Source organism: Acidimicrobiales bacterium (genome assembly GCA_040219085.1).
In the GTDB taxonomy this organism is placed as follows: Bacteria; Actinomycetota; Acidimicrobiia; order Acidimicrobiales; family JAVJTC01; genus JAVJTC01.
The window spans coordinates 1-57,671 of sequence record JAVJTC010000023.1; the positions used below are offsets into that span (position 1 = coordinate 1).

56 protein-coding genes, 1 tRNA gene and 1 pseudogene (1 of these 58 running past the window's edge) are annotated in these 57,671 nt (G+C 69.4%); 25 read left to right on the plus strand and 33 right to left on the minus strand.

Annotation, left to right across the window (positions count from 1 at the left end; translation table 11 throughout):
• Positions 1–1,857 (plus strand): molybdopterin dinucleotide binding domain-containing protein (locus tag RIE08_09470; protein MEQ8717828.1); only part of this gene is annotated, 1,857 nt, incomplete at its 5' end.
• Here the strand turns inward: RIE08_09470 and RIE08_09475 are convergent.
• The 4 genes from RIE08_09475 to RIE08_09490 all read right to left on the minus strand — a co-directional run bounded on the left by RIE08_09475 (position 1,830) and on the right by RIE08_09490 (position 10,372).
• Positions 1,830–2,333, minus strand: a complete 504-nt coding sequence (locus RIE08_09475; protein ID MEQ8717829.1) for a nuclear transport factor 2 family protein — start codon at positions 2,331–2,333, stop codon at positions 1,830–1,832. The genes RIE08_09470 and RIE08_09475 overlap by 28 nt on opposite strands.
• A gap of 1 nt (position 2,334) precedes the next feature.
• Positions 2,335–3,681, minus strand: coding sequence for a hypothetical protein (locus RIE08_09480; GenBank protein ID MEQ8717830.1), 1,347 nt, complete (start codon positions 3,679–3,681; stop codon positions 2,335–2,337).
• 128 nt (positions 3,682–3,809) lie between these two features.
• Positions 3,810–7,199: a UvrD-helicase domain-containing protein gene (locus RIE08_09485; GenBank protein ID MEQ8717831.1), complete on the minus strand. Its 3,390-nt coding sequence runs from the start codon at positions 7,197–7,199 to the stop codon at positions 3,810–3,812.
• On the minus strand, positions 7,196–10,372 hold the full coding sequence (locus RIE08_09490; protein ID MEQ8717832.1) for a PD-(D/E)XK nuclease family protein: 3,177 nt from the start codon (positions 10,370–10,372) through the stop codon (positions 7,196–7,198). Before RIE08_09490 ends, RIE08_09485 begins: the two co-directional genes overlap by 4 nt.
• A 117-nt stretch (positions 10,373–10,489) precedes the next feature.
• On the opposite strand from RIE08_09490, the gene RIE08_09495 reads away from it, so the two are divergent.
• Together RIE08_09495 and RIE08_09500 are read left to right on the plus strand one after the other, a co-directional pair.
• Complete coding sequence (locus RIE08_09495; GenBank protein MEQ8717833.1) at positions 10,490–11,188, plus strand: response regulator transcription factor; 699 nt, start codon at positions 10,490–10,492, stop codon at positions 11,186–11,188.
• Positions 11,185–12,612, plus strand: a complete 1,428-nt coding sequence (locus tag RIE08_09500; GenBank protein MEQ8717834.1) for a HAMP domain-containing sensor histidine kinase — start codon at positions 11,185–11,187, stop codon at positions 12,610–12,612. The genes RIE08_09495 and RIE08_09500 overlap by 4 nt, the downstream gene beginning before the upstream one ends.
• Here the strand turns inward: RIE08_09500 and RIE08_09505 are convergent.
• From RIE08_09505 to RIE08_09570, 14 genes and pseudogenes are all read right to left on the minus strand, one after another.
• Positions 12,573–13,469: a sulfurtransferase gene (locus tag RIE08_09505; protein MEQ8717835.1), complete on the minus strand. Its 897-nt coding sequence runs from the start codon at positions 13,467–13,469 to the stop codon at positions 12,573–12,575. The two genes, RIE08_09500 and RIE08_09505, sit on opposite strands and share 40 nt — an antisense overlap.
• A gap of 17 nt (positions 13,470–13,486) precedes the next feature.
• Positions 13,487–14,149 (minus strand): Maf family protein, encoded by a 663-nt coding sequence (locus RIE08_09510; protein MEQ8717836.1) that lies wholly within the window; start codon positions 14,147–14,149, stop codon positions 13,487–13,489.
• Entirely contained in the window at positions 14,146–15,306 is a 1,161-nt protein-coding gene (dusB, locus tag RIE08_09515) for a tRNA dihydrouridine synthase DusB (protein ID MEQ8717837.1), read from the minus strand. Before dusB ends, RIE08_09510 begins: the two co-directional genes overlap by 4 nt.
• A 4-nt stretch (positions 15,307–15,310) precedes the next feature.
• Positions 15,311–16,093: an enoyl-CoA hydratase/isomerase family protein gene (locus RIE08_09520; protein ID MEQ8717838.1), complete on the minus strand. Its 783-nt coding sequence runs from the start codon at positions 16,091–16,093 to the stop codon at positions 15,311–15,313.
• Between the two features lie 67 nt (positions 16,094–16,160).
• Entirely contained in the window at positions 16,161–16,370 is a 210-nt protein-coding gene (locus RIE08_09525; GenBank protein ID MEQ8717839.1) for a hypothetical protein, read from the minus strand.
• Between the two features lie 323 nt (positions 16,371–16,693).
• Positions 16,694–18,043, minus strand: a complete 1,350-nt coding sequence (gene dnaB, locus RIE08_09530; protein ID MEQ8717840.1) for a replicative DNA helicase — start codon at positions 18,041–18,043, stop codon at positions 16,694–16,696.
• 169 nt (positions 18,044–18,212) lie between these two features.
• Complete coding sequence (rplI, locus tag RIE08_09535) at positions 18,213–18,662, minus strand: 50S ribosomal protein L9 (protein ID MEQ8717841.1); 450 nt, start codon at positions 18,660–18,662, stop codon at positions 18,213–18,215.
• Positions 18,663–18,824: 162 nt separating this feature from the next.
• Positions 18,825–19,070: pseudogene (gene rpsR, locus RIE08_09540) on the minus strand (30S ribosomal protein S18).
• Positions 19,070–19,555 carry a single-stranded DNA-binding protein gene (gene ssb / locus RIE08_09545; protein MEQ8717842.1) on the minus strand — a complete coding sequence of 162 codons (486 nt, stop codon included), beginning with the start codon at positions 19,553–19,555 and terminating at the stop codon, positions 19,070–19,072. Before ssb ends, rpsR begins: the two are co-directional and overlap by 1 nt.
• A 3-nt stretch (positions 19,556–19,558) precedes the next feature.
• Positions 19,559–19,909, minus strand: a complete 351-nt coding sequence (gene rpsF, locus RIE08_09550; GenBank protein MEQ8717843.1) for a 30S ribosomal protein S6 — start codon at positions 19,907–19,909, stop codon at positions 19,559–19,561.
• A gap of 166 nt (positions 19,910–20,075) precedes the next feature.
• Positions 20,076–20,930 (minus strand): 3-methyl-2-oxobutanoate hydroxymethyltransferase, encoded by an 855-nt coding sequence (gene panB / locus RIE08_09555; GenBank protein MEQ8717844.1) that lies wholly within the window; start codon positions 20,928–20,930, stop codon positions 20,076–20,078.
• Between the two features lie 161 nt (positions 20,931–21,091).
• Positions 21,092–21,490, minus strand: coding sequence for a DUF5318 family protein (locus RIE08_09560; protein ID MEQ8717845.1), 399 nt, complete (start codon positions 21,488–21,490; stop codon positions 21,092–21,094).
• Between the two features lie 61 nt (positions 21,491–21,551).
• Positions 21,552–22,823, minus strand: coding sequence for a CCA tRNA nucleotidyltransferase (locus RIE08_09565; GenBank protein MEQ8717846.1), 1,272 nt, complete (start codon positions 22,821–22,823; stop codon positions 21,552–21,554).
• Positions 22,820–23,827 carry a histone deacetylase gene (locus RIE08_09570; protein ID MEQ8717847.1) on the minus strand — a complete coding sequence of 336 codons (1,008 nt, stop codon included), beginning with the start codon at positions 23,825–23,827 and terminating at the stop codon, positions 22,820–22,822. Before RIE08_09570 ends, RIE08_09565 begins: the two co-directional genes overlap by 4 nt.
• A 38-nt stretch (positions 23,828–23,865) precedes the next feature.
• Here RIE08_09570 and RIE08_09575 point away from each other — a divergent pair, with 38 nt between their 5' ends.
• From RIE08_09575 to RIE08_09620, 10 genes are all read left to right on the plus strand, one after another.
• Entirely contained in the window at positions 23,866–24,582 is a 717-nt protein-coding gene (locus RIE08_09575) for a GNAT family N-acetyltransferase (protein MEQ8717848.1), read from the plus strand.
• Positions 24,579–25,157 (plus strand): DUF6049 family protein, encoded by a 579-nt coding sequence (locus RIE08_09580; GenBank protein ID MEQ8717849.1) that lies wholly within the window; start codon positions 24,579–24,581, stop codon positions 25,155–25,157. Before RIE08_09575 ends, RIE08_09580 begins: the two co-directional genes overlap by 4 nt.
• A 35-nt stretch (positions 25,158–25,192) precedes the next feature.
• Complete coding sequence (locus RIE08_09585; GenBank protein ID MEQ8717850.1) at positions 25,193–26,035, plus strand: DegV family protein; 843 nt, start codon at positions 25,193–25,195, stop codon at positions 26,033–26,035.
• A 76-nt stretch (positions 26,036–26,111) separates the two neighbouring features.
• Positions 26,112–27,716, plus strand: coding sequence for a protein kinase (locus tag RIE08_09590; protein MEQ8717851.1), 1,605 nt, complete (start codon positions 26,112–26,114; stop codon positions 27,714–27,716).
• Positions 27,713–28,321: an RNA polymerase sigma factor gene (locus tag RIE08_09595; protein ID MEQ8717852.1), complete on the plus strand. Its 609-nt coding sequence runs from the start codon at positions 27,713–27,715 to the stop codon at positions 28,319–28,321. The genes RIE08_09590 and RIE08_09595 overlap by 4 nt, the downstream gene beginning before the upstream one ends.
• Positions 28,318–29,214, plus strand: a complete 897-nt coding sequence (locus RIE08_09600; protein ID MEQ8717853.1) for a hypothetical protein — start codon at positions 28,318–28,320, stop codon at positions 29,212–29,214. Before RIE08_09595 ends, RIE08_09600 begins: the two co-directional genes overlap by 4 nt.
• A 54-nt stretch (positions 29,215–29,268) precedes the next feature.
• A complete protein-coding gene (locus RIE08_09605) occupies positions 29,269–29,616 on the plus strand; it encodes a hypothetical protein (GenBank protein MEQ8717854.1) in 348 nt (115 codons plus the stop codon).
• A 78-nt stretch (positions 29,617–29,694) separates the two neighbouring features.
• Positions 29,695–30,663 carry a thioredoxin-disulfide reductase gene (trxB, locus tag RIE08_09610; GenBank protein MEQ8717855.1) on the plus strand — a complete coding sequence of 323 codons (969 nt, stop codon included), beginning with the start codon at positions 29,695–29,697 and terminating at the stop codon, positions 30,661–30,663.
• A gap of 150 nt (positions 30,664–30,813) precedes the next feature.
• Complete coding sequence (trxA, locus tag RIE08_09615; protein ID MEQ8717856.1) at positions 30,814–31,143, plus strand: thioredoxin; 330 nt, start codon at positions 30,814–30,816, stop codon at positions 31,141–31,143.
• Positions 31,144–31,253: 110 nt separating this feature from the next.
• On the plus strand, positions 31,254–32,249 hold the full coding sequence (locus tag RIE08_09620) for a peptidoglycan-binding protein (GenBank protein MEQ8717857.1): 996 nt from the start codon (positions 31,254–31,256) through the stop codon (positions 32,247–32,249).
• A 114-nt stretch (positions 32,250–32,363) separates the two neighbouring features.
• On the opposite strand, the gene RIE08_09625 is transcribed toward RIE08_09620, so the two are convergent.
• From RIE08_09625 to rpmH, 8 genes are all read right to left on the minus strand, one after another.
• A complete protein-coding gene (locus tag RIE08_09625) occupies positions 32,364–33,284 on the minus strand; it encodes a ParB/RepB/Spo0J family partition protein (protein ID MEQ8717858.1) in 921 nt (306 codons plus the stop codon).
• Positions 33,268–34,026, minus strand: a complete 759-nt coding sequence (locus tag RIE08_09630; protein ID MEQ8717859.1) for an AAA family ATPase — start codon at positions 34,024–34,026, stop codon at positions 33,268–33,270. The genes RIE08_09625 and RIE08_09630 overlap by 17 nt, the downstream gene beginning before the upstream one ends.
• A 308-nt stretch (positions 34,027–34,334) precedes the next feature.
• Positions 34,335–34,928: a class I SAM-dependent methyltransferase gene (locus RIE08_09635; protein MEQ8717860.1), complete on the minus strand. Its 594-nt coding sequence runs from the start codon at positions 34,926–34,928 to the stop codon at positions 34,335–34,337.
• A 44-nt stretch (positions 34,929–34,972) separates the two neighbouring features.
• Entirely contained in the window at positions 34,973–35,947 is a 975-nt protein-coding gene (gene jag, locus RIE08_09640; protein MEQ8717861.1) for an RNA-binding cell elongation regulator Jag/EloR, read from the minus strand.
• A 7-nt stretch (positions 35,948–35,954) separates the two neighbouring features.
• Entirely contained in the window at positions 35,955–37,220 is a 1,266-nt protein-coding gene (gene yidC, locus RIE08_09645) for a membrane protein insertase YidC (GenBank protein ID MEQ8717862.1), read from the minus strand.
• Entirely contained in the window at positions 37,220–37,591 is a 372-nt protein-coding gene (gene yidD, locus RIE08_09650) for a membrane protein insertion efficiency factor YidD (protein MEQ8717863.1), read from the minus strand. Before yidD ends, yidC begins: the two co-directional genes overlap by 1 nt.
• Complete coding sequence (locus RIE08_09655; protein MEQ8717864.1) at positions 37,531–37,893, minus strand: ribonuclease P protein component; 363 nt, start codon at positions 37,891–37,893, stop codon at positions 37,531–37,533. The genes yidD and RIE08_09655 overlap by 61 nt, the downstream gene beginning before the upstream one ends.
• The gene (gene rpmH / locus RIE08_09660) at positions 37,890–38,024 is read right to left on the minus strand and encodes a 50S ribosomal protein L34 (protein ID MEQ8717865.1); all 135 of its coding nucleotides are present in this window, start codon (positions 38,022–38,024) and stop codon (positions 37,890–37,892) included. Before rpmH ends, RIE08_09655 begins: the two co-directional genes overlap by 4 nt.
• Positions 38,025–38,498: 474 nt before the next feature.
• On the opposite strand from rpmH, the gene dnaA reads away from it, so the two are divergent.
• From dnaA to RIE08_09720, 12 genes are all read left to right on the plus strand, one after another.
• Complete coding sequence (dnaA, locus tag RIE08_09665; protein ID MEQ8717866.1) at positions 38,499–39,917, plus strand: chromosomal replication initiator protein DnaA; 1,419 nt, start codon at positions 38,499–38,501, stop codon at positions 39,915–39,917.
• 246 nt (positions 39,918–40,163) lie between these two features.
• Positions 40,164–41,258, plus strand: coding sequence for a DNA polymerase III subunit beta (dnaN, locus tag RIE08_09670; protein MEQ8717867.1), 1,095 nt, complete (start codon positions 40,164–40,166; stop codon positions 41,256–41,258).
• Positions 41,259–41,263: 5 nt separating this feature from the next.
• Positions 41,264–42,346 (plus strand): DNA replication and repair protein RecF, encoded by a 1,083-nt coding sequence (recF, locus tag RIE08_09675; GenBank protein ID MEQ8717868.1) that lies wholly within the window; start codon positions 41,264–41,266, stop codon positions 42,344–42,346.
• 26 nt (positions 42,347–42,372) lie between these two features.
• Entirely contained in the window at positions 42,373–42,711 is a 339-nt protein-coding gene (locus RIE08_09680; protein MEQ8717869.1) for a DUF721 domain-containing protein, read from the plus strand.
• A 139-nt stretch (positions 42,712–42,850) separates the two neighbouring features.
• Positions 42,851–44,788, plus strand: coding sequence for a DNA topoisomerase (ATP-hydrolyzing) subunit B (gene gyrB, locus RIE08_09685; GenBank protein ID MEQ8717870.1), 1,938 nt, complete (start codon positions 42,851–42,853; stop codon positions 44,786–44,788).
• 58 nt (positions 44,789–44,846) lie between these two features.
• Positions 44,847–47,384, plus strand: a complete 2,538-nt coding sequence (gyrA, locus tag RIE08_09690) for a DNA gyrase subunit A (protein MEQ8717871.1) — start codon at positions 44,847–44,849, stop codon at positions 47,382–47,384.
• 64 nt (positions 47,385–47,448) lie between these two features.
• Entirely contained in the window at positions 47,449–47,757 is a 309-nt protein-coding gene (locus tag RIE08_09695; protein ID MEQ8717872.1) for a hypothetical protein, read from the plus strand.
• 52 nt (positions 47,758–47,809) lie between these two features.
• A complete protein-coding gene (locus RIE08_09700; GenBank protein MEQ8717873.1) occupies positions 47,810–48,532 on the plus strand; it encodes a DUF3566 domain-containing protein in 723 nt (240 codons plus the stop codon).
• 52 nt (positions 48,533–48,584) lie between these two features.
• A tRNA-Ile gene (locus RIE08_09705) sits at positions 48,585–48,658 on the plus strand.
• Position 48,659: 1 nt separating this feature from the next.
• Positions 48,660–48,800, plus strand: coding sequence for a hypothetical protein (locus RIE08_09710; protein ID MEQ8717874.1), 141 nt, complete (start codon positions 48,660–48,662; stop codon positions 48,798–48,800).
• Between the two features lie 6 nt (positions 48,801–48,806).
• Positions 48,807–49,796, plus strand: a complete 990-nt coding sequence (locus tag RIE08_09715) for a Gfo/Idh/MocA family oxidoreductase (GenBank protein ID MEQ8717875.1) — start codon at positions 48,807–48,809, stop codon at positions 49,794–49,796.
• A gap of 230 nt (positions 49,797–50,026) precedes the next feature.
• Positions 50,027–50,908: a sigma-70 family RNA polymerase sigma factor gene (locus RIE08_09720; protein ID MEQ8717876.1), complete on the plus strand. Its 882-nt coding sequence runs from the start codon at positions 50,027–50,029 to the stop codon at positions 50,906–50,908.
• Here the strand turns inward: RIE08_09720 and RIE08_09725 are convergent.
• The 7 genes in view from RIE08_09725 to RIE08_09755 are tightly spaced (at most 10 nt apart) and all read right to left on the minus strand, a layout consistent with a single transcriptional unit that may run on beyond the window.
• Complete coding sequence (locus RIE08_09725; GenBank protein MEQ8717877.1) at positions 50,892–51,656, minus strand: inositol monophosphatase family protein; 765 nt, start codon at positions 51,654–51,656, stop codon at positions 50,892–50,894. The genes RIE08_09720 and RIE08_09725 overlap by 17 nt on opposite strands.
• Positions 51,653–52,681, minus strand: coding sequence for a 1-acyl-sn-glycerol-3-phosphate acyltransferase (locus RIE08_09730; GenBank protein MEQ8717878.1), 1,029 nt, complete (start codon positions 52,679–52,681; stop codon positions 51,653–51,655). Before RIE08_09730 ends, RIE08_09725 begins: the two co-directional genes overlap by 4 nt.
• Positions 52,678–53,346, minus strand: a complete 669-nt coding sequence (locus tag RIE08_09735; GenBank protein MEQ8717879.1) for a cyclase family protein — start codon at positions 53,344–53,346, stop codon at positions 52,678–52,680. Before RIE08_09735 ends, RIE08_09730 begins: the two co-directional genes overlap by 4 nt.
• Before the next feature lie 10 nt (positions 53,347–53,356).
• The gene (locus RIE08_09740) at positions 53,357–54,169 is read right to left on the minus strand and encodes a tryptophan 2,3-dioxygenase family protein (protein MEQ8717880.1); all 813 of its coding nucleotides are present in this window, start codon (positions 54,167–54,169) and stop codon (positions 53,357–53,359) included.
• Positions 54,166–55,482: an NAD(P)/FAD-dependent oxidoreductase gene (locus RIE08_09745; protein ID MEQ8717881.1), complete on the minus strand. Its 1,317-nt coding sequence runs from the start codon at positions 55,480–55,482 to the stop codon at positions 54,166–54,168. Before RIE08_09745 ends, RIE08_09740 begins: the two co-directional genes overlap by 4 nt.
• Complete coding sequence (locus tag RIE08_09750; GenBank protein ID MEQ8717882.1) at positions 55,479–56,924, minus strand: RNB domain-containing ribonuclease; 1,446 nt, start codon at positions 56,922–56,924, stop codon at positions 55,479–55,481. The genes RIE08_09745 and RIE08_09750 overlap by 4 nt, the downstream gene beginning before the upstream one ends.
• Position 56,925: 1 nt before the next feature.
• Positions 56,926–57,671, minus strand: the final stretch of a protein-coding gene (locus RIE08_09755; protein MEQ8717883.1) for a GNAT family N-acetyltransferase. 1,774 nt of this gene lie beyond the right edge of the window; only the last 746 of its 2,520 coding nucleotides appear in the window; its start codon lies beyond the right edge, outside the window; it ends in the stop codon at positions 56,926–56,928.

The following is a 57,671-nucleotide window of genomic DNA, read 5'->3' on the forward strand; positions in this document are numbered from 1 at the left end:
ATCGCCGGCATCATCGGCGCCCACCCGACCAAGTTCGCGTCGCACAACTGGCGCTCCGCCGGTGCCGGCAACCTCGGCGGTTGGCAAGTCGCCCGCTGCCTGTTCTTCATCAACGTGCTCACCGGTTCGGTCGCCACGGTCGGTGGCACCGCCGGCAACGGCTGGAACAAGATGGCGCCACCGCACCCGTTCGGCGGGCAGCCGATCACCAGCTGGAACGAGCTGTCGTGGCCAAAGGAGTACCCGCTCTCGTACCACGAGATGTCGATCCTGCTCCCCCACTTCCTCAACGAAGGCCGCGGCACGCTGGCCGCGTACTTCTCGCGCGTCTACAACCCGATCTGGACCAACCCGGACGGCTTCTCGTGGATGGAGGCTCTCCTCGACGAGTCGAAGGTGGAGTGCCACGTCGCCCTCACGCCCACCTGGTCGGAGACGGCCTGGTACGCCGACTACGTCCTGCCCATGGGGGTCGGCTCCGAACGCCACGACCTCGCCAGCTTCGAGACCCACGCCGCCCGCTGGGTGGGCTTCCGTCAGCCGGTGATGCGGCGCTACGCCGAACTGCGGGACGGCGCGCCGATCGACCCCGACCGCCGCACCCACGAGTTCAACAAGGGCGAGGTGTGGGAAGAGAACGAGTTCTGGATCGACCTGTCGTGGCGGATCGACCCCGACGGCGAACTGGGCATCCGGAAGTGGTTCGAGTCACCCGGGGATCCGACCCGGCCCATCAGCATCGACGAGTACTACTCGCTGATGTTCGAGAACTCGATCCCCGGTCTGCCCGAAGCCGCCGAGGCGGAGGGACAGAGCGCTCTCGAGTACATGCGCTCACGCGGCTCCTTCTCGGTCGAGGACGGCGTGTACGCGGTCCACGAGCGGCCGGTGGGTGACGCCGATCTCGCCGGGACCGTCCGCGGCGAGGACGGAGTGCACCGCAAGCCGGGCACAGCGGGGATGCACGACTCGCTCGACGAGATCGAGGGCCACATGCCCTTCATCGGCGACGGCTCCGTCGGCGTCGACATCGACGGTAAGGCCCGCTTCGGCTTCCCGACCCCGTCCCGCAAGCTCGAGTTCTACTCCCCGACCCTTGCCGAGTGGGGCTGGGACGACGCGGCGACACCGACCTTCATCCCCAGTCACGTCCACTGGGAGGACCTCGACCTCGAGGGCTCCGAGCGGATCCTCATTCCGACGTTCCGACTCCCGACGCTCATCCACACCCGGTCGGCGAACGCCAAGTGGCTCAACGAACTCAGCCACCGCCACCCGATGTGGTTGCACCCCTCCGACGCCGAGAAGCTCGACATCGACACCGGCGGGCTCGTGCGGGTCGTGACGCGGACGGGACACTTCGTCATCACCGCCTGGCGGACCGAGGGCATCCGTCCCGGTGTCGTCGCCGTCAGCCACCACATGGGCCGCTGGCGCCTGGATGCGGACGACGGTCGTTCCTGGGGCAACGGACTCGCCGCTCTCAGCCACGAGGGCTCCACGTGGAAGCTCCGGTCCGAGCCCACCGAACGCCGCTACGACTCCGCCGACCCCGACACGGGCCGCATCTGGTGGAACGACACGGGCGTCCACCAGAACCTCACCTTCGCCGCCCAGGCCGACCCGGTGTCGGGGATGCACTGCTGGCTCCAACGCGTCCGGATAGAACCGGCCCACGAGGGCGACCGCTACGGCGACGTCGTCGTCGACACCGACAAGAGCCTCGAGGTCTTCGGTGAGTGGCTCGCCATGACCAGACCCGGACCCGGACCCGAGGGCCTGCGCCGCCCGCTGTGGTTCGCCCGGCCGGTCAAGCCCCGCGCGAGCGCCTACGCCTGGGAAACACCCGGAGACTGATCCGACGAAGGTGGTCGGCGCGCCACATGGTGCCAGTCGACCCCTTCGAATCCGTCGACGATGGTCACCTCGACACGACGGCGGTGGATCCGCCAGCCCTCGACCGTCGACTCGAGCCGGTCGACGTAGCGCAACCCCAGCAGGTCGCGCGTGCCGTCGTGGCGCTCATGCCAGGCCAGGACGGTAGACGTCGCCGAGGCCGCGTCACCTATCAGTTCGATGCTGATCTGGCCGACCTGGTGGTGGGTCCGCGCGAAGACCGCCTGTCCCGTCGCGATCCGGGCCGCGATCGCCTCGCGCCCTTCGAGAACCCCTCCGCGGCCCGGGCCGTAGTCGGCCACCGCGTCCGGGGTGAACGTGGCGGCGACACCTGCGATGTCGTACTCGTCGAGACGCTCGCAGTACCGCCCGATGAGTTCACGGATCTGCTCACGGTGCACCAGGGCGGGGACGACATCGTCGCCCACCGGTGCCATCTCAGGCCTCGTCGTCATCCGCCGGTGGCCGCGCGAGCAGCGGGTCCACGGCGGGCGTCGACCCGCTCGTGGAGTCGCTTCCGGCCGACCGGGCGATCTGGGTGGCGGTGTCCTCGGCCGTAGCGTCGTCCCACCCCTGCCACTGCACCACCGGCGACTGACCGGACGGGGCGGGCTCTGTGTACACGTCGTCGTCCCAGCTGTCGTCATCGGCCCAACGTGGGTCCGCCTCCTCCCAGCTCTGAGCCTCGATCGCCCGCTGATCCGGACGCCCTGTCGGCGGCTGCCCCCCGGTGGGCCAGGTGGGCACACCGCCCGTGGGCGGGTATCCCGGCTGACCGTAGGCCGGCTGACGGTAAGCGGGTTGGCCGTATCCGGGTGTGCCGTAGCCGGGAGCCCCGTAGCCGGGAGCGGGATTGGCGCCGGGATAGCCCGGCGGGCCGAGCGGGTAGCCGTAGGCGTCGTAGCCGTAGGGCTGCGGTGTGGCGTACATCGGCTCCGGATCGGGCCAGAAGAACCGGAAGATCACGCCCGCGACCGCACCGACGATCCCCAGAACGGCGACCACGATCTCCTGTCGGATCAGCGGCCAGATCACGGTTCCGTAGGTTCCCTGGACCGAATTCGCGATGTCGCGATCACCGACCAGGACACCTGCCAGACCCCTGAAGACGAGAATGACGACGATGATGAAGACCGCGAGGATCGCAACACCACCCCCGGCGGCCAGGATCGTCCAGCCGCGCCGGTCCGACACGGCGATGGCCCCCGCGAGCGCGAGGAGGGTCATCGCCACGAGGAACACGGCCAGGGAGTCGGCCGCGGCGAGCCAGCTCCACACGAAGTCGGTCGCGGTGGTGCGGTCCGCCACGACGAAGGTGCCTGCGTCGGCCGGCAGGGTGACCGCCGCCAACGAGGCCGTTGCCGGGTCGGTTGCGAGTTCGGCCTGCACCGCGGCGAAGAGAGGGCCGAGGTCCAGGACCACCTGGGTCTCCGAGCGCGAGAGGACGGTGGAGTCGTCATCGATCGCGAGGAGCAGCTCCGTGTGGAGCGCGGTGATGGCCGGCAGGAGGATCGCGTCGGCGTTCTCGGAGGACAACACCTCTCCGACGACCGTGCGGATGGCCTCGGTGTCCGCGTCGGACACCTCCGCGGACGTGCCGGCGGGTAGGGAATCCACCGGGACCCCTTCGATCCCTTCGACCACGGCGTCGGTGAATCGGTCTGCGACGAGACCCCGCACGGCCCCGACGTCGAAGACGCCGTCGACGACCGAGACGAAACGGTCGGTGTCGTAGAAGACCGAGTCCGCGTACCAGGTGATGGATGCGACGCCGGACCCGAACACGCCGAGGGCGAGCAGGAACGACGAGATGATGCGACGGATTGCCCTCCCCCTCTCTGGTCGGCTGTGCCCGAGACGCTAGGTCATCTCCGGCAGTGGTGGGTGCACGTCCGGTGATTCGCTGCCGATGGTCACTCGACCACCACCTCGCCACCCCCGACGAGATCGGGGACCGCCGCCCTGATGCGGTCGATGCGACCCCGGAGGTCGTCCACCGCGTGGGCCACGGCACCGTGCTCAGCGAGGAACAACAGCACACACGAGACGACCTGCTCGCCGGTTGCCTCCTCGACGGCCAACGAGTATGCCGCTCCCTGCAGACCATACCTGTCTGCCGCGCGCGCGAAATCGCGCGGTCCTCCCAACTGATCGGTCTTGTGGTCCACGACCACCAGACCCTCCGGCGTCCGGTAGAGGAGGTCCACGTAGCCCTCCAGGATGCGCTCGCCGAGCAGGGCCGCGACGTAGAGCTCGCGCCAGTGCGGCAGGTGGGCGGCGCGCGCGACCACCTCGCTGTCGAGTGCCGAACCGGCCAGCGCGGCGACGAGACCGGCACGTGCGACGACCCCCTCCGCTGCAGCCTGCGCGGAGGCGATCGCCCCCAGCCCCTCCCCCGTTGCGAGATCCACCGTCTGAAGAGTGGCGTGGACCGCCCGCCCGATGGCCGTCCCGTACCGTCCCTTGTTCCACGGAGGAAGATCGAGATCCCTGGCGCTCTTGGCCAGGCCCGCGGCGGTCGCCTCCACGGTCGCCGCGTCGACCGCCTCGGGATCGTGGAGCTCGGCCGCGACGGCGGTGGCGGCGATCGAGCGGCGCGTGGACAGCGAGCGGCGCGCGGCCGCGATGTCACGCTCCCAGGTCTCACGATCGGCCGGCACGACGACCTCCCGGGGCTTCACGGACGACAGCGAGCCGCCCGCCAGGCCCGGGACCGGCGGCGCCGACGCCGCGCCGGCGTCGGCGAGCAGCTGCGCGGCGGTCATGTCCCCGCGCGCCGGGACCGACGAGACCGACCCGGGCGCCGTCCGGTGCAGGGACACGACGAGGTGGTCGCGGGCCCGGGTACACGCGACGTAGAGCAGCCGGATCTTCTCGTGGAAGTCCAACTGTTCGTCGAGTTCGAGACTCTCGTCGAACTCGGCGGTGGACAGGGTCGGGTGGAAGCGGTAGTTGACCGCCGGACGTCCTGCGCTGTCGGTCCACAGAACCTGGACGCCGCCGCGCCGCCGTCGGACCTTCGTGGTCAGGCCCGACACGATCGTGACCGGGAACTCGAGTCCCTTGCTGGCGTGAACCGTCAGTATCTGCACGGCGTCGTCATCGGTCTCGGGGAGGACCGCCTCGGTGACGCGGCCCGAGCCCGCGCTCTGCAGATCGATCCAGTCGATGAAGTCCCGCAGATTCCCGCCCGTGGCGTCGGTGAACGCGCGGGCCTGGTCCGCGACGAACCGCAGCCGACGCCACTGGTCGCGCACACGGCCCCGGACGGCGCCCAGCTCGTAGAGCCCCCGGTCCCTCAGGACCCGGTCCACGATCTCGCTCGGGCTCCGCCACGCCCGCTCACGGCGTACCCGCGCGAGCCACGCCATGGCTTCGACGACGGGGTGGTCCGGCGTGAGCGTGTCCGGGACCGGGCGACGCAGGTCCCAGGCGCCACCGGCGCGGTGGTAGCCCCACAGATCGTCGTCACCGCAACCGAACGCGGCCGAGCGCAGTGCGGCGACCACGGCCAACTCGTCGGTGGGGTCGTCGATGGCCCGCAGCACACCGATGAGATCGCGGACCTCCCGGGTGGAGTAGACGAGGCTCGAGGACTCGGCCCGGTACGGGATGCGGGCATCCACCAGGGCCCGTTCGAGTTGGGGCAGGGAGGTACGGGCGGGCAGAAGTATGCAGATGTCGCCGAGTCGGCAGCGGCGGGTCTCGCCGCTGTGGCGGTCGACCACCTCCCACCCGCCTTCGACGGCGGTGGTCACGGTGGCCGCGACGTCAGCCGCCTCGCGGGAGCGGACCTCGTCGGCCGACAGCCCCGGCTCGTGTTCGACCCCTCCGAGCACCGCTGCGCCGGGACCCGCCGGAACGTCCTCACGGCCGGCGGCGAGCGGGACGTAGGCGGGCTGTGAGCCCTCCTCGGGCTCGATCAGCTCGGCGAACACCGCGTTGACCCAGTCGATGACGGGCGCGCTCGACCGCCAGTTGGTCACCAGCCTCACCGGTGGGCCGAAGGCGTCGGACGCCGCCAGGAAGAGTCCGATGTCGGCACGCCGGAACCGGTAGATGGACTGCTTGGGGTCCCCGACGAAGAAGAGCGACCCCGCGCCGGGGCGCCGTTGCGACCAGCCCTGCGATCCGGAGTCGGCCGCGGTGGTGGGATCAGTTGCCAGAGCGGCGGCGATGTCGATCTGGAGCGGGTCGGTGTCCTGGAACTCGTCGATGAGGATGCGCCCGTAACGCTCACGTGCCGCCGCCCGGACGGCGGGTCCGGTGGCAGGATCCTCCAGGAGGCGACGGGCGAGCACCAGCAGGTCGTGGAACTCGAGGCGACCTTCGCGACGGCGACGCTCCGCCTCGGTGAGCGTGAAGTCCCGCACGAGGGTCCCGAGCGCGCTGATACACGCCTGAGCGACACGGTCGAGCGCCGTCTCCGCCGTCGCACACGCAGCTCCCACGGCCTCCACGACGTCGCCCTTGCGGCCCTGCCAGTCGCCGGCCCTACCCAGTCGTCCGAGCGAGAACTTCGCTACGCGGCCGAGGACCTCCACCGCGGCGATCTCGTCGTCGGCCACCGCCGCGAGTTCCGTGCGTACCGCCGCCAGGGCATCCAGTTTCGCGAGCAGCTTGTCGGTCGGTTCCGTGCACGCCCCGCGCAGCGCGAGAGCGTCGTCGAGGGCTTCGAGAACGTGAGCCGCCGAGACCGCGGGGATCTCGGGGGGACGGGCCGGGACGAGCCGTTCCACCAGATCCCAGTTGGCGTCGAAGGCCACCGCTATGTCGCGGACACGACCCAGGTCGGCCCGCAACACATCGGCCAGGACGACGAGACGACGAAGGTCGGGGTCGGCCAGTGTCCGTTCGACGAAGCGGTCCCAGCGGTGGGCGAACTCGAGCTCGGAGCTGATCTCGTCGAGCACCTCGAGCCCGGGCGGGAGTCCCGCCTCGATCGGGTGCTCCGACAGGAGGCGTTGCGCGAACGCGTGCAGGGTGGCCACCGGCGCCGCGTCGAGATCGTGCAGCGCGATCCGCGCCCGGTCGACCATCAGCGGCCCGTCGGCCTCACCGTCTCCTCCGGAGACGGAGGCGAACGCCTCGCGGAGGCGGTCGCGGAGCTCGGCGGCCGCCTTCTCCGTGAACGTGATGACCGCGATCCCGGCGAGCCGCTCACCGCCGTCGAGGACCAGGGAGCGGACACGGCTCACGAGCGCCGACGTCTTTCCCGTCCCGGCTCCGGCCTCGACGAACAAGGTGGTGTCCAGATCCACCGCGATGCGGTCGCGGACGCCCTGGTCCCGTGGCAGCGTCACGCTCCACCACCGGGCACCAGGTCCGGCACCGCCAACGCCAGCCACGCGGCGAGGGCCGGGTCGGCGGCCTTGCGCTCGAGCTCACGCGCGCGATCCGCAGTGGTGAGTCCGTCGGGGCTGCACGATGCGCACTCGACCCACGACCCGAACCCGGGCGCCTCGGCGCGGGCAACGAACACCCCGCTCGCAATCCCGTCGGCGATGGTCACCAGGACCTCGTCGACCGAGGCCCCCACGGCCTCGTCGAGGATCAGCTCGCGCCAGGCCCACTTCTCACTGCTGCTGACGAACCAGTAGGCGGCCGTGACCTCGGCGTCGGGGGCGTCGAAGATCTCCCGTACGGCAGCCGCATACACAGGAAGCTGCAGCCGCGTCCCGTTGCCGTGGGGATCCTCGGGGCCGAGCTTGGCGAACCGCCTGCTGGAACCCGTCTTGTAGTCGATCACGAGGTAACCGTCCCCCACCGCGTCGACCCGGTCAGCCGACCCCCGCAGGCGCAGGCTCCTTCCGTCGGCGAGGCCGTACGTGACCGGGGGCACCGGGCCGTCGCCGAAGCCGAAGTGGACCTCGGTGCTCACGGGCACCGAGCCACGGGCGGCCCGTTGATCGTCGTCGTGCCCGCAGAACTCCTCCATCTCGCGGTGCAGTCGGCGCCGGTGGACCTCCCAGAACAACGCCCTTCCGACGACCCCCCGGGCCTCGGCGAGATCGCACTCCTCGTCGAGGATCTCATGCAGGCGGGACCGCTGAGCGGGACTCCACGCGACGCCGGGACGAGGCGGACCCCCGGGTGCACCGATCATCTCGGCCAGCCACCGGTCCAGGACCCCGTGCACGAGGCTGCCCAGCTCGAGCGGTGAGATCTTCAGCTCCCGCTCGGGCAACTCGACGGGTTCCACGCGCAACAGGTGACGAATGAAGTAGTGGTGGGGGCACTTCGCCCACGCCTCCAGCCGCGTCGGTGACATCACCACGCCGGGATCGGTCGGCGAGGGTACGTCGCACCCGGCGAGATTGCCGTCGAAGCGGGTGAAGAAGCGACCCGCCCTGGCGCGCACCAGCTCGACACCCCGGCGGAGCCGTGGGTGGCTGAAGACGTCGTCGTCGGCCACGTCACCACCCTGCGCCACCGCTGCCAGGATGCGACAAAGGTCGTACTCCTGGTTCGACACGGGCAGCGTCCGCGCCCGCAGGCCCGCGACGAAGGAAGCGACGTGGTGATGGTGCGGCTCACCGAGGTGGGCCATCGACTCCGCGTCGACCGGTCGGCCCTCCCGTGCGGACACCGCGTCGAGTAGCCACCGCGACGGCCTGCGGTCCGTGGTGCGGCGTAGATCGCCACGCGGGTGGGTGAGCACGGCACGGGTCGCTCCCGCCAGAACCGAGAGCAGCGCACGATGCTCCGAGTCCAGCCTCTCGCGGGCCGAACGGAGGTGGCCGCCGGCGACCGCCCGCTCACGGTCCGGCAGCAGGGAGTCCTCCCTGGGCCGCGAGGGCATGAGCCCCTCGGCCATACCCAGAATCCAGACGTGGTCGAAGCCGACACCCCAGCTCAGCGGGAGCGAACCCACGAAGACGCCCTCACCGAGACGGCCGACCCGGCCCAGGCCGCTGTCGAACTCCGCCGTCAGGGCCCGCAGGAAGACGTCGAGGGTCGGCGCGGCATCGATGCCGTCGAGGACCGCGAGCCGGTCGAGCACACCATCGAGACGGTCGGCGAGAGCCCTCTCCTCGGGCGGCCAGTCGTCGTGGCCCGCTATGCCGCCGAGGTGATCCGCGATCAGGGCCCGCACCACCCCGGTCAGGCCCGACCAGGTGTCAGGTAGTCGGTCCGGATCGAGACGCCCCGCGAGGTCGGCGACCGTCGTACGCAGCTCGCGGGCGGTGGCGGCCTCGCGCTGCAGCCCCCGGCGACGACCCCCGGCGGACTCCTCGAGGGCCAACAAGGCGATGCGATCCTCGAGGTCGGCGCCGTACCGGTGCAGGCGTGTGTCCCAGTCCGCGCCGCCGACCACCCCCGCCGCACGCGAGACGCGCTCCCACGCAGCCGCCGGCACCGGGGCTCCGGACCCGTCCACCATGAGACCCGACCCGATCACGGCCATCACGTCCTCGCGACGCCAGTCCCGATCCGCCAGCCCCAGGAGTCCCAGAACGGCCCGGCCGAGGACGCCCTCGGAGATCGTCCGCAACGAAGAACCGTTGAACGCGACCTGCGCGCCGCGCAGGTGCTCGTGCAGCAGCCGGGCGTACGGCTCGTCGCCGCCGTAGAGAATCGCCATCCGGTCGGGGCGGATCCCGGCGCTACCGGCGGCCACGACCTCGCTCACCACGAGCCGGACCTCCTCTTCGGGGTCCGACACCGACACCACGCGGTCCGCGGCCGGGGTGACCGGATCCGGCGGGGTCCACTCGACGCCGAGACGTCGTACCGATTCCCGGACGGCGGCGTCGGCATCGTCGACACCGGTTGCAGCCGCCACGACCGACACCGGGTGGTCCGCCGCGAGGGCCCGCAACATGGCCGACGTGGACTCCCCCATACGTTGCGGCAGATAGACGATCACTGCGCCCAGCTCCGCGAGCACCGGCACCGCGGCCGCCGAGGCGATCGACGATGTCGCCGCAGCCAGCAGGTCCGACTCGTCGTACCACTCCCCGGCGATGCGGCGCCGGGCCTCCGTGACGATCCGGACGACGTCGCGGGGGCGGGGACCCTGACGGGCGACGGCGGAGCTGAACCGGTCAGGGACGTCGGCGAGCTCCCGGTAGGCGTTGACCAGGGCGCGCTCTGTGGACGGGTGACCTGCGACAGCCGCGAACACCCCGGGATCGGCCATCAGCGTCCGCCGGACGGCGGCCGTGATGACCGGCGCCGAGACAGGCCGTCGACCGGCAGCGGCGAGGGTCGGTGCCGCCACCAGCTCTGCGAGCCGGTAGGCGGTGAGGAAGGTGACCGCCGCGAGGGCGCCGCGCCGCTGCACCAGATGGCGACGAACGGCGACGGCGACGTAGTTCGTGGGCACGACCACCGTCACCGTGGCGAGGGCATCACCCGCCTTCGCCGTGTCGATGGCTGCGTCGAGCGCGTCGAAGGCCGCCGGCCCGACCGCCACGACGTGCCCGCTGACGGGCGAGGCGTTCTCCGCTGCAGCGGTGTCGACAGGAGACATCGAACGGATGGTAGGACGCCGCGGTGACAGCCATCGGCGGCGGGCCGCCACGCGAGAAGCGGGTAAGAATCGTCGGCGCCGCCGGTTCGCGTCCGGGCGCCGTCGTACGCTTCTTCGATGGCCGAGACCGCGCGGGTGCTGTGTGCCGAGGACGACACGAGTGTGAGAACCTCCCTCGAACGGGCCCTCACCCTCGAGGGGTACGCGGTCACCACTGCCGTCGACGGCGCCGACGCACTCGAGAAGCTCGTGACGCTCAGCCCGGACGTCGTCGTGCTCGACGTGATGATGCCCCTCGTCGACGGGTTGACCGTGTGTCGGCGCCTGCGGGAGAAGGGCGACCGGACCCCGGTGCTGATGTTGACTGCCCGTCACGAGGTCGGCGACCGCGTCGCCGGACTGGACGCCGGGGCCGACGACTACCTCGCGAAACCATTCGCCCTCGACGAGCTGCTCGCACGCCTGCGCGCCCTGCTACGCCGCACCTCCGTCGTCGGGGCGGCGGCCACGCACCACGAGACCCTGTCCCTCGGCGATCTCGTCGTGGACCGCGACAGCCGCCGGGTCAGCCGCGCCGGCAGGGAACTCGAGCTGACCAAGACCGAGTTCGACCTGCTCGAGCTACTCGTACACAACCGAGACATCGTGTTGAGCAGGGAGCTCATCTACGAGCGCATCTGGGGCTACGACTTCGCGACCACCTCGAAGTCCCTCGACGTCTACATCGGATACCTCCGCCGCAAGACCGAGAGCGACGACGCGACCCGTCTCATTCACACCGTGCGGGGTGTGGGATACGTCGCCCGCGAGTCGTGAGCCTGCGCGGCAGGCTCGCCAGCCTGCTGGCGGGGGCGGTCGTCACCGCAGTCGTAATCGCGACCGTCGGTGCCTACTTCTCGGCCCGGGGCGCGTTCACCGACGAGATCGACGAGTTCCTCTCCGCACGCGCCGACCGCCTCACCGGGGCTCCGAGTCTCGCCGAGGGCTTCGACGCCCGGCGCGTACGCGCAGCCGCCCGGCCCGGACTCGATGGCGTCGTCCTGTTGGAGTTCGACGCCCTCGTCCAGATCCTCGACCGCACGGGTGCCGTGCGCTTCTCGGTGGAGAGCCAGCCCGCACTCCCCGTGGACGCGACCGATCGTCGCATTGCGGCGAACGGCGACGGGGAGCGCTACCGCACCGTTTCGATCGACGGCGACGACTTCCGGGTTCTGACAGCGGCGCTCCCGGGAGCGGGGGCGGTTCAGGTGGCCCGTCCACTAACCGAGGTCGACAACGCCCTGACGGTGCTCGCCCGGCGCACGATCGTCTTCGGCGTGATCGCCGCAGCCGTGGTCGCCGGGCTCGGCTGGTTCGTCAGCCGGCGCGTGACCCGACCGGTCGAGGAGTTGACCGCCGCAGCCGAGCGCGTGGCCACCACCGGCGATCTCACCACGCCGATCGCCGTGTCCGGTGGCGACGAGGTCGGCCGACTCGGGCGCAGCTTCAACACCATGCTCGACGCCCTCGCAACCTCGCGACGCCAACAGCGCCACCTCGTTCAGGACGCGAGCCACGAGCTGCGGACGCCGCTCACCAGCCTGACCACGAATGTCGAGATCCTCCAACGCCGGATCGCCGCTCTCGACGACTCCCAACGCGACGAGATCCTCGCCGACATCCGCCTCGAGCTCGGCGAACTGGCCGACCTCACCACCGAGCTCGTCGAACTCGCCACCGACCCCGACCGCGCCGACGAGCCGGTGACCCGGTTCCTCCTCTCGGCCGTCGCCGAGGACGTGGCCCGGCGGACCCGGCGACGGACCGGCCGTAGGGTCGACGTCGTCACCCATGGCGACATCGCTGTCTCGGCGATCAGACCCGGCGTCGAGCGCGCCCTGTCCAACATCGTGGGCAACGCGGCCAAGTTCAGCCCACCGGATGCGCCCATCGAGATCGTCGTCTCCCCCGGCGCCGTCGAGGTGCTCGACCGCGGACCGGGCATCCACGACGACGAAGCGTCCGACGACGAAGCGTCCCGGGTCTTCGACCGCTTCTACCGGACGGCCGAGGCGCGTGACGCGCCCGGTTCGGGACTCGGCCTGGCAATCGTGCGACAGATCGTCGACGCGCACAGCGGGGAGGTCTGGGCCCGACGCCGACCCGACGGTGGTTCAGCCGTGGGCTTCCGGCTCCCGATACGCCCAGAGGGTCCGGGCGGTCACACGACCGCGGGCCCGTCCGCCCCGCCGCCCCCCTGAGCCCCATCCGCCCCGGTCTCGAGGGGCAGAGCCGGATCCGCTCCCCACGCGGACCAGGAGCCGACGTAGAGTCGCCCCGGTGGGTACCCGGCCACCTCCATGGCCAGCAGGTCCAGACATGCGCTGACGCCGGACCCGCAATAGGCGACGACCTCCTCGGCATCGGCGACTCCCAGCGCGCCGTAGCGGCGCGCCAGGTCCCCGGCGGGCAACAGCGCCCCCGACCCGTCCACGTTCGCCGTCGACGGTGCCGAACGTGCGCCGGGGACGTGGCCACGACGGACATCGAGAGGATGGTCCGCGCCACGGTGGCGGTCGGCCGAACGTGCGTCGAGCACCACCAGGGACGGCTCACCCAGTCGACGGTGCAGTTCTGCAGTGGTGATGAGACGGTCGGTCGGCCACTGCCGCGTCGGGCGCTCGACCGGCGTCGTCGTAACCGGGCCGGACTCGAGGCTCCCCTCCCAGGCGGCGATGCCGCCGTCGAGAACGGCGACCGGACATCCGAGCACCGACAACATCCACCACAGGCGGCCGGCGGTGACACCCCCGGTGTCGTCGTAGGCCACCACGGGGGTGTCCTCGGCGATACCGAGACGACCCATCGCAGCAGCGAAGTCCGCCGGGTCCGCAAGGGGGTGTCGGCCGCCGGGCCGTGACGGCCGGGCTGACAGATCCAGATCGAGGTCCACGAACACCGCCCCCGGGATGTGAGCCGACGCGAACTCCTCTGCACCCGAACGCCCGTCGAGGTACCAGCGGACATCGGCCAGCACCAGCTCGGAGCGGTGGGCTGCCACCCACCCGGCGGTCACGACCGGCGAAGGGAACGGCGACGGCTTCGACGAAGGGTTCATCTCCGCATTCTCCCCGATCACAACTCGACGGGGCTCGCATCCACCCCACCGACGGCGCGACACGGCGCGCCGTCGCGGTCACGACACTGCGAATCGGTCGGTTGCGAGCCGGTCAGGGCGAGCACCACACACACCGGCAACCCGACGACGTTGGTCCAGCAACCCTCGACGGCCGCGACGAAGCCGGACCCCCGACCCTGCAGTTCGAGCCCGGCCGCGGTGTCGTCGGCTGCACCCGTTGCGACGTACGCCGCTGCGGCCGTCCGGTCGATCGGGCCGAGGGTGACGGTGGAGAGCCTCACCGCGCCGACGGCGGACCCGTCCGCTGTGACGACGACCACGCCGGTTGCCACCCGCAACGACGCCCGCGACAGCCCAGAGACGATCCCGACCGCGTCGGACCGACTCTGCGGCGCTCCGACGAGGCCATCGGGGCCCTCGACGACCGTGTCGGCGGCGACCAGCGTCATCACGACGCCCCGACCCACGGCAGCAGCCGCCTTGACCCTCGCTATCGCCAGAGCGGCCACGCCCGGATCGGTCCGGCGGTCGGCCACGACCGACTCCTCATCGACGTCGACGGGACACACCGACACCTCGAAGCCCAGGTCGGCGAGGATCCGTCGACGACGGGGCGAACGCGACGCCAGGACGATCGGCCCGCGTCCGGGCCGCGTCATCCGCCCGAGGCGTAGGCGCCCGCCGCCTCGGGTAGCGGATCGGTGGCGCCCGGATCCTCGAGGTAGCGGTCCGGAAGGGAGACCTGCTTGGGGCCGCCTGTGTGTGAGCGCGGTGTCCGTAGGACCTCGAGGGGGAAAGGGATCGTCGGGTCGATGTCGCCGAGCAGACCCTCGAGTTCTGCAACCGAGGACACCCGGGCCACCCGGTTGCGGACGTCGCCGCCGATCGGAAACCCCACCAGGTACCACAGCGCGTGCTTGCGGAAGACCCTCACCGCGCCTTCGCTCCCCTGCCACTCGACCAGGAGCCGCACATGGTCGAGCATCGTCGCCGCGACCTCGCCGAAGGTGGGCAGAGGAGGTGGTTCCTGTCCCTCGAAGGCCGCCGCGAGGCGCGCGAACAGCCATGGCCGTCCGAGACAACCGCGACCCACGACGACACCGGCGCAGCCCGTCGTCCGCATCATCGCGAGGGCGTCGGACGCTTCGAACACGTCGCCGTTCCCCAGGACCGGGATGTCGACGGCCTCGACGAGGCGGGCGACCGCAGACCAGTCCGCGCTCCCGCTGTAGAGCTGCTCAGCGGTGCGGGCGTGCAGCGACACGGCGGCGCAGCCCTCGTCCTGGGCGATACGGGCGGTGTCGAGGTAGGTGACGATCTCGTCGTCGATCCCGATCCGGAACTTGATCGTCACCGGTACCTCCCCCGCGCCGTTCACGGCCGCCCGCACGATGGCGCGCAGCAGGTCACGTCGGTACGGCAGAGCCGCTCCCCCACCGTGACGGGTCACCTTCGGAACCGGGCAGCCGAAGTTCATGTCGATGTGGTCGACCCCGTCTGCCTCCACGAGCCGCTGCGCGGCCTCACCGACGTCGCGGGGGTCGGTCCCGTAGAGCTGGATCGAACGGGGCGTCTCGTCGGGACCGAATTCCGCGAGCTTGAGCGTCTTCGGGTCCCGTTCGAGCCAACCGCGCGCGGTGATCATCTGGTTGACGTACAGACCCGCGCCGTGGGTACGGCACAGGCGGCGGAAGGGGAGGTCGGTGACACCCGCCATCGGAGCGAGCACGACGGGGGGCCACACCTCGATGGGCCCGATGTGCAGAGCCGTGAACTCCCCCGGCGCGGCGCTCGCCGGGTCCCGCAGCGTCGTCACCGTCTCATCGCCTGTTGAACGTGGCCTTTCCGGGTCCGTTCTCGAGGAAGCTGGCAATGCCCGTCGCTTTGTCCTCGGTACCGAACACGGCACCGAACTCGCGGGCCTCGGTGGCCACCGCGGTCGCGATGTCCTGTTCGATGCCGGTGTCGATGGCGCGCTTCGCATACGCGATCGCGGCGGGTCCGGCGGCGTAGCGGGCCGCGAGGGCCATTGCCGCCTCGTACAGGTCGGCGGCCGGATGCACCGCGCTGGCCAGGCCGATCTCCACGGCCTCGTCAGCCTTCACGGTGCGGCCGGTGAAGACCAGCTCCTTGGCCTTCGTGACGCCGACGACCCGGGTCAACCTCTGGGTACCCCCGGCTCCGGGGATGACCCCGAGGAGGATCTCGGGCTGGCCGAGGACCGCGTCGTCGCCCACCACGCGGAAGTCGGCCGCGAGCGCCACCTCACACCCGCCGCCGAGCGCGTACCCGTTGATGGCGGCGATGGTGACCTGCGGTAGCCGCCCGAACGCCAACAGCACGTCGTTGAGCCCGTGGGAGAGCTTCTCGGCCTCGGCGGGGCCGAAATCGGCAAACTCCTTCACGTCCGCTCCGGCGGCGAAGATCTTGGGGCCACCCCACATCACGACGGCACCGAGGTCGTCGCGGCCTGCCAGGGCCGTGACGATCTCACCGAGCTCAGCGGTGACCTGTCGGTTGATCGCGTTCATCGGCGGACGATCCAACCGGATGACCGCAACGCCGTCGTCGCGGCCGTCCTCGAGCTTGATGAACTCACCCATCACGCAATCCCTCTCCATGTCACATGCGAACCGTACCGACCACGTCCGTCGCGGCCGGACCGTGTCGTCAGCCGCCGACGATGCTCGCCAGCGACCAGACCGCCACCGCCGTCCCGAGGACGATCATGAATATCGACCGGGCCAGCGGTGGCCTCGGGAGGTCCCCGGGCGCTCCTCCGACCTCGCGAGGACGCACGAGGGCGAGCAGATGCCCGACCGCGAGCGCGCCTCCGAGCGCGAGAAGAAGCCAACCGAGGAGATTCTCACCGAGAAACACGTCGGTGCGCACCCTACCGAGCCCACGGCGAGGTCGGTAATCGCCCGCCACCGCCAGGCCCGGAACCCTGACCCGGGCCGGAAGTGGGCCGGGCGAATCATCTGGGCGCCAACCTCGCCCCCACTTCTCAAGTCGAGGGGTCCCGACGACGATGCACACCATGTCGGCGGTTTCGCCCCCGCCGGCAGCAGGGGTAAGGGCGGAGGGACCACACCCTCCCATATCGCATCGCCGCCAGCGCTTCGGCGCTGGTCCGTGGGACCTCCGCCCCCCTTGCCCCTCCCGGTCCGGTCGGACCGCTGCGATCTCAGCCCTGGTTTCTCTCAGCCCTGGTTGCGGGCCATGTTGGCGAAGAGTGTGTACCGGGGGACGAACGCCAGCCGGACGGTGCCGGTGGGACCGGTGCGGTGCTTGGCCACGTGGACCTCCGCGGTGCCGGCATCGGACGTCTCGGGGTTGTACACCTCGTCGCGGTACAGGAACATCACCACGTCGGCGTCCTGCTCGATCGCACCCGACTCACGCAGGTCGGCCAGGATCGGCCGCTTGTCCTGGCGCATCTCGAGCCCACGGGACAGCTGCGACAGCGCGATGACGGGACACTCGAGTTCCCGGGCGAGGATCTTGAGCGCCCTGCTGATCTCGGATACCTCGACCTGACGGCTCTCAGCGCCCGAACGGCCGGTCATCAACTGGAGATAGTCGACGACCACCATGCCGAGGTCGCCGACACGGCTCTTCAGCCGTCGCGCCTTGGCCCGGATCTCCATGGCCGTGATGTTGGGGTTGTCGTCGATGAAGATGGACGACTCCGCGAGGCGTCCCACGGCGTGGCTGATGTTGGACCAGTCCTGTTCGTTCAGCGTGCCGTTACGGACGCTGCGGGCATCGACCCGGGCGTCGGCACACAACAGGCGCTGGGAGATCTCGAGCTGGCTCATCTCCAGCGAGAAGAACAGCACCGGACGGTTGGCCTTCACGGCGGCATGGGCCACCATGCCGAGCGCGAAGCTCGTCTTGCCCACCGCGGGGCGGGCACCGATGACGACGAGCGTCGAGGGCTGCAGGCCCGACAGGAGCTCATCGAGGTCCGTGTAGCCGGTGGGCGTTCCCGTGATGGAATCGCCCCGTTCGTAGAGTTGCTCGAGGCGGTCCAGGTTCTCCGACAACAGCTCGTGGATGCCCGCCATCGTGTCGGCGACCTTGCCCTGGGCCACCTGGTAGACCAGCGACTCGGCATGATCCACGGCCTTCTCGACGTCGTCGGGTTGGCTATAGCCGAGATCGGCGATCTCGTGGGCGGTCGCGATGAGCTTTCGCAGCGTGGCGTGCTCCAGCACGATCTGGGCGTAGTGGCCGGCGTTGCTCGCGGCCGGTGTCGACGCCTGGATCTGCACCAACCCACCGGGACCCCCGACGGCCTCGAGCAGATCGGCACGGCCCAACTCGTCGGCCACCGTGACCGCGTCGACCGGTTCACCTGCGGAGTACAGCGACGTGATCGCCTCGAACACGTGACCGTGTGTCGGCTTGTAGAAGTGCTCGGCCCGGACCAGTTCGAGAGCGTCGCCGATGGCCTCCTTCGACAGGAGCATCGCGCCGAGCAGCGACTCCTCCGCCTGGAGATTGTGCGGAGGGATGCGATCGGATCGGGGTGCGGTGGCGGTGGTCATGGGCGCACCACCATTGTCGCTGTGCCCTGTGGGGTACCAGGGGATGGGCACGGGATATCGCGCCTCCGCCAGGGGAAAACGCGGGCGCGACACTGCACGCGCTGTGGATGACCCGGCGCCCCCCTGTGGACGACCGGAGGTCTTCTCCACAGAGGGGGCGCCGACTCACTCATTCGTCTGCGATGACCTCGACGGTCAGGGGGAACTCGACCTCGGCGTGGGGGCGGGCCCACACCGTGTGGACACCCACCTCCTTGATCGCCTCGGCGATGTCCACGACTTTGCGGTCCAGCGTGACGTTCGCCTGCTCGGAGGCGGCCGTGACGATGTCGGCGGCCGTGACGGAGCCGAAGAGACGTCCGCCGTCGCCGGCCCGCGCCGCGAGCCGCAGCGTGGTCCCGGTCAGGCGAACCGCCATCTCCTCCGCCTCGCCCTTCTCACGGGCGTCCTTGACTTCGCGTGAGCGGCGCATGGCCTTGGCCTGGCGCTCGGCTCCCTCGCTGGCGAGCATGGCCAGCCCGCGGGGAACCAGGAAGTTGCGGCCGTAGCCGTCCGCTACCTCGACGACGTCACCGCGGTGACCGAGGTCGTCGACGTCAGCTCGAAGGATGACCTTCATCTATTCATCCCCTCCGTCGTCATTGGCCACGGCCTCGTCACCCTCACCCTCGCCGTCACGGCGTGGGCTGGGCGGCGGCGCCGTGGGACGCGGGGCCGGTCCACCGACACGCCCGCCACCACCGTCGCGTCCACCTCTGTTGGAACGGGACTGCGTGATGCGGTTGGCGTAGGGCAGCAGCGCCATCTCGCGGGCGTTCTTGATCGCCATGGCGACCTCACGCTGCTGCTGGGCGTCGTTGCCGGTCACCCGCCGGGCGCGGATCTTGGCCCGGTCCGAGACGAAGCGTCGCAGCAGGTTGACGTCCTTGTAGTCGATGTACTCGACCTTCTCCTGGGTCAGGACGCTGACCTTCTTCTTGCTGCGCCGCGCGTTGTCCTTGTTTTTCGTGCGCACCTTCTTGGCCATCAGAACGGTTCCTCATCGAAGTCGTAGTTGGATCCACCACCGGGCTCGTTGGAGACGGAGCGGTTCGAGCCGCCACCGCCGCCACGGTTCCCGGAACCTCCCGAGCCCCCACCCTGGGCGCTCTCGGAGCGTTCGTTGCGGTTCACTTCGGCCGACGCCCAGCGGAGGCTGGGTGCGACCTCGTCCGCGATGACCTCGACCTTGGAACGGCGTTCGCCCTCGGAGTTCTCCCACGAGCGCTGCTCGAGGCGGCCGTACACGACCACCCGGTTCCCCTTGACGAGTGACTCGCACACGTTCTCTGCCAGAGAACTCCAGCAGGTGATGTCGAAGAAGGAGACCTCTTCGACCTGTTCTCCGTTGCGCTGGTAGCGCCGGTTCCACGCGAGCCCGAATGTCGCGACGGCGGCGCCGTTGGGCGTGAACCGGAGCTCGGGATCGCGAGTGATGTTCCCGATGAGTGTGACGGTGTTGTCGAATGCCATGACCTACTCCTGGGTGGCCGTGCTGCCCGCTGCGGCACGACCGAAGAGTCCACGACGGTCCGCTTCGTGATCAGGCAGACGGATGAGCTTGTGGCGGACGACCGGGTCCGCGAGCCGCAGCAACCTCTCGACGGCCGAGAGATCCCCGCCGGAGGTCACGATCTCCAGGACCACGTAGACGCCTTCGGTCTTGTGGTCGATCGGGTAGGCGAAGCGACGCTTCCCCCACTTGTCGGTGGTGGCGACTTCTCCTTCGACCGCGGTGACACCGTCACCGACACGGCCGAGAATCTCGTCGACGACCTCGTCGGAGGTGTCTCCGTCGAGGATGATCATCAGTTCGTACGCTCGCATCGCGAGCATCACCTCCCTCTGGACCCGGCGTTGCCGGGGCCCCGGACGGTCCGGAGCAGGGTCGAGTTGTGCCTGTCGATGCTAACGGTGACTGCGTGACACTCCATCACCGGACACGATGACGCGCACCTGTGACAGTGCGCCGCGATCACGGTTCGCGTGGGCCTCAGGTCGTGCCGGCGCTGTAGAGGTCGAGCTCCGTGGCCACGTCCTCGGAGAGCGAGTAGCTCTCGTCGGGCGAAGGGAACTCTCCGGAGCGGACGTCGGCCGCGTACTCGCCCAGCGCGGCGATGGCGTCGGTCTCGAGCTCGGCGTAGCGGCGCACGAACTTCGGCAGGATCCGGTTCTGGATGCCCAGGGCGTCGTGGAACACGAGAACCTGGCCGTCGCAGTGGGGGCCCGCCCCGATGCCGATGGTCGGGATGTCGACGGCCTCGGTGACCATCCGCGCGACGGCGGTCGGCACACCCTCGAGGACCAGAGCGAAACACCCCGCGTGCTCGAGGGCCTTCGCCTCTTCGACGAGGGCCAGAGCCGCCTCGGTCGTGCGGCCCTGCACCTTGAATCCGCCCATCGCGTGCACGGACTGCGGCGTGAGGCCGAGGTGACCCATCACGGGGATCTCCGCGGCGACGATTGCCTCGATCATCGTGAGGCGTTCACGGCCACCTTCGAGCTTCACGGACTGCGCTCCCGCGCGGATCAACCTCGCGGCGTTCGTCACGGTCTCCGCCGCCGACACGTGGTAACTCATCCACGGAAGGTCGGCCACGATCAGCGGCGTGGGCTTGGCCCGCGCGACGGCGGCCGTGTGGTGGGCCATGTCGTCGACGGTCACCTGGAGGGTGTCGTCGTAGCCGAGGACGACCATCGCGAGTGAGTCGCCGACCAGGATGAGGTCGACGCCGGCCTCCGAGGCGATATGGGCGCTCGGGGCGTCGTAGGCGGTGATCATTACGAGCGGGTCTTTCCCGTCCCGCACCTTGCGGGATCGGATAGACGGCGCAGTGGGACGCTTCATGAGTGTCTCCCTTCTCCGTCCGGGTGCGCATGCGCTTCCGGCGGTCGGTCGAGGGTGCCACTTTAGCATGTCGCGCCATTCGCCGCCCGGAGAACGCCGAGGGCGGACGGGCCCGGTGGTCGGCGCCAGGACCGGTTTCAGGAACCGTGGCGGGGCCGGCGTCAGGCCCGGGACTCGAGCACGTGGCTGCGCGCGAGATGGTTCCAACCGCAGCCGGGACACACCTCGACCGTGTAACAGGTGAAGGTCCCCTTGCGGGCCGCGATGCGTTCCAGTTCGGCCGCCGTGGTCACGCAGCGTCCGCCCTTCGACAACCGCGGTCCGAACACGTAGCGCACCTGCACCAGATCGGCGTCGGCACACACCTCGCAGCGCCGCTGCGTCGGCTCCCCCGACGAACGCGCCACCCGCATCAGTTCGGGATGGGCGTCACAGATCTCGTCGGTACCGACGCGTCCCTCGCGAAACGCCCGCAACACGGACTGCCGCGCGAGTCGGTAGTCGATGTCGCCGCCGGCCTCGGCCAGCTCGGCGGGGCTCACCGCGTTGTGGAACGGCACAGTCCGCAGGGTACCCCCGGCCGGGGCCCCGGACCCTCCGGCCGCACAGGTCGCTGTCCGTTCACCCCGTGTGGCCGGCTCGGGTCTTCCACCAACCCGACAGCGCGCGGCGCGCCTCGTCGGGACTCAGGGGACCATCCGCGATCCGGATCCGCTGCTGTTCGCGCAGCGCCTCACCGACGATCGGCCCGGGTTCGATTCCGAGTAGCTCGGCGACCGCCACCCCGTCGAGCGGGCCGGTCAGATCCGTGAGGTCCTCGGTGGCGCTGAGCCGACCATGTGCCGACCTCCATGGCGCGACCGTCGCGTCGCCGGCCAGGGCGGCCCCCAGCGCCAGCACCTCGTCGAGCCCCGACAACGCCGGGTCGGCGACGTCGAGGACGAGCCTGCGGATCGCCCCGGCATCGGCCGGCGGCCCGGCGCTCACGGTGCGCGCACCCGCGACGAGGCGACTCACCGCGCGGCGGTCGGCGTTGGAGGTCCGCAGAGCCGCGAGCCGTGCGGCCAGCGCCGCCGGATCGAGATCCGCGAGGAGGGCCGCCAGGCGGACCAGGCGCGTGGCGGGGACGGCCTCCACCCGACGCACCGCCCGGGCGGCCGGCTCCTCGGCGGCCAGCTCGGGGATCACCTGCGCGAGGAGACCCGTCTCGGCGAGCAGCGACAGACCGACCGCCGCCTCCGGGACGACGAGGAGCTTGTCCTCGAGTTCCTCGCGGATCCTCTCCACCGCGACGATCGCGAGCCGGGGCGCGAGATCGCGCATCGCCGCCAGGACCCCGGGCGTGGGGCGCAGCCCCAGAGAGGCCGCGAAACGGGCGGCGCGGACCATGCGCAGTGGATCGTCGGAGAACGACTCGACCGGTTCCAGGGGCGTGCGGAGGACCCCGGCGTCGATGTCAGCCACACCTCCGAAAGGATCGACCAGCGTCCCGTCGGGAACCTCCCAGGCCATCGCGTTGACCGTGAAGTCCCGACGGGACAGGTCCACCGTGACATCGTCGCCGAAAATCACGTCCGGCTTGCGGGACGCGGCGTCATAGGACTCGGCGCGGTGGGTGGTTATCTCGAAGCTACGGCCGGCGATCGTGCAGCCGATGGTGCCGAATCGTTCGCCCTGGGTCCACAGCTGGTCGGCGACAGGCGCGACGATGGACCGGGTCGCCTCGGGACGGGCGTCGGTGGTCAGATCGATGTCGCCCCCGTCGACGTCACGGTCGAGCCACAGGTCGCGCACGACGCCGCCGACCAGGTAGATCCGGTGTCCGGCCGCCGTGAAGCGTCGGGCGAGCGGTTCCACCTGGGCCAACACCCGCGGCAACCCCGACAGCGTCACGGCTCCGCGCCGAAGATCGCCGCCGCCCGGTCGACCACATGGGCCCCGGGCCCACCGGCGCTGGGCGCCTCCGGGGCGATCCGCACACCGGCCATCGCGCCCACACACGCCGCGGCGGACTCCGCCACGGCGGTCAGGTCGTAGCCGCCCTCGAGAAAGGCGACGAGGCGGCCGGGTGGGGCGACCGCGACCACCGCCGCCGTGAGGTCGGCGAAGTCGCCCGACGTCAGTCCGAGCGCGGTCAACGGATCGGCGCGGTGCGCGTCGAAACCGGCTGACACCAGGACCCATGTCGGGCCGAACCGTTCGACGGCGGGAAGGACGAGGCCGTCCCACGCCGCCATGTAGACGTCCCCGGTGGCGTGCGCCGGCAGCGGCAGGTTCAACGTGAACCCGAAGGCCTCACCCGCGCCCCGTTCGTGGAGTTCCCCCGTGCCCGGGAAGGAACGGTCCTGATGCAACGACACGAACATGACCCTGTCGTCGGTGTAGAAGACGTCCTGGGTCCCGTTGCCGTGATGGGCGTCGTAGTCGACGATGAGCACCCTTTCACCCCGCTCGACGAGGTGGCGCGCGCTCACGGCCACGTTGTTGAAGAGGCAGAAGCCCATCGACTTGTTCCGCGTGGCGTGGTGGCCCGGCGGTCGTACCGCACAGAACGCCGCCGTCCCCTCACCCGCGTCGAGACGACGCAGCGCCTCGAGCCCTGCTCCCGCGGCGAGGCGGGCCGCGTCGAGCGAAGCCACGTTGACACGGGTGTCGGGATCGATCGCCCCTCCGCCGCGTTCGCTGAGATCACGTACGAGGGCGAGCATCGCCTCGTCGTGCACGGCGAGGACCTCGGCGTCGGTGGCCGGAACCGCCACCACGGGGGTGAGCGCGTCGATCAGGTCCTCGGCCGCGAGGCCGGCCGAGACGGCGTCGAGGCGGCCGGGACGTTCGGGGTGACCGGGCCCACCGAGATGGTCGAGACACCGCTCGTGGCTGACGAAGAGGACCCCCACCCCGGCGAGGGTACCCCTGACACTTCTAGCCTTGGATCGTGCCGCCCGCCCCGACCCACCTCACCCACGGTTCCGACCGGGTGCGAATCGTGGTCTGGAACGATCGACCGTCGTCGCGCCTGGTCACCCCGGTCACCCCCACAGCGGCCCCCCTGTCACCCGACACCGTCGCCCGCGTCATCGAGCACGTACGCGACCTCGGCTGCGACCATCTGATGACGTCCGCTCTGACCGCTGTCGAACTCGACCCCTTCGCCAGCCACGGATTCACGGTGAGAGGTCGGCTACACCTGCTCTCGCACGATCTGCGATTCGTCCCGGACCACGACCGTCGATCACTGCGTCGCGCCCGACGACGCGACCGTTCCAGCGTGCTCACGATCGACCGCGCGGCCTTCGACGAGTTCTGGCGGCTCGACCGACGCGGCCTGCTCGACGCCCTCGACGCGACACCCGTCCACCGGTTCCGCGTGACCCGTGGTGACGCGGTCGGCTACGTGATCTGCGGGCGGGCGGGCGCCACCGGATACCTGCAGCGCCTGGCCGTACACCCCCGAGCACAGGGACGGGGAATCGGCCGGACCCTCGTCGCCGACTCCCTGCGTTGGCTGCGGGGAAACGCCGCACGCGAGGCCCTGGTCAACACCCAGGTCGGCAACGGCCCCGCACTCGACCTCTACGAACGGATGGGTTTCCGGCTCAGGCCGGACGAACTGTCGGTCATGGAACTGCGCCTGACCGGACGACGACCGTGATCCGATTGGGCCGACGGTTCGCTCTGTCGGCCATCGCCGTCGCCTTCGTCGTGGTCAGCCTCGCCCCCGGCGGACCGGCGGGCGCACAGGACACGGACGGCGCACTCCCCGACGTGCGTGCCCAGGAGCCCCAGCGCTTCACTCTGACCAGTCGCGCGGCGACCATCCCCATCACGGTCGTCAACGAAGGTGAAGCCGCTGTCGACATCATCGTGGCGCTGTCCTCGGACAAGCTGTCGTTCCCCGCCGGCGACGAGTTCCCCCTCCGCCTCGGACCGGGACTGAACTCCGTGGACGTCGATGTCGAGGCACGCGCCACGGGCGACTCACTCGTCGTCGTGCGGGTTCTGTCGGCCGACGGCACAACCGAACTGGACAGAACGCGGCTGACCGTGCGCTCCACAGCCCTCAGTGGCGTCGGTATAGCCATCGCCGTCGTCGCCCTGGCCTTCCTGTTGATCTGGTGGGTGAGAAACCACCGCGACCTGCGTCGGGACAGGCGCCTCGTCGTCCGGTCCGAACAACGTCCGCGGACAGATCCGGACACCACGGACGCCACCGCCGATCAGCTGTAGTCTCGCTGCGGTCCACGAACGAGGAGTTCCCCCCCATGAGCGGCGTACGGATCGTCACCGACAGCGCCTGCGACCTCACAAGAGCCGAGGTCGAACAACACCGCGTCGCGATCGTGCCGCTCACCATCCGCTTCGGCGACCGGGAGTACGTCGACGTCACGGAGCTGACGCCGGAGGACTTCTACGCCGAGATGGCCCGCAGCGAGGTCCTACCCGAGACGGCGGCGCCCTCCCCCGGCGCGTTCGACGCGACGTTCCGTCGACTCGCGGATGAGGGAGCCAGCTCGATCGTGTGCATCAACCTCTCCGGCGAACTCTCCGCGACGGGCCAGTCCGCACGCAGCGCCGCCAACGCTCTCGAAGGCACCGTCGACGTGCGGGTCGTCGACTCCCGGTCGATCACCGCCGGACTCGCGACCATCGTCCTCGATGCCTGCCGGGCCGCCGAAGCCGGGGCGAGCGCCGACGAGATCGTCGAAGGGTGCGGCGAGCTCTCCGAACGGATCCACGTCTTCGGCGTACTCGACACCCTCGACAACCTCAAGAAGGGCGGCCGGATCGGGGGGGCGCAGGCTCTGTTGGGCACGATGCTGTCGATCAAGCCGATCGTGGACCTCTCGAGTGGCGCCGTCGTGGAGGCGGGCCGTCAGCGCACCCGACGCAAGGCGCTGTCGTGGCTCCACGACAAGCTCGCCGACGCGGGCGACGTCGAACAGATCACCGTCATGCACGCGATGGCACCCGACGTCGACGAATTCATCGCCTCGCTCGCTGACATCGTGAATACGGACGATCTTCGGGTGGGAACCATCGGTCCCGTGATCGGAAGCCACGCCGGACCCCGGGTCATCGGCCTGACGTGGGTCGCCCGTCCCTGACGGCAACCGTGCTCCGACCGCGCCGTGCCCGGTGGAGCCGACAGCTACGGTGAGGCCGACGCAGTCCGAGGCCACCGTGACAGACACCCCGCTGACACCACCGATGTCGGACCTCGCCGGCACTGCGATCGGCGGCAGGTACCGGCTAACGCGACCGCTGGCGAGCGGTGGGATGGCCCGCGTCTGGGAAGCCCGCGACGAGGTCCTCGACCGGCTCGTCGCGGTCAAGATGCTGTTCCCCCACCTGGCCGCGGATCCGACGTTCCGCTCCAGATTCCATGCCGAGGCGATCGCCGCGGCCCGCCTGTCGCACCCGTCCATCGTGTCGATCTTCGACACCGTCTCCAACGACGACGTCGAAGCCATCGTGATGGAGCTGATCCGGGGGATAACACTGCGCCAGTTCCTCGACGAGTACGCCCCTCTGTCGGTACGTGACGCCGTCGACGTGGCGATCCCCGTCGCCGACGCTCTGGCCGCGGCCCACGAGGCGGGCATCGTCCATCGCGATGTCAAACCGGGAAACATCATGCTGTGCGAGGACCGGCGCGTGAAGGTGACCGACTTCGGCATAGCCAAGGCCACCGGCGGAGGCGACATCACCAACACCGGCACGCTCATCGGCACGGCGAAGTACCTCTCCCCCGAGCAGGTCGAGGGGGTTCCCGTCGACGGTCGCAGCGACGTCTACGCGTTGTCGGTCGTGCTGTACGAGTGCCTCGCCGGCGCGACACCGTTCACCGGGGAGAACGACACGGCCGTAGCGCTGGCCCGGCTACGGACCGATCCCCCACCGCTGGGGCGTGCCGTCCCGGGGCTGGATCCGGCGGTCGAGCACGTGGTCATGCGCGGGTTGACCCGCGACCGTGAACTGCGGCACCGGTCCGCTGAGGACTTCGCAGCCGCACTGCGCACGCTCGTCGACGCGGCGGACCATCTCGACGGCTACGGCCCGGACCCGTCGCGGGAACCGACCATCGTGGTCGCCCGCCCGACGACCCATGACCCGACCGCCACGGCGCCCGCCGCTCGCCGCACGGCGGTCCCCACCCCCACCGGTGCTCCCCGACCGGCTGCTCCCCGGATCCGCCCGCCCCGCCGCCGCGGCCGTGTCCTGTCGGTGGTGGCCGCGGCGCTCGCCGCGCTCGCCGTAGCCGGCATCCTGTTCGCCCAGACCGACCTCGGAGGCGACATCGCCGACGACATCGCCTCTGCTCTCGGCCTGAGCGACGGCGGATCCTCCGAGCAGGTACTCGCCGTTGAAGGCGTCCGGTCGTTCGATCCCCCGCCGGGCTCCGGCGTCGAGCACGACGACATCGTCGACCTGCTCATCGACGGCGACCCGGCGACCGTCTGGGACACGGAGACCTACCGCTCCCCCGTCGCCGACCTCAAGCCGGGCGTCGGCGTCGTCCTCGACCTCTCGGTCAGCGGTCCCGCCGACGTCGTGGTCGTCGAGTCGCCCGACACCGGCTGGACGGCACAGGTCTACATCGGCGACGGATCCGAGACGGTTCTCGCGGACTGGGGCGAACCCGTGGACACGGTGACGGCGACCTCGGCCACCACGCCCTTCGATCTCGACGGCCGCGAGGGCCGATCAGTCCTGATCTGGCTCACCGACCTGGGCGAGGGACCCCCCTATCAGGTCGCGATCGGCGAGATCCGCGTCCTCACGTGAACCCGCCGCGACTCACCACCTCCGACGACGCGGCCCTCGTCGCCTCGGCGCGCTCGGGAGACCGCGCTGCGCTCGAGGAGCTGCTACGGCGACATCACGACCGCATCTGGGCGATCTGTCGACGCCTCGCCGGTAACGATGCCGACGCCGCCGATGCGACCCAGGAGGCCCTGATGGCGATCGTGCGTGGGCTCGACCGCTTCGACGGTCGGGCCAGGTTCACAACGTGGTCCTATCGCGTGGCGACGAACGCCTGCCTCGACGAGATGCGCCGGCGGGGCCGGCGACCCCGCCCCGGGCTCATCGACGACGACCCCGGATCCGGGTCCGTGACGCCGGACGAGAACGTCGACGTCGGCCGCACGGTAAGTGCGAGCGTGGACGTCGACGCAGCGCTGCGCGAACTCCCCGAGGACTTCAGGGTGGCGGTGGTGCTGCGCGACCTCTGCGAACTCGACTACGCCGAGATCGCGGACGTGCTCGAGATCGCACCCGGCACCGTACGCTCCCGCATCGCACGCGGCCGCGCCCGCCTCGCGGAGATTCTCGGCGATGACGGGAACCAGGACACCCCTGTGCGTCGTCCCAGTGGAGAACCCTCATGAACGACGACACCCGCCTCGACGAGATCGCCTCCGCCGTCCTCGACGGCGAGGCCTCAGAGGCCGAGCGCGCCCTCGCGGACAGCGACCCACGGGTCGCCGCCCGCGTCGAGACCCTCCGCCGGGTACGGGCCGTCATCGCCGACGTGGCCCCCCCGGACCCCGACCAGCGCGAACAGGCGGTCGCCGCCGCTCTCGCTGTCGCTGGGGACACCGGCGAGAACACCACGGTGACCTCTCTCGACGATCAACGGCGCCGCCGGCACATGTCCACCCGGACGCTTCGGATCGCAGGCATCGCCGCGGCGCTCGCCGCGGGTTTCCTCGTCGTCTCGCTCATCGCCGTGCTGGCGAGCTCCGGCGACGGCGATGAGGGCGACGGCGACTTCGCCACCGGAGAACCGGCCGGCTCGGCGGCCGCGGATGCGGCGCTCGAGGAGGCGGAGATCTCCGGTCTGGCCGGGTCCGACACGACCGCGGACGCGCCGGGTCGCACCGAACCCGACGAGGCGATGGCGGCTCCCGAGGCCGTTGCCGGTGACGATGCCGCCACCGGGGACGGCGGTGCGGGTGAGGGCAGCGGCGACGACCCCCAGTCCGATGCGACGGAATCGGCTGCGGTGGGCCCGATGCTGGCGGTGTTGCCCGATCTCGGGGAGGTCGCCGCGACCGACCTCGTCGACCTGGCGGCACCCGGCGGATTCGATCCCGACGGAGCCGTGGGCGTGACCGACGAGGCCCTCGCGTGTGCGGAGGTGCTCACCTCTCTCGAGGGCGCGGACGGTGCGCGCAGCTTCGTCGCCACGGTCGATGACCGCCGTGTGGCCGTGACCCCCACACCCGACGGGGTCCTCGTCATCGACCTCGCCGACTGCTCGGTGACCCCCGCGCGCTGATTCCACCGACCGCGCCCGTGGGGCGACGCACCCGGGTCGGCTAGCCTGCGGCCCATGACGAGCAGCGACGAGGCGGTCACCGGGGCCGACGTCACGGAGCGGACGCGCACCCTTCCCGAGGACTGGCCGCGCACGGCCACCACGACGATCGTGGACACGATCTCCAAGGTGCGGTCCAAGGCACTCGGCCCTGCCATCTCGATCGCACGTGTCGTCGTCTACGGGATCGTCGTCGCCCTCCTCGGACTCGTCGTAGCGGTGGTCTTCACCGTCGGACTCGCCCGACTCATCGACAACTACCTGCCGGCGGACATGTGGGCGACGCATCTCATCCTCGGCGGCGCCTTCACGCTCGGGGGCCTCGCCCTCTGGAGTCGGCGCCCCCGAGGCGCAGCCTCCTGACAGCGCGGAATCTCCGGCCGCTGGCGGTGGTTGCCTCCACTGCAGACAGATCGTCGTGAAACCACGAATGAGGACACCATGACCAGCGAGGCCGACCGCGAGGTCGTCATCATCGGATCCGGGCCGGCGGGTCTCACCGCCGCCGTCTACGCGGCACGCGCCAACCTCTCCCCTCTCGTCATCGAGGGGCAGCCTTCGTCGACGAGCGACCAGCCCGGTGGGCAGTTGATGCTCACCACCGACGTCGAGAACTTCCCCGGCTTTCCCGAGGGCATCATGGGTCCCGAGCTCATGATGCGCTTCCGTGAGCAGGCGGTCCGTTTCGGCGCGGAGATGGTCACCGACAAGGTCACCCGGGTGGACTTCTCTCAACGGCCCTTCCGGATATGGGTCGGCGACCCGGATGCGGCGGACCCCAGCTACACGGCCCAGGCCGTCATCGTCTCGACCGGTGCCAAGTCACTGATGCTGGGTCTCCCGAACGAGGAACGCCTGATCGGACACGGGCTGTCCACCTGCGCCACCTGCGACGGCTTCTTCTTCAGGGACCAGGAGATCGCCGTCGTCGGCGGCGGTGACTCCGCGGTCGAGGAGGCGCTCTTCCTCACGAAGTTCGCGTCGAAGGTCACGATCATCCACCGCCGTGACGAGCTGCGCGCCTCGAAGATCATGCAGGACCGGGCCTTCCGCAACGACAAGATCGAGTTCCTGTGGAATCACACGGTCGTCGAGATTCTCGGCGACACGAAGGTCGAAGGCGTGAAACTGGCGAGCACGGTGGACGGCACCGAGACCGAACTCGCCGTGACCGGCCTGTTCGTCGCGATCGGACACAAGCCCAACACGGACATCTTCGCCGGCCAACTGAAGTTGAAGGACAACGGCTATCTCGTGACCGAGCCGGACTCGTCCCGTACGGGAGTCGAAGGCGTCTTCGCATGCGGTGACGTCCAGGACGACGTCTACCGTCAGGCCGTCACGGCCGCTGGATCCGGCTGCATGGCCGCCATCGACGCGGAACGATGGCTCGAGACACTCCACGACTGAGCACGTCACGGGTCATTCATGACCAGTTCGGTCGGGAATGACCGACCGGGCTGGCGGGTTACACACTCACGACAGCGAGACCGCTAGCGTCTCCGGGTGGCCGACCATCATCGTCGACACTCCGACCACGCAGGAAGAAGGCGACCAGCCATGGCCGAAGGAATCACGACACTCTCCTCCCAGACGTTCGACGAGACAGTCGGTGCGTCGGAACTCCCCGTCCTCGTCGACTTCTGGGCCGAGTGGTGTGGCCCCTGCAAGATGATCCACCCGATCCTCGAGGAACTGGCCGCCGAGAACGGCGACAAGATCCAGATCGCGAAGATCAACGTCGACGAGGCACCCGACGTCGCCCGCCGCTTCGAGGTCATGAGCATCCCGACCCTGATCGTCTTCTCCGACGGACAACCCGCCAAGCGCATCGTCGGAGCCAAGCCGAAGGGCGCACTCCTCGACGAACTGGGTGACTTCCTCAGCTGACCCGGTCCCGGCGCCGCAACGCCACCCATTCCCGCAGCGATCCCCGGTTCGGCGCCGGGGATCGTTCGCGTCGACGCCCGCGCACGCCTGATAGCGTTCGCTGCGAGCCGATGAGCAACGACATCCTCCCGCTCGGGCCCGGCGACTCCGGTGACGCAGTCCGAGATCTCCAGCGGCGGCTGGGTGACGCCGGCTTCCCGGTCAACGACCGCCCCGGGGAATTCGGCGGCGCCACCAGCGAAGCCGTGCGGCGCTTCCAGGTCAGCCGGGGGCTCGAGCCCGACGGCGACGTCGGCCACCAGACGTGGAATGCCCTGATCGAAGCGGCCTTCCGGCTGGGAGATCGGCTCCTCTATCTGAGGTCACCCATGTACCGCGGCGACGACGTCGCCTCTCTCCAGAGCCGCCTCGGTTCCCTCGGGTTCAACGCCGGACGTGTCGACGGCGTGTTCGGGCCCGACACCGCCGGAGCAGTCGAGGAGTTCCAACGCAACATCGCCGTGACCGCCGATGCCGTCGTCGGCCCCGAGACGCTGGCAGCTCTGTCCCGCGTCAGTGGCCATTCCTCGGGTCAGTCGGTTGCGGCGGTCCTCGAGGCCGAGTCGCTGCGCTTCGATCCCCCCGAGCTCGCCGGCGCCCGCATCGTGATCGGCGACTTCGGCGGCGCCGCGGCGCTCGTCGGCGCGTGCGCACGCCTTCTCAGCCGACATGGCGCCGTCGTCACCACTGTGAGTGGCGATGACGCCACCGAACACGCCGAAGTCGCCAACGAGTTCCGGGCGATCGCCTATCTGGGCATCAGCATTCACGAGACTCCGGCCTGTCGGGCGCTGTACTTCTCGACCGAAGGGTACGAATCGATCGGCGGGCGACAGCTGGCTCGACGCCTCGCACGGGAGTGCGGTGTGGTGCTCGACACCTCCCACACCTGCGAGGGCATGCGTCTTCCCGTGCTCCGGGCGACGAGGATGCCCGCCGTGGTGTGTCGTGTCGGACCGCCTGAAGCCGTGGTCCGGTCCCTCGGAGATCTGGCTGACTCCGTGGCGCGCTCGGTCGAGGAATGGGTTGTGGCCCCACTCGAGGGTCAAGGTCCGCACGAGCCCTGAAGAACCGCTTCCCACAGTGTTGTTCACAGACTGTGGATAAACCTGTGAGGTAGTCAACTAAATCTCTAGTTGAGCTTTAGGTTTGTCAGAATGCCAGTGGCGGGCGTCTCCTCACTAGAGCATGAGGCGGGAAATCCGCTCGAGATCAGCGAGATCGGCGAACTCGATGACCACTTTCCCCTTCTGTGCGCCGAGGTCGACGCGAACCCGGGTGGCAAGGTGGTCGCCGAGGAGGCTCTCCAATTCCAGAACAGCAGCGGGACGGTCGCCCGGTGAGGGCCGGGGGCCATCGGCGCCGGCTCCCCCACCGGCACGACCACCCTTCTCCCCTACCGGCGCAGTGTCAGGCTGGTCCCCCACCGGCGGGTCGGCATCACGCTTGAGATGACTCTCGAGCCCACGCACCGTCCAGCCCTCATCCGCGGCACGACGCGCCTCACGCTCCAGTTCCGAACGGTCCTCGATCGACAGGAGCACCCGCGCATGACCGGCAGAGAGAATCCCGTCATTGACCATTCGTTGGACGGTCGCCGGCAACTGAAGAAGCCGGATCGTGTTCGCTACTGCTGAGCGACTGCGTCCGACCCGGTGCGCGACCTGCTCCTGGGTGAACCCGAAGTCCTCCACCAGTTGCTGATACGCGGTCGCCTCCTCCATCGGGGTCAGTTCCTCACGGACCAGGTTCTCGACCAGCGCCTGCTCCAGGGACGCCTGGTTCTCAACGTCCCGCACGACGGCGGGAATGGTCTCCAGGCCGAGTCGCTTTGCTGCACGCCACCGCCGCTCCCCCGCTATCAGCTCGTATGTCGCTGAGCCTGTGCGCCGCACGAGAACCGGCTGCAGGACACCCAGGTCCCGGACGGACTCCACCAGCGCTTCGAGGGCCTCGTCTCCGAAGCGCTCGCGGGGCTGGTACTGGTTGGGCTCGATCGACAGGACCGGGAGCTCCCTGAACGCGGCCTCCCCATCCCCGTCGCCCGACTCGGGGATCAGTGCTCCGAGCCCCTTCCCCAAACCGCTACGCCGAGTTGCCATGGTGTACCTCCCTTGCCAGCTCTCGATAGGCGAGGGCACCACGCGATGAGGGATCGAAGGTAGTGATCGGTTGGCCGAACGAGGGCGCCTCCGAGAGGCGCACCGACCGGGGCACGATCTGTCGACACACCTTGTCGCCGAAGTGTGCCCGGACCTCGCCCGCAACCTGCGATGCGAGATTCGTGCGGGCGTCGTACATCACGAGGATGATCGTCGAGACCTCGAGGGAGGCGTTGAGGTTCCGGCTGACGAGCTCGACATTGCCCAGGAGCTGGCCCAGTCCCTCCAGCGCGTAGTACTCGCATTGGATGGGGACGAGAACCTCGGTTGCCGCAGTCATCGCATTGACGGTCAGGAGGCCGAGCGAGGGCGGGCAGTCGATGAAGATGTAGTCGTAGCTGTCCTGGACGGGTGCGAGGGCGTTCTTCAGTCGGCTCTCCCGGCTGAACTTGGAAACCAGTTCCACCTCGGCCCCGGCCAGGTCCAGGCTCGACGGGGCTATGAATAGGTTCCGGATGGAGGTCGCCTCGATGCAGTCCTCGATGGGCGATTCGCGCAGAATCACGTCGTAGAGCGACTGCTCGAGCGTTCGCGGGTCTATCCCGAGGCCTGTCGTTGCATTGGCCTGGGGGTCGAGATCCACCACCAGGCATCTCTGATCGAGTTCCGTCAGAGCCGCGGACAGATTGATCGTGGTGGTGGTCTTTCCTACGCCGCCCTTCTGATTGGCTACGGCGATGATCCGAGGACTCGGGCGCGGCCGCTTGGCCGCCGGTTCCGGAGCGCCCTCGGGGAGGGAATCGAGGTCGACCTGCACGCCGTCAGTCTTCTCTGCTACCGATGCCGGGTCAAGGACCCACCGCCCGAGATGTTTCCCGTGAAACACACGCGCCCGGCGACAAGGACCCACCGCCCGAGATGTTTCCCGTGAAACACACGCGCCCGGCGACAGGGGAGCGCCGCCCGAGATGTTTCCCGTGAAACACACGCGCCCGGCGACAGGGGAGCGCCGCCCGACCACGCAGCGGTCAACGCCGCGAAGACCCGCCGTCAGCGGCCAAAAAGCGGCGAACGCCGGGGTCGAGGTGCCGGCCGGGGCCACGCGTCGTCGACCGCCCCGGCCAGGATGAGATGTCGCACCCCACCCTCACGCGGGCCCAGGTCGCGCAGACCGAGTTCGCCGACGCCCGCAGCGGGCCATCGTTCGCCCTCGCCCGGCGGTTCCGCCACGATGAGGCTGCCCCCGGGGGCGAGGAATCCGACCGCACATTCCGCAGTCGTCGCCGGCGGACCGAAAGATCGGGCCACGACCGCCTGAGCACAGCACCGCAGGGACGGCTCGCGCGCCAGAACTTCCGCCTTACCCTCGGCCACCTCCACAAAGCCCCCGAGCCCCAGGCTCCCGATGGCCCAGCGGAGAAAAGCCGCCCGGGACGCACCCACTTCGACGAGAATCACCCGCACCGGCAGGGTGGTGGCCACGACCAGGCCCGGGAGGCCGTTGCCCGAGCCCAGATCGACGACCGTGGTTTCCTCCGCCGCAATCTCCGCCAAGACGTCGACGAAGGGACCGCAGCGATCGATCTCCCGTGCGATGTCGGCACGGCGGCCGACGAGACCGAGGCGCTGGGCGCGCTCGATCACGTCAGGCAGCTGTAGCCGGCCCTCTGCCGGGCCCATGGTCGACGTCAGTCGACGGGCGCCACGACGACACGCCGCCGCGGCTCTTCACCCACCGAGCGGGTTTCTACGCCCTCGACATCGACGATCGCGTCGTGGATCACCTTGCGATCCAAAGACGACATGGGCTCTGCGACCACTTCTTCACCCGTCTCGAGAACCTTGTCGGCCAGCTGCTGGGCGAACTTCTCGAGTGCCGCGTTACGGCGGGCCCGGTAGGACCCGACGTCGACCCGGATGCGGGCATAGCGCCGATGGTCCGCCTGGCGCTGCACGATCGTGCGGGCGATCTCCTCGAGAGCCGCCATGGTCGACCCGTCAGGGCCGATCAGGATGCCCACGCCGGGACCTTCGACGGATGCCTCGAGGATGTCTTCGTCCTTTTCGGTCGCGGTGACAGTGGCGTCGGACAGTCCGAACTCGTCGACGACACTCTCGAAGAAGTCGATCAGCAGCTCCTTCTGCTCCTCGATCGGCATTTCCTCGTCACGTGAGTCGTCATCCATCGCTTCTCTCCTCTTGCCTCGGCCACCGCCATCGTTAGCGGAACTCTCTCGCCCTCCCCGACGGCCACCAGCCGGCGGGCCACTCCGGTCGGCTTTCGGGGTATTGCCCGTGTCGTCGGCCCGGGACTTCTTCTGATCCCCACCCGAGTCGCGGCTCTGGTCGGACCTCCCCGAACCATCGCCGCCCCGGCCCTTGCCGCGGCCCTTGCCCCGGTTCCGACCTCCCTGGCCACCGTCGCGACCACCGCCCGATCCGCCCCGGCGACGGCCCCGGTCACGACGTTCCTCCTTTGCGGGCGGCGCCTTGGGGCGCACTCGCGCCCGCACCCGCGCCTCTTCCTTGAGCCTGCCGAACAAGCCCGTCTTCGGTTCAGCGACGGTCTGGAACTCGGCTTCTTGTTGGTCGACCCCGAGCTGGTCCAGCGCACGATCGCGCGCCTCCTCCAGGGTTGATCCGGTCGTCTCGACCCATTCCATGGGTGACCTACCTCTTCTTCCGCTTCTTGCGATTGTTCGAGCGGGACTGTTCACCCTTCGGCGTGACCCGACTCGACGACCGCTTCGGTTCTGGTGTCTTCTTCGACTCTTCGGCCGCAGCTCTGCGCGCCCGGCCGAACAGGCCACGGCCCTCCTTGGGAGTGGGCTCCGGCTTGGCCGGCTTCGCCGCGTCACTCGAACGGGCCGGCGATGTCCGGCCCTGGCGGTTTCCACTGGGCGGTTTGCGTTTCGGCTTCGGCGGTGGCGCATTGGTGGGTCGCCGACGCCCGTGCTGGCGGGCCGCGTCAGCGGCGGGGCGTGTGCCCTGTTGACCGCCCATGATCCCCTCGAGCAGGCCCTTGGGCTTCTCGCTCTCGGCGCTCGTCCCAACCGCATCCGAGCTGGACCCCTTCTCCACTGCCTTCGCCTCGATCGGCTCGCGATCCTGCATCGGCCGATAGACCCGCCGGGTGATGAATGCCTGCTGGCCGATCCGGATGAGGCTCTGGGTGATGAAGTAGACGACGAGGCCGGCCGGCATCGCGAAGGAGAAGACCGGCAACATGAACGGGAGAATCCACATCAGCATCTTCTGCTGCTGGGGGATCTCACCCTGGTTGCGACCCGCGATCTGGCGCTGCTGGATCAGGCTGAGACCGAAGACCAGGATCACCATGCCCAGGAACGGGAGCCCGTGGGAGAACGACTCCCGCAGTGCGGAGCTGGCGCTCTCGGACAGGTCGATACCGATGAAGTCCATCTCGGTCGACGCCGAGAGGTCGGCGAACAGCTCACTGCCCTGGTCGAGGTACTGCGGGTTGAACGTCTCGAAGTTCGCCGGCAGCTGCACCGCCTCGAGACCACCACCGGCCCCGGGACCGGCCGACGTCGCCGCCGACTGGCCGACCGCGGACCCCACCACGAAGCCGACCTCACTGCTACGGCGGGTCAGGCCTTGCAGCAGGCGGAACAGGACGAAGAAGATCGGAAGCTGGATGAACAACGGCAGGCAGCCGCCAACGGGATTGACGTTGTGCTCCTGGTAGAGCTTCATCATCTCTTCGTTGAGCTTCACCCGGTCGTTGCCGATCTCGGCCTGCAACCGCTTGATCTCCGGCTGCAGGCGCCGCATCTCGAGCATCGAGCGGGTCGACTTCACGTTCAACGGCGTCAAGACCACCATCACGAGCAACGTGAGGAGGATGATGGCGCCGCCGTAGCTCGGCCACAGCGAATAGAACCAGGCGAGCAGGTCAGCGACGAGATTGAACATCAGGCAGCCCTCTCCGAGGGTGGGGCATCACTGACCGACGGTCGGTCAGTGACCAGGTGCTCGCCTGGAACGGGGTCGTACCCCCAGGACCCGAACGGACGACAGCGGCCCAGGCGGCGAAATGCCAACCAGGAACCCCGCAGCGCACCATGGCGACCGATCGCGGTCACCGCGTAACTCGAACACGTCGGTACGAACCGGCAGGACCCCGCCCGGCGGCGGGGGACACCCTGGTACCAACCGATCAGCCGGACCAGACCGCGGGCGACGCGCCCCGGCGACGAGTCGGGAACCGGGCTCGACGACGTGGTCACCGTACACCCCCGACGTCCAACCGGCGCCGGGCCAGATCTTCGAGGGCCCGGCGACACTGCGCGTGCAACTCACTGTAGGTGGCCGTCGCCACACCCGCCGTGGGCATCACGAGGTAGTCCCCCGGCGGCAGGGGGACGGATCGATCTTCGGCGAGTTCACGGAAGACGGCACGGAGACGACGGCGGATGCGGTTGCGGACGACGGCTGGACCCAGTCGCCGGGGCGTCGCGTAGGCCAGACACGGCACAGCGACGTCAGCGGCGGGGGAGTAGCGCACGGACACGAGATCCGCCCGCCCACGAGGCGCGGCACGGCCGAATGCTCCGAAGCGCTCCCGGCCATGAACGCGGCCTATCAGACCGACAGCCGCTTCCTTCCCTTGAGTCGGCGGCGCCGGATGAGGGCGCGCCCGCCCCGGGTAGCCATACGGTTGCGGAACCCGTGGCGCCGCGCCCTGCGGCGGACCTTGGGTTGATAAGTGCGCTTCACGCTGTTCCTCCTGAGGCGGGGTGGGGTCGCAGCCCTGCGCCGAGATCCGAAGTCGGCTTCACCCTCTGCTCGACGCACGGGGGGATCACCGGACGACTCGACGCGCCATCGGCGCGTAGACGTCGAATCAACGCTAGAGCCCCCGCCGATCACAGGCAACCAGGAGCGTCGGCGAATCATCGCTCCGTCGCCGAGCACGCGCGGCGATGTCACCCGTCAGCCGCGCGGCTCCGACATCGCGTACCCGCTCTGACCTGCACGAACGCGACCGAAGATCCCCGTCTTTGGAGTAGTGCTAGCTTCCCTCACTCACATCGGGGCCGAACGAAGCCCGGACGGATCGAGACGGCCGCAGACCCGATCGCCCCCTACACCAGCCGGTATTCGCGGAGCACGGCGCGTAATCCACAGCTGTGGACCGCGCTGTGGACGCCCAGCCGCAATCACGACACGACGCACGGGTGGTAGCCGCAGTTGAAGGACGCGAACGATCTCTGGCGGGAATGCGCAGCGCGCATACGGGCTCAGGTCTCCGACGCCGTCTGGCGATCGACATTCCACGACGTGACCGCCCGGCCGTCCGGTAGTGGAGAACTCGTACTCGGTGTCCCCAGTGGCATCGCGAAGGAGCGCATCGAGGGCCGTTACATGGACCTTCTGCGGGCGGCTCTCGACGGCGGTGGTACCGCCCCCGCCGTCATCATCGAAGTCGACCCCGCTCTGCCCGGGGACCAACTCAACCTGTTGGATCTGGAACTCGACGCCGCACCCACTCCCACGATCGACGTGGCCGGTGCCTCGCGTTCGGTCGATCCCCTCGAAGCCCCTGTTCCCCGTGACGGAGACATCGCCCAGTCCCTGAACCCGAGGTACTCGTTCGGGAGCTTCGTGACCGGCACGTCGAACCGGTTCGCGCACGCCGCGGCCCTGTCGGTCGCGGAAACCCCGGCGAAGTCCTACAACCCGCTGTTCATCTACGGTGACGCCGGCCTCGGCAAGACACACCTGCTGCACGCCATCGGCCACTACGTGCGGGAGAACTACCCGACCTTCACGGTGCGTTACGTCTCCACGGAGACCTTCCTCAACCAGTTCGTCGATGCGATCCGCACCAACGACCGTCACAACTTCAAGCGTCGCTACCGTGAAATCGACGTCCTGTTGGTGGACGACATCCAGTTCATGGAGGGAAAGGAGGGGCTCCAGGAGGAGTTCTTCCACACCTTCAACACGCTGCACCAGGGGCTCCGCCAGATCGTCATCTCCTCGGATCGCCCACCCGACGCCATGTCCACCCTCGAAGACCGGCTCCGTAGCCGCTTCAAGATGGGCCTGATCACCGACATCCAACCGCCCGACATCGAGACCCGACTCGCCATTCTGCGCAAGAAGGCCGAAGCCGACTCCGTTCCGGTGCCCGCCGAGGTCCTCGAGTTCATCGCCGCGCACATCACCGACAACATCCGTGAACTCGAAGGCGCCCTCATCCGCGTCTGCGCATTCGCGAGCCTCACCAACGAGACCCTGTCGATCGAACTGGCCCGCCAGATACTCAGTGACATCCTCACCGAGCCCCAGCCACGCCAGATCACCGCTCAACTCATCCTCGACGAGACCTCCCGGCAGTTCGGTTTCAGCATCGAGGAGATCCAGGGTGGCAGCCGGCGCCGTCCCCTCGTCACCGCGCGTCAGATCGCCATGTACGTCACCCGCCAGCTCACCGAACTCTCCTACCCCGCCATCGCCCGGGAGTTCGGCGGCCGTGATCACACCACCGTCATCCACGCCGTCGACAAGATCGGCGCGCTCATGTCCGAGCGCCGCCAGATCTACGACCAGGTCACCGAGCTCATCCAACGGATCAAGAACGGTGACGAGCGGGCCATCGCCTGACCACGCCATGACCACCTGGGGACGACCCTGTGGACGTCATGGTGGCAAGCCGTGGATGACATGGTCGCCATCCACCGACCACGGACTGTCGTCCACCGGACTCCTCGGTCACCCACAACGACCTCACAGGGTGACAACCTTGGGTGACCTGCGGAAATACCGCGTTACCCACAATCCACAGCCCCTAATACTGCTACCTGATCATCATCGACATCCTGATCCGGTGGAAGAAAGCGAGCCGGCCCGGTGAAGTTCCGTTGCGAACGAGACCTCCTCGCCCAGGCACTCGCGACCGCGACCCGAGCGGTCTCGAGTCGCGGTGGGCAACTCCCCGTGTTGTCGGGCCTACGCGTCGTGCTGAGCGATGACGAGCTCACGCTGACGGGAAGCGATCTGGATCTGACGATCGAAGCACACCTGCAGGTCGCGGGGGAGGGGGCCGGCCAGGCGGTCATTCCCGCCAAGTTGCTCTCTGACGTCGTACGTGCTCTCGAACCCGGGGCCGTGACGGTCGAGGTGTCCGAAGGCGACGCCGAGATCACCGGGGGCCGCACCCAGTTCTCCATCCGGACGATCGCGGCCGAGGAATTCCCCCAGTTGCCCGAACCCTCCGGTGAAGGACACCAACTCGATGCCGCCCACCTCGCGACGGCGCTACGCCAGGTCGTGCCGGCAGCCAGCGGCGACGACTCACGGCCGATCCTCACCGGTGTGCTGTTCGCCGCCGAGGCCGGAGGCCTTCGCCTCGTGGCCACGGATTCGTACCGACTCGCCCTCAGAGACCTGCCGGGAACGACCATCCTCGGGGACGACCAGAGCGTGCTCGTGCCCTCGAGGGCGTTGTCGGAGCTCGGGAGGATGCTGGGCGACGCCGAGGACCTCACCCTGCGTCTGGGCGAGCGTGACGCGACGTTCGAGTTCGCGGGGTCCCGGCTCACCACGCGGCTGATCGAAGGCGACTTCCCCAACTACCGCGGCCTGATCCCCGAGAGCCATCCGAACCGCATGGTCACCGACCGTCACGCGTTACACGACGCGGTGCGGCGCGTGCGCCTTCTCGCGCAGGAGTCCACACCCGTGCGCATGACGATGACCCAGGGGGCGGTCGAGCTCGTGGCGATCACCCAGGATGTCGGACAGGCCCACGAGACGATCGACGCGAACTACGAGGGCGAAGACCTGACGGTCGCGTTCAACGCCCAGTACCTCCTCGACGGCATCGAGGTCACCGACGGCGACGAGGTGGAGTTGGAAACCGTCGACGCGTTGAAGCCGGCGCTGTTGCACAGGGTCGGCGACGAGAACTTCGTCTACCTCCTGATGCCCGTGCGTGTGCCCTAGACCCGGTGTGGCTGTCGCGGCTCTGGATCGAGGACTTCCGTTCCTATGAACGGGCGGAGCTGACCCTCTCGGAGGGACTGACCGTCGTCGTCGGTGACAACGGGACGGGAAAGACGAACCTCATCGAGGCCGTCGCCTTCGCCCTGTCCCTGCAGTCGTTCCGCCACGCGGGTACCGACGCGTTGGTTCGTAACGGAGCGGAGCGGGCCATCGTGAGAGCCGAGCTGATGGTGGACGAACGGGATCTGCTCGTCGAGATCGAGATCCCCTCCGGTCGGGGTTCCACCCGGGCACAGCTCAACCGCCAGCGGCTGCGGCGCAACGCCGATCTTGCAGAGCTGGGCGGCGTCACCGTGTTCGCTCCCGATGACCTCACGGTGATCAAGGGGGGACCGGGCGAACGCCGGCGCGCGGTCGACGACGCGATCGTCGCGGTCCGTCCCAGGTACGAACCCCGTAGGCGCGAACTCCGCAAGATCCTGGACCAGCGCAATGCGTTGTTGCGCCGGCACCGCAACGCCCTGACGCCGGACGTCGTCGTCACTCTCGACGTGTGGGACCAGCGACTCGGGGAGGCAGGCGAACGTTGGGCGGCGACGCGCAGGGCGTTTCTCGACGAGTTGCGGCCCTACCTTCTCGACGCGCACCGGACGATCTCGGGAGCGGCCCGTGAGCTCGCCGTCGTCTACGACCCGGAGTGGAGTCACAGTGGCCTGCCCACAGCTCTGGCGGCAGCGCGCGACGACGACGTGAGGCGTGGGGTCACCACGGTCGGGCCACACCGCGACGACATCGTGATCACCCTCGACGGTCTGCCCACCCGCACCCATGCGTCCCAGGGCGAACAGCGGTCCGTCGCTCTGGCGCTGCGGCTCGCGATCCACCGACTCGCGACCGCGCTCAACGACGGCGCACCCGTCCTGCTCCTCGACGACGTCTTCTCCGAACTCGACGTCGACCGTGGCGCGGCGCTCCTGGCGGCCCTGCCCCGAGGTCAGGTCGTTCTCACAACCGCCACGCCACCACCCCCGTCGGCGCATCCGGACCGGACCATCTCGTTGACGGGTGACGGCATTCCGGGTGGGTGAGCGCGGGCGCGGGCATGATTGGGGCCATGGCACCGATCGAGTGGGACGCGCATCACCACCCCCGGCCCCTGGCGGAGATCCTCGACCGGACACTGCGCAGGATGGGCGCTCCCGACGCGGATGTGCTCAGCGCGGTCTTCGGCGACTGGGACCAGATCGTCGGCAGCGACCTCGCGGCCCATACGCGGCCCAGAGCGATCACCGACGGTTGTCTCGTCGTGGTCGCCGACGATGCGGCTTGGGCGTCACGGGTGCGGTGGTCCTCGGCCGTGATCCTCGAGCAGGTCGCCGCGCGAACCGGCGCCGACGGGGTCACCGAGATGAGGGTGCGTGTGGGCGCTCCCGGCCCCGGCGAAGCCCCCTGACGAGGCATCTGCGGTGGTAGACTCCCCTGATGGCATTCACCCGCTCTGACCTGGGATTTCGCGTCTCGGGGAGCGGTTTCGGCGGCAGTGGGTGCCCCTTCGCCGACCGCCGACGGTTCCACCCTGTGAAAGGCACTCCGTGAGCGACGCCACGCCGTCCTACGGCGCATCGGACATCACCGTCCTCGAAGGACTCGACGCCGTCCGCAAGCGCCCCGGCATGTACATCGGATCGACGGGCCCGACGGGTCTGCACCACCTCGTCTACGAGGTGGTCGACAATTCCGTCGACGAGGCCATGGCCGGTTACTGCAGCCGCATCGACATCACCCTGCTGCCCGGCGGTGGCTGTGAGGTCAGCGACGACGGTCGCGGTATCCCCGTGGACCCCCATCCGAAGTTCCCCGAGTTGTCGGCTGCGGAGGTCGTGTTGACGGTCCTGCACGCGGGCGGCAAGTTCGGCGGTAGCGGCTACAAGGTCTCGGGAGGTCTGCACGGCGTCGGGGTGTCGGTGGTCAACGCCCTGTCGTCGCGTATCGAGATCGAAATCGACCGTGATGGCACGCGCTACGCCATGTCCTACGTCGACGGCGGCAAGCCCGACGAGGGGCTCCATGCAGCCGGGTCGGTGCCGGCCGACCAGACGGGCACCACGGTGCGCTTCTGGCCCGACGCGACGATCTTCGAGGAGACGCGCTTTCGGGCCCAGACCCTTCTCGAACGCCTCCAGATGATGGCGTTCCTGAACCGTGGCCTCGAGATTCGCTTCCGCGATGCACGTGAGGTCGCCTCGCCTGACGAGGCCGACTGGATCGAATACCGCTACGACGGCGGCATCGTGGACTTCGTGCGCCACGTCAACGCCTCCAAGGAGGCGTTGTTCGACGAGGTCGGCTACTTCGAATCGGCCGACGAGGACCAGGAGGTCGAGATCGCGTTCCAGTGGAACACGGGCTACAACAACGACGGGCTCCACTCGTTCGCCAACGGCATCAACACGATCGAGGGGGGGATGCACGAGGAGGGTTTCCGTACCGCTCTCACGAAGGTCGTGAACGACTACGCATTCGCCAAGGGTCGTCTGAAGGGCAACGACGACCGCCTCCAGGGCGAGGACATCCGCGAGGGCCTCACCGCGATCATCAGCGTGCGCCTGCGCGATCCCCAGTTCGAGGGTCAGACGAAGGCGAAGCTCGGCAACGTCTCGACGCGGTCCCTGGTGCAGAAGGCCACCCACGAGAAGCTCGCCGAGTGGCTCGAGGAGCACCCCAACGAGGGCAAGCGGGTCCTCATCAAGGCGGTCGAATCCGCCCGCGCCCGTCTCGCCGCGCGTAAGGCGCGCGACGCCACCCGGCGCAAGTCCGCTCTCGACGGCGCAGGTCTCCCGGGCAAGCTGTGGGACTGTTCGTCGCGTGACCCCTCCGAGTCCGAGATCTACATCGTCGAGGGTGATTCGGCCGGCGGTTCGGCCAAGAAGGCGCGCGAACCACGCACGATGGCGATCCTGCCGATCCGGGGGAAGATCCTCAACGTCGAGCGGGCCCGCATCGAGAGGATGCTGAAGAACACCGAGATCCAGGCCCTCGTCAGCGCGATCGGCGCGGGATTCGGAGACGACTTCGACGTCTCGAAGGCCCGGTACCACAAGGTCGTCCTGCTCTGTGACGCCGATGTCGACGGCAGCCACATCCGGACACTGCTGTTGACGTTCTTCTTCCGTCAGATGCGGGATCTGGTCGAGCGGGGCTACGTCTACATCGCGCAGCCGCCGTTGTATTCGACCCAGGTCGGCAAGTCGAAGATCTACCTGAAGGACGACCGCGCGAAGAACGAGTTCGCGGCGGCACATCCCACCCACGCCGCGGAGTATCAGCGCCTCAAGGGTCTCGGCGAGATGGATGCCGACGAGCTCTGGGAGACGACGATGGACCCCGAGAAGCGGACGCTGTTGCAGGTGTCGGTCGACCACGCCGCACTCGCCGACGAGGTCTTCTCGATTCTGATGGGCGAAGCGGTCGAACCCCGCAAGGAGTTCATCCAGGCCAACGCGCACGACGTGCGCTTCCTCGACATCTGATGACGTCGAATCGCCCTCCGGGGCCTGACACGGAGACCTCCACGCCGGGAGTAGGTCGATGAGCGACGAGACGAACGAGCCCGAAACCCCCGACACGCCCGATGTCGAGAGGTTCCAGACGACGGGTCTGGTCGAGCCGATCGCGATCCAGACCGAGATGGAGCAGTCGTTCCTCGACTACGCGATGTCGGTCATCGTGGCCCGGGCGTTGCCCGACGCCCGCGACGGCCTCAAGCCTGTGCACCGCCGGATCCTCTGGTCGATGTCGGAGACCGGCCGCCGTCCCGATCGGCCCCACGTCAAGTGCGCGACGGTCGTCGGTGACGTCATCGGCAAGTACCACCCCCACGGCGACACCGCCGTCTACGACGCGATGGTCCGCATGGGCCAGGACTTCAGCCTCCGGCACCAGTTGATCGATCCGCACGGCAACTTCGGATCACCGAGTGACCGTGCCGCCGCCTACCGCTACACCGAGTGTCGCCTCGAGCCCCTCGCGATGCGCCTGCTCGCGGGCCTCGACGAGGACACGGTGGACTTCGAGGCCAACTTCGACGGCAGCCACGACGAGCCGACCGTCCTCCCGGCGCGTTTCCCGAACCTCCTGGTGAACGGGAGCCAGGGCATCGCCGTCGGCATGGCGACCAACATCCCGCCCCAGAATCTGGGCGAGACGATCGATGCCGTGGTGCATCTGCTCGAGAACCCCGAAGCGACCGTCGACGATCTGATGGTCCACATCAAGGGTCCCGACTTCCCGACCCGTGGTCTGATCCTCGGTCGTGCCGGTATCGAAGAGGCGTACCGGACGGGTCGCGGATCCATCAAGCTGCGCGCCCGTGCCGAGATCATCGAGGACGACAAGGGGTCACGCATCGTCGTCACCGAGATCCCGTATCAGACGAGCATCGAGGCCATCGAGGTGAAGGTCGCCGAGCTCGTGAACAACAAGACGATCGAGGGCATCCGTGCCATCGACAACCAGTCGGCCAAGGGTGCGACCAAGCTCGTCTTCGAACTCAAGCGGGACGCCCCGGCCCTGGTCACGCTGAACAACCTGTTCAAGCACACGCCGCTGCAGACCACCTTCGCAGCGAACATGGTGGCGCTCGACCACGGCATTCCCCGCACGATGAACCTGCGCGACCTCGTCGTCGCCTACGCGGATCACCAGATCGAGGTCATCACCCGCAGGTCGCAGTACCGCCTCGACGAGGCGCGCCGGCGTGAACACATCACCGAGGGCCTGCTGCGGGCGCTCGACGTTCTCGACGAGATCATCGCCCTGGTGCGCGCGTCGGAGAACAAGGGCGAGGCCCGCGTGGGCCTGATGGCCGAACCGTTCGAGTTCAGCGAGGAGCAGGCGAACCACATCCTCGACATGACGCTGGGTCAGCTCACCCGCCAGAACCGGATCGACCTCGTCGAGCGCCTCGAGGCTCTGAGGCTGACGATCGCGGAACTCGAGGCGATTCTCGCGGACGACGCGGTCCTACGACGGGTGATCATCGACGAACTCACCGAGATCCGTACCGAGTTCGCCAACGAGCGCCGCACAGAGCTGACCATCGACCCGGGTGAGTTCAACATCGAGGACCTCATCGACGACGAGGATCTCGTCTTCACGATGACCACCACGGGCTACGTCAAGACGGTGCTCGCGGAGGAGTTCCAGGCTCAGGGCCGCGGCGGGCGCGGTATCGCCGGCGTCAAGCCCAAGGACGGCGATCTCGTGTCGACCGTCATCCACACGACGGCGCACGCCTACCTGTTGTTCTTCACGAGTTTCGGCAAGGTGTACCGGCTCAAGTCACACGAGGTCCCTCTGACGAGTCGCACGGCTCGGGGGACCGCGATCGTGAATCTGTTGATGCTCGACCCCGACGAGCGGGTGGCTGCCATCGTCGACACCCGCGACTACGAGACCAACCGCTACCTGCTGTTCGCGACCCGCAAGGGGCGTGTGAAGAAGACCAGGTTCACCGAGTACGACAAGAACCGCCAGAACGGCCTGATCGCGATCAAACTCAACGACGGCGACGAACTCGTCGAGGTCCTGCCGACCAACGAGGGCGACGACGTCTGCCTCGTCACCCGCAACGGCCGGCTCATGCGTTTCGACGAGTCCGAGGCCCGTCCCATGGGGCGTTCCGCGGCCGGCGTGATCGGCATGAAGCTCAAAGGCACCGACGTCATCGAGGCGTGCGTTCCGGTACGCGACGACCGGATGCTGCTACTCGTCACCGACGCCGGCTACGGCAAGCGGACCGACTTCTCGGAGTTCACGGCCAAGCACCGCGGGGGCCAGGGCGTGACGGCCATCAAGTTGTCCGACGCGAAGGGTTCGGTCGTCGGTGCACGGTCCATCTCGCCCGACGACGACGTTCTGATGATCTCGTCGGGCGGCACCCTCATCCGGATGTCGGGCGACGACATCTCCGAGCAGGGGCCCTACGCCACCGGAGTGAACGTTATGCGGGTGTCCGGTGATGAGCGCGTCGTCGCCGTGGCCCTGATCGACGAAGCCGACGAAGCCGAGGAGTCCGCCGAGTCTCACGGTGTCGACGGGGCCGACGGCATGGACCCCGACTCCTGATCCCGTAGCGGGTTCGCCCGCCGTCCTCTTCCCCCGGCACAGGTCATACCGAAGGAAGGCGACGATGCTGCGAGACGACGATGCCCAGGTGACGCCGCTGATGGCGGTCGTGATGGCGCTCCTGGCGGGGATCCTGGTGTTCGCCGCCCGTCTGGGCGTGCAGGCGGGCGACCATGCGCGGGCCGAGGCGGCCGCGGAGGCGGCTGCACTCGCCGCGGTCGTCGGCGACACCGCTGACGCCGGACGGATCGCGGCGGCGAACGGAGCGGTGTTGATCGCGCTGGAGGCGGGTCCTCCTGTGGTGGCGACGGTCCGCATCGGCGACGTCGAGGCCACCGCGGCGGCCGACGTGTTGGTGCCACCCGACTCCTGACGGTCCGAACTACGCGCCGGACGCCGTCGTGGCCTCCCCTACACTGCCCCGGATGGCTCTCGACAACGACGCGGACACGTCTGTCGCGTCGTCACCGGCGTCTGGCGGCGCGAACGGGTCCTCCGCCGGTGACGGTGCGGGACCGGGTCCTGACGCGGCCGGTTTCATGCCGCCCGACACCGACGAGCAATTCGAAGCCACCATCGGGGCCGACGACGACCTGATCTTCGATTTCGCCGAGGGCGACGACTTCGACGAGGCACCGCCGGTGCCGGCAGTACCGCAGACGTCGGGGATCCCGACGATGGGGCCGCCCATCGCCCCTCCTCCCGGGCCCATGGCGGCGCGCCGACGCGCGCGCCTCCAGGCGCGCAAGGTGCGGCGCATCGTCCGCCATGTCGAGCCCTGGTCGGTCCTCAAGATCTCGTTGATCTTCTACTTCTGTCTCTGGCTCATCCTGCTCCTCGCCGGAGTCCTCTTGTGGAGTGTCGCCGTGTCCTCGGGGATCGTCGAGAACGTGGAGAACTTCATCATCGAGCTCTTCGCCCTGGAGGAGTTCACCTTCGATGCCGGCCAGATATTCCGGGGCTACGCCCTCATCGGCCTGGTCATGGTCTTCGCCGCCACGGCGTTCAATGTCCTGCTCTGTGTCTTGTTCAACCTCATCTCGGACCTCACCGGAGGGTTGCGCGTGACGGTCATCGAAGAGGAGACCGCACGCTTTCGGCCACGTCGCGGAGCACCACCGGCGCGTAGCGGTCGCAACCGCGGGTAGAGCTGTGGGTGTCGGCGGCGGCGGCGTCCGCTAGCGTGACGCCCCGGATCGCGGGGCTATAGCTCAGTTGGTTAGAGCGCACCCCTGATAAGGGTGAGGTCGCTGGTTCGACTCCAGCTAGCCCCACGTGCTCCAGCTCGTTCGACGTGCACTGACAGCGGCGCTCGTCGGCGGCGTGATCGCCGCCGCGGTGCGGCTGCGCGGCTCGGGTGGTGTCGCCCCGCAGAGCGGTGGCTGGCGCGAGCTCTCCGATACCGACCCGGTCTGAGCGCCGATGCGACTCGTTGTCGTCGGAACCGGCGCGGTGGGTCGGCGCGTCGCCCGTGGTCTGGCCACATCGCCTCGTGCCCGCAGCGTCGTGCTGGTTTCACGCTCACCTGAGCGAGCGGCGCGCACGGCCGCCCGGATCGGTGGCCGCTGTGAAGCCGCTGGGGATCTCACCGAGGCCCTCGCCACCGACCCTGACGCCGTCGTCGTCGCCACGCCGGCTGGGACTCAGGGGCGGGTGGTCCGTGAAGCGCTCATGGCGTTGGTGCCCGCGGTCACGACAGCGGACACACCTGGTGAGATCCGCGAACTCCTGGCCCTCGACGCGGAAGCACGCGAGCGGGGGGTGCCCGTCGCCGTGGGGGCGGCCTACTCGCCCGGCCTGACGTGTTTGTTGGCGGCGCGGGCGGCCGAGGGCTTCGACGAGGTCACCGAGATCCACGTGGCCCGCCACGGTGCGGGAGGGCCGGCGTGCGCACGGGCCTATCACGCCGCACTCGGATCGGCGGGGGTCGGATGGCGTGATGGCACCTTCATCCGTCGCACCGGCGGGAGCGGCCGGGAACTGTGCTGGTTCCCGGGACCCGTCGGCGCCCTCGACTGCTATCGGGCGGCGCTCGGTGAGCCCCTGGTCCTGCACCCGGCCTTCAGAGAAGTCACCCGGATCACGGCGCGACGCGCGGCGCGGCGCCGGGACCGTTTCACCGCGCGCCTGCCGATGCTCGGACCACCACCCCAGGAAGGCGGTGTCGGTGCGGTCCGGGTCGAGGTGAGAGGTCGCCGTGACGGCGGTACCACCGCTGTCGTGCTGGGCTCCTTCGGCCGTCCCTCGGTGGCTGCCGCCGCCGTGGCCGCAGCGACGGCGCTCGTCGTGGGTTCCGGTGGGTGGCTCCATCGTGGCGCGGCGGGCCTCGCCACCGGTGCGCCGGTGCGGGCCACGCTCGCCGAGATCGCAGAGGCGGGCGTGATGGTCTCGATCTTCGATGGTGTGCGCTGACGAGCGTGAGCGCCGGGGGCTTCACCCGTCGTGGGAAAGTGAGCGGGATTTCGCGCTGAGCGTGACCTGACGCGTCCGATCGGCCGATCGGACCTCACCTTGATCATCAAATTTGGGTAACGGGACCGGTTTTCGCTCAAGCTTTTCGTCGTCTTCACCGAAGTATTGACCAGGAGGGTGGGTCCCGATGGGGCCGACCGGATAGGCGATGCGACAGGGAGCAGGGCGAAATGAAAACGATCGGCGACGCCGTTGACGGCGCACGGAAGTCCGACACCGGGAGTCACGACGAGCTCATCGAGAGCCATCTCGGTCTCGTCGATCAGGTTCTGAACCAGGTCATCTCCCAGTTCCCCCGCCATGTCGAGCGCGAAGAACTCGCGCGGGCCGGTTCGCTCGGTCTCGTGGAGGCAGCCCGGCGTTTCGATGCCGACAGGGGCGTGCCGTTCGCCGCATTCGCCGCCCGGCGGATACGCGGCGCCATGCTCGACTCGGTGCGGGCCATCGACTGGGCTCCCCGGTCGGTCCGTCGCCTCAACCGGGAGTTCGAGCGGACCGAGCAGGCACTGGCGGCGCGGCTGGGGGAGAAGCCGGACCTCGAGACGACCGCGGCCGAAATGGGCGTGACGACCGCCGAGGCCCACCGCCTGCGCGCGAAGGTCGAGCGGGCCTCGGTGCTCGCGCTCGACTACGCGACCGTGGATCTCGACGGCGATTCCATCACCCTGGGCCAGTCGCTCGCCGACACCTCCACGCCGTCCGCAGCCGAGACGCTCGAGACCCGGGAGATGCTCGGCTATCTCCGTGAGGCGATCGCCCTGCTACCGGAGCGGCACCGCATCGTCGTGACCGGGTACTTCCTGGAGGGTCAGACCTCGTGCGAGTTGGCCGAACTGCTCGGTGTCACCGAGTCGCGGATCTCCCAGATCCGTAGCGAAGCCACGGACCTCCTGCGTGAGGCGATCTCAGCGCAGTACGAGAGCGAAGAGACCCGGACCCCCACCCGGTCCCGGGCCGCCACCCTGGCCGAGGCGATCTCCAACGGCGGCGACTGGCGGGGCCGACTCGTCGAGTCCCCCCTCGAGATGGCCGCGCTCACACTCGCCGGCTGACCACCTTCAACAGGTCGCGGTGCAGTGGGCCGTTCGAGCCGACGACGTCCCCACTCCTCGGTAGCGGCGCTCCGGCGAAGTCGGTGACCACGCCGCCCGCCTCGGGGACGATCACGTTCATCGCGGCGACGTCCCATGGGTTGAGGCCGGGATCGACCATCGCGTCCACGCGCCCGGTGGCGAGCAGCGCCCAGCCGTAGCCGTCTCCCCAGGTGCGTACGAGTGGCCCCGCGGCGCAGAGGCCGTCGATGAGGCCCGGGGGCAGGTATTCGAGGCCGCTCATGGTGATGCAGGCGCCGGCCATCGTCGCCGTTGGGCTCACGTGGCACCGGCTGCCGTCAGCGTGGCACCCCAGGTCGCGGGCGGCCGCGACGACCGAGCCCAGCGCCGGAAGCCCGATGACCCCAACCGCGGGCCCGTCGCCGTCGGTGACGGCGAGCAGCGTCGAGTAGAGGGGGACGCCCCGCGCGAAGGATTTCGTTCCGTCGATCGGGTCGATGATCCATGTCCGATCCGATGTGCCCACCGAGTCGGACATCTCCTCGCCGACCACAGCGTCCTGGGGGTGCCGGCGGGCTATCTCGTCGCGCAACCAGGCTTCGACCGCGCGGTCCGCGACGGTCACCGGGGAGCCGTCGGCCTTCGCGTCCACCTCCAGGTCGGATGTCTGGAACCAGCGCAGGGTCATGGCCCCGGCTTCGGTGACGAGGGCGACGGCCTCGTCGAGGAGGCTCTCGAGGGTGGTCATCGTGGGGCCCCGTCGTCTTCGCGTCGCCGCTCGCCGATCCATCGGTCCATCTCCAGCCACACGTCGAGAAGGTAGCGGGCGAACTCCCCGGGGTCCTCGGGGACCTCGGCTCGTGGGATCCTCCACAGCCGCGCGTGGACGGGGGAGCGGAAGGGGATGTTCCGCCAGGTGCGCGGTAGCGAGGAGAACGGTTCGAAGCCGGTGTGGCCGAGGATCACGAGGTCGGCGTCGGGGGCGCCCTGCATCAGGGCGAAGGTCCCTGCCGGCCTCGGGGGGAGGAGGTACTCGAGCTTGCGGGCGGCCTCGGCGGCGGCGGGATCGGAGTCGCCGAGTCGCGCGATGGCCCGCTCGAAGCGCTCGGGGGTGCGGAACGTCCCCTCGGGGAAGATGGCGATGCTGGTCTCGTGGTCGGCGTGACCGCCGAGTTCGCGAATCGGGGCGAGTTCGCTCTCGCGGTCCCGCGGCGACCGGTCGACGAAGTGGTGAGGGGCGCGGTGCCCGACGAGGTCGAGGCACGGGTCCCACGCCAGGTCCTGCTTGAACGTGTGCAGCAGTGCGATCCGGTGGGGGACCGCCACCAGGAACGTGGGCATGAGGGCGTCGCCCAGGCTGATGTGGCGGGCGATGACGATCGCCGGTGCGGGGAGGGCCTGTTCGGTTCCGCTCACGCGCAGGTCCATGCCGAAGATGCGGATCATGGCCCGGGCGAGGCCGCCCACCCACCAACGTTGCAGGGCGTGGTGGGCGTTCTGGAAGCGTCGCCGGCCCATCGCCAGTCCGAAGCCCGAGAGGACCCACAGGAGGCCGAGCGTGGTCAGCCCGACGACCTCGCGATAGAGGTACGCACCGGCGAACGCCCAGGCCCGGAGGAAGCGGCGCCGTCGGATCCCCCCGATGAGATCCGCGAGGGCGAGCACCGGCACCAGCAGCGGCGCGCTGACGACGTACAGGCCGGCGCTGGTGAACATGGCGGGCACCGTCACCGCCCGGCGCCGCAGCCTCCCCGGGATCTTCTTGGAGCTCACGCGTCCATGCTCTCAGGCAGCGCGCGCAGCACGGCCCGCACGGGGCTCGCGTCGAATCCGACGAGGCGCAACGGCAGCGCGATCAGTTCGTAGGCGCCATCGGGCACGTCCCGCAGGTCGAGACCCTCGAGGATCGCGATGCCGGCGCCGATGCAGGACCTGTGGGCGGGAAGGTCCTTCGAGGTAACGGGGTCCACGCTCGGAGTATCGACCCCGATGAGCACGGCGCCCTCGGTGCCGAGCCTGTCGACGAGTGCCGGATCCAGGGCGGCGAACTCCGAGTCGAAGTCCGCCGCGGCTCCGTCGACGGCGACGGTCCGGATCAGCACCCGCGCCGCGGTCGGGTCGTCGACCGGCGCGTGGTCCACGTCGTCGGGGCCGATGAGCCCGGACGCGGGAACCCTCGCTGTGAGGACCCGACAGGGGCCGATGTAGGGCGCGAGAGCGACAGCGTCGATGGACGCCGTACCACTGACGACGTGGGATGGAGCGTCCGCGTGGGCGCCCACGTGGACGGTCCCGTGCAGAGTCGACAGAGTGACGCTGTCACCGTCGTCGACCTGTGACAGGACCTCGCGTGACACAGGGGTGTCGCCGGGCCAGACGGGCGTGCGAGCTGAGACCGGCGGGGAGATGTCGTGGAGGATCGGGGCGGGTGTCACCATGGTCGGTGGCTCAGAACCGGTGTCTGATGGCCCAGAGGTCGGGGAAGAACGGCTGGTTCAGAGTGGCGAAGAGATAGGCGACGCCGCCGGTTCCCCCCGTTCCGGTCTTGTTGCCGATGGTTCTCTGGACGACCTTGAGGTGTCGGTAGCGCCATTCTTGGAACCCCTCGTCGAGGTCCACCAGCAGCTCGAAGAGCATCCGGGAACGATGCTCGGCCTCGTAGAGGGCGAAGATCATGTCCTGGATCCGCTCGTCGGGCCGGTGCGGATCCGTCACGGGGGCCTCTCGCAGATCGGCCGGGATCGTGAGGCCGTGGTGCTCGAGGAAGTCGAGCAGGTGGTCCGGGATGCTGCGTTCGTGGAGGCGACGCTCCGCGCTCTCGAACCCGAACATCGTCGGCGGGTACAACGCGAGGAGGTCCGCCTGCTTGTGGCCGAGGACGAATTCGATCTCTCGGAACTGCAGCGACTGGAAGCCCGACGACGTCTCGAGGATGGACCGGAAGCGACTGAATGACAGCGGTGTCATCGTCTCGAGGATCGCCAGTTGGGCGACGAGCGTGGTGAGGATGGTCTTCGCCCGTCGCACGAGGTGCATCGACCCCCAGACGTTGCCCGAGCCGAGCGCTTCTTTGAGTCCGTCCAGCTCGTGGAGGAGTTCGTTGAACCACAGTTCCGTCGCCTGATGGATGACGATGAAGAGGTGCTCGTCATGCTCCACGGGGCTCGACAGCGGCTGTTGCAGCGAGAGCAGCTGGGGGAGTCGGAGATAGGACGCGTAATCCAGGGGCGGATCGCCCCGGTCGGAGCCCGCGGCCGTCACCGGCGCACCACAGCGACGATGACGGCTGTGACGGCGGCGCAGAGCACCGTCGCTGCCGTGACGGCGAGAGCGTCCTGACGGCGCGCTCGTCGACGGGCCCGGGAATAGGGGATTCGCGTGAAGGTGACCATCGTGTAGAGCGGAACGTAGTACCGCGGCGCCAGGCGGTGCGCCATGCGGCGCAGCGCGGCGAGAACCAGGAACCAGCGGGAGCCGACGTGGTCACGCATCTCGACGAAGTTGTCCATCGCCAGCGACGCGAGCGCATCGGTGTCCACCCGTCGTCGTGAGAAGGCGGTGAAGGCGTCACCGCGCCCGCCGTCCGCGAGTAGGTCACACAGAAGGGTCACGTCTTCGAGAGCGGCGTTCGCCCCCTGCCCGTAGAAGGGCACGACGGCGTGGGCGGCGTCACCCACGAGGACGACCCGGTCGTCGACGTTCCACGGGGCGGTCCTCACCGAGACGAGCCCCGACGCCGGGTTCGCCTCGTACTGCTCCGCCAGGTCGTCGCCGATCGCCTGGGCGGCGTCTGCGAAGAGCTCGGCGAATACGCGGGTCACGTCGGCGGGGGTCACGGAGCCGAAGCTGACGGGACCCTCGTGGGGCCAGAACAGCGTGGCTGTGAAACTCCCGTCCGTGTTGGGCAGGGCGATCAGCATGTGCGTACCACGCGGCCAGATGTGGAGGACCTCGGGCTCGAGGCGGTGAGTACCATCGGTTCCGGCCGCGATGGTGAGCTCCTTGTAGCCGTGGCTGATAGCGGTGACCTCGTCGACCATCAGGCCGCGGTCGGCGAGGTCCCGGCGGACGCCGGAGAAGGCACCGTCCGCAGCGAAGAGAGCGTCAGCGTGGTGTGACCCCGCGTCAGCGGCCGCGACGCCGTAGCCGACGCGGCCGCTGTCGGATGTCAGGTCGATGCCGTGGACCCGCTCAGCGAAACGGAGCTGTGTTCGGGGGCTGGCGTCGGCGAGGTCGATCAGGGTCACACCGAGCTCGTCGCGGTCCACGGACAGGAGGTGCTCGGCCGGTGTGGTCCCGTAGGGCTGGCGCGTCAGCGTGCCGTCGACGGCGTGTATCAGCCGGGCCCGCATCGGTACCGCCCGGGCACGGACGTGGTCGGCGAGCCCGACACGTTCGAGCGCGTCGAGGCCCCGCGTGGACAACGCGAGGTTGATCGAGCGTCCTTCGCCGCGTGGACCGCGACGGGGGTCGTCTCGGCGCTCGTGCACCGTGACGTCGTGGCCGGCCTGCCCCAGTCGTGCGGCGAGCAGCGCGCCCGTGAGGCCAGCGCCTGCGACCGCGTAGCGGCTCACGCGAGGGAGAACCGGAGGCGCCGGGCGCCGGGATCGGCGAGGTCGAGCCGCAGGCCCACCCGGGAGCCCGGTGTCGCTGCGAGTGTGTCCACCGTGGTGACCACGGCAGGGTGGTCGAGCTGCACGACGGTGGAGTCCCCGCGGTTCTCGAGCACGGTCGCCGAGAAGATCTCACCGACCCGGCCCTCCAGTACCGCGGCCTCCATGTAGTCGACCTGAGCGCGGTGCAGGGCGGCGGCGCGCCGCCGGGCGCCCGACACCGTGTCGGGGAGTCCGTCGAGGGCCGCGAGCACCCACTCGGGTACCGGTCGACCCTCGGCCGAGGCGATCAGGATCTCGTTCGCGTAGCGGTCCGACAGGCGTCGGAGCGGGGCAGTCACGTGGGCGTAGGGACCGGCCAGCGCGTAGTGGTCGATGTCGCCGTGGACCGCGCCCTCCTGGAAGGCCATGTATCCGGCGCCCCGCAGCGCCCGGGCGCACCGGTACATCAGAGCGAGTTCGGTGGGCTTCGTGACGTCGAGACGCCGCACGAGTTCGGGATAGTCCGTCTCCGCGCTCCAGGTGACTCCCAGCGCCCGTGCGTCCTCGCGCAGCGCGTCGATGGTGGCGGGTTCGGGTCGGGGCAGAGTCCGGAGGACTCCGGTGCCGATCTCGAGCATCATCGCGGCGGCGGCGGCGCCCGTCAGCAGCGAGATCTGGGCGTTCCACTCCTCGATCGCGAGGGGAGCGTCGTAGTGCAGGACGTAGCCGGCGGGCGTGTGCCGGATCTCCTGGTCGGGCAGCCGCAGGTCGACGGCGCCCCGGTCGGCCTGGCGAGCGGCCCGGACGCGGCCGATGGTTGCGACGGCGCTGAGGGCGTCGTCCGCTCCTCCGGAATCGAGCAGGTTCTGAGCCTCGCGGTAGCCGACCGCGCGCCGGTTACGGACGGTGGCGCGCTCGACGTGGACGCCGCGCACGCCGACGTCGGCGTCGAGATCGAACGTCCACAGGACCGCAGGGCGGTCGGTGCCGGGGAACAGGGAGGCGATCTTTTCGCTGAGAACCTCGGGGTGGAGCGGAGTGCGTCGATCCGGGGAGTAGAGGGTGACTCCCCGGGCGTGGGTCTCGGCGTCGATGATTCCGCCCGGCGTGACGAATGCGGCCGGGTCGGCGATCGCGTACCAGAGCCGATACCCGCCACCCACACGGCGCGCGGCGACGGCCTGGTCGATGTCGAGGCTGCCGGCCGGGTCTATCGAAATCAGGGGCAGGTCGCGGGCGTCGCGCCGGGTCGAGCGTTCGGCGCCCGGCGGCATCCGGGGCCCCTCCGACGCGGCTGACGCGGCGGCGTCGGCGACGTCGTTGGGGAATCGTGTGGGCACCCGCAGCTCTGCCCGGATCGCCTTGAACCCGGCTTCGAGGGCGCGGTCGCTCTGGTGGAGCGTGAGCCGGCCGAGTTGCACGTCAGGTGCCGGGGGTGCGGGTGGCGCGGAGCCGACGCAGACCCTGGTCGGGACCGCCCGACGTCGACGCGAGTCGTCCACGCGCGGCCAGGACCGTGATCCGGTCGGCGCTCACGAGGACGGGAGCGAGTTCCAGCTCCACCAGCTCGGGAACCGCGTCGGCGAGCGCACTGACCCGGTGGACCAGTTCTGCGAGGTGATCTGTGTCGGCGCCGCGCCACAGATCGCGCTTGCGGGGTCCCGCCGCGGCGGTGGGCGCGGCGATCAGCTCGGCCGCGTCGATGTCGGTGAGCGGCACCGTCGCGAGGGATCGTTCCTCACCCTCTCCCAGGTGGGACCCGAGCGTGAAGACCACGTGGGGGCCGAAGGTCCTGTCGCTCACCACGCCGAGCGCACACTCGACACCGACCGGGTCGCCGGCGAGGGGGAGGACCTCCGGGGCCACTTCGATGCCGACCGTGCGGAGCAGGTCGCGTAGAACGGCACCGGGGAGTCGCCGGTCTCCGTGTTCGGTGTGTGCTGACGCTGCGAGTCTGCGCGCGTCGGCGGCGTCGACCCGGTCCAGATCGGGCACCTCGCCGAGGGGGCGGTGCCGCCAGGCGACGTGGGCTGCGATGAGGCCGAGAGCCACGGCGGGGCTCTCGGGGAAGTCGAAGACCGGCACGGCCCGCCCGTCGACGGTCGGGATGACCGCACCGAGGTCACCGGCGAGGAAGCAGGCCAGGACCGTCTTGTCGGGTCGGGCAG

What these genes read in the sequence shown, in the direction of transcription:
- RIE08_09475 (MEQ8717829.1), bottom strand. Translation starts at nt 2,333, where the DNA reads ATGGCACCGGTGGGCGACGATGTCGTCCCCGCCCTGGTGCACCGTGAG.
- RIE08_09490 (MEQ8717832.1), bottom strand. Translation starts at nt 10,372, where the DNA reads ATGTCTCCTGTCGACACCGCTGCAGCGGAGAACGCCTCGCCCGTCAGC.
- RIE08_09495 (MEQ8717833.1), top strand. Translation starts at nt 10,490, where the DNA reads ATGGCCGAGACCGCGCGGGTGCTGTGTGCCGAGGACGACACGAGTGTG.
- RIE08_09505 (MEQ8717835.1), bottom strand. Translation starts at nt 13,469, where the DNA reads ATGAACCCTTCGTCGAAGCCGTCGCCGTTCCCTTCGCCGGTCGTGACC.
- RIE08_09510 (MEQ8717836.1), bottom strand. Translation starts at nt 14,149, where the DNA reads ATGACGCGGCCCGGACGCGGGCCGATCGTCCTGGCGTCGCGTTCGCCC.
- RIE08_09520 (MEQ8717838.1), bottom strand. Translation starts at nt 16,093, where the DNA reads ATGGGTGAGTTCATCAAGCTCGAGGACGGCCGCGACGACGGCGTTGCG.
- dnaB (MEQ8717840.1), bottom strand. Translation starts at nt 18,043, where the DNA reads ATGACCACCGCCACCGCACCCCGATCCGATCGCATCCCTCCGCACAAT.
- rplI (MEQ8717841.1), bottom strand. Translation starts at nt 18,662, where the DNA reads ATGAAGGTCATCCTTCGAGCTGACGTCGACGACCTCGGTCACCGCGGT.
- ssb (MEQ8717842.1), bottom strand. Translation starts at nt 19,555, where the DNA reads ATGGCATTCGACAACACCGTCACACTCATCGGGAACATCACTCGCGAT.
- rpsF (MEQ8717843.1), bottom strand. Translation starts at nt 19,909, where the DNA reads ATGCGAGCGTACGAACTGATGATCATCCTCGACGGAGACACCTCCGAC.
- panB (MEQ8717844.1), bottom strand. Translation starts at nt 20,930, where the DNA reads ATGAAGCGTCCCACTGCGCCGTCTATCCGATCCCGCAAGGTGCGGGAC.
- RIE08_09585 (MEQ8717850.1), top strand. Translation starts at nt 25,193, where the DNA reads ATGAGCGGCGTACGGATCGTCACCGACAGCGCCTGCGACCTCACAAGA.
- RIE08_09600 (MEQ8717853.1), top strand. Translation starts at nt 28,318, where the DNA reads ATGAACGACGACACCCGCCTCGACGAGATCGCCTCCGCCGTCCTCGAC.
- RIE08_09605 (MEQ8717854.1), top strand. Translation starts at nt 29,269, where the DNA reads ATGACGAGCAGCGACGAGGCGGTCACCGGGGCCGACGTCACGGAGCGG.
- trxB (MEQ8717855.1), top strand. Translation starts at nt 29,695, where the DNA reads ATGACCAGCGAGGCCGACCGCGAGGTCGTCATCATCGGATCCGGGCCG.
- trxA (MEQ8717856.1), top strand. Translation starts at nt 30,814, where the DNA reads ATGGCCGAAGGAATCACGACACTCTCCTCCCAGACGTTCGACGAGACA.
- RIE08_09620 (MEQ8717857.1), top strand. Translation starts at nt 31,254, where the DNA reads ATGAGCAACGACATCCTCCCGCTCGGGCCCGGCGACTCCGGTGACGCA.
- RIE08_09625 (MEQ8717858.1), bottom strand. Translation starts at nt 33,284, where the DNA reads ATGGCAACTCGGCGTAGCGGTTTGGGGAAGGGGCTCGGAGCACTGATC.
- jag (MEQ8717861.1), bottom strand. Translation starts at nt 35,947, where the DNA reads ATGGAATGGGTCGAGACGACCGGATCAACCCTGGAGGAGGCGCGCGAT.
- yidC (MEQ8717862.1), bottom strand. Translation starts at nt 37,220, where the DNA reads ATGTTCAATCTCGTCGCTGACCTGCTCGCCTGGTTCTATTCGCTGTGG.
- RIE08_09680 (MEQ8717869.1), top strand. Translation starts at nt 42,373, where the DNA reads ATGGCACCGATCGAGTGGGACGCGCATCACCACCCCCGGCCCCTGGCG.
- gyrA (MEQ8717871.1), top strand. Translation starts at nt 44,847, where the DNA reads ATGAGCGACGAGACGAACGAGCCCGAAACCCCCGACACGCCCGATGTC.
- RIE08_09695 (MEQ8717872.1), top strand. Translation starts at nt 47,449, where the DNA reads ATGCTGCGAGACGACGATGCCCAGGTGACGCCGCTGATGGCGGTCGTG.
- RIE08_09700 (MEQ8717873.1), top strand. Translation starts at nt 47,810, where the DNA reads ATGGCTCTCGACAACGACGCGGACACGTCTGTCGCGTCGTCACCGGCG.
- RIE08_09715 (MEQ8717875.1), top strand. Translation starts at nt 48,807, where the DNA reads ATGCGACTCGTTGTCGTCGGAACCGGCGCGGTGGGTCGGCGCGTCGCC.
- RIE08_09720 (MEQ8717876.1), top strand. Translation starts at nt 50,027, where the DNA reads ATGAAAACGATCGGCGACGCCGTTGACGGCGCACGGAAGTCCGACACC.
- RIE08_09725 (MEQ8717877.1), bottom strand. Translation starts at nt 51,656, where the DNA reads ATGACCACCCTCGAGAGCCTCCTCGACGAGGCCGTCGCCCTCGTCACC.
- RIE08_09735 (MEQ8717879.1), bottom strand. Translation starts at nt 53,346, where the DNA reads ATGGTGACACCCGCCCCGATCCTCCACGACATCTCCCCGCCGGTCTCA.